General features: G+C 59.2%; 52 protein-coding genes. 33 read left to right on the forward strand and 19 right to left on the reverse strand.

What is annotated here, in order from left to right; translation table 11 throughout:
* Positions 1-208 (forward strand): DUF736 domain-containing protein (locus tag SK39_RS24825; protein ID WP_048217599.1); only part of this gene is annotated, 208 nt, incomplete at its 5' end.
* A gap of 302 nt (positions 209-510) precedes the next feature.
* On the opposite strand, the gene SK39_RS24835 is transcribed toward SK39_RS24825, so the two are convergent.
* On the reverse strand, positions 511-843 hold the full coding sequence (locus SK39_RS24835; protein WP_004883052.1) for a helix-turn-helix domain-containing protein: 333 nt from the start codon (positions 841-843) through the stop codon (positions 511-513).
* A 79-nt stretch (positions 844-922) separates the two neighbouring features.
* On the opposite strand from SK39_RS24835, the gene SK39_RS27945 reads away from it, so the two are divergent.
* The 10 genes from SK39_RS27945 (at position 923) to SK39_RS24890 (ending at position 8,584) form a co-directional block, all read left to right on the forward strand.
* Positions 923-1,474 carry a DUF2958 domain-containing protein gene (locus SK39_RS27945; RefSeq protein WP_004883053.1) on the forward strand — a complete coding sequence of 184 codons (552 nt, stop codon included), beginning with the start codon at positions 923-925 and terminating at the stop codon, positions 1,472-1,474.
* 343 nt (positions 1,475-1,817) lie between these two features.
* The gene (locus SK39_RS24850; RefSeq protein ID WP_004883055.1) at positions 1,818-2,585 is read left to right on the forward strand and encodes a DUF2285 domain-containing protein; all 768 of its coding nucleotides are present in this window, start codon (positions 1,818-1,820) and stop codon (positions 2,583-2,585) included.
* Positions 2,586-2,697: 112 nt separating this feature from the next.
* Complete coding sequence (locus SK39_RS24855; RefSeq protein ID WP_004883058.1) at positions 2,698-2,982, forward strand: helix-turn-helix transcriptional regulator; 285 nt, start codon at positions 2,698-2,700, stop codon at positions 2,980-2,982.
* 50 nt (positions 2,983-3,032) lie between these two features.
* Positions 3,033-3,851 (forward strand): replication initiator protein A, encoded by an 819-nt coding sequence (locus SK39_RS24860; protein WP_425267602.1) that lies wholly within the window; start codon positions 3,033-3,035, stop codon positions 3,849-3,851.
* Between the two features lie 265 nt (positions 3,852-4,116).
* Entirely contained in the window at positions 4,117-4,755 is a 639-nt protein-coding gene (gene parA, locus SK39_RS24865; protein ID WP_004883061.1) for a ParA family partition ATPase, read from the forward strand.
* Positions 4,752-5,027 (forward strand): hypothetical protein, encoded by a 276-nt coding sequence (locus tag SK39_RS24870; RefSeq protein WP_004883063.1) that lies wholly within the window; start codon positions 4,752-4,754, stop codon positions 5,025-5,027. Before parA ends, SK39_RS24870 begins: the two co-directional genes overlap by 4 nt.
* Entirely contained in the window at positions 5,024-5,569 is a 546-nt protein-coding gene (locus tag SK39_RS24875) for a DUF2840 domain-containing protein (RefSeq protein ID WP_004883064.1), read from the forward strand. The genes SK39_RS24870 and SK39_RS24875 overlap by 4 nt, the downstream gene beginning before the upstream one ends.
* On the forward strand, positions 5,566-6,165 hold the full coding sequence (locus tag SK39_RS24880; RefSeq protein WP_004883067.1) for a S26 family signal peptidase: 600 nt from the start codon (positions 5,566-5,568) through the stop codon (positions 6,163-6,165). The genes SK39_RS24875 and SK39_RS24880 overlap by 4 nt, the downstream gene beginning before the upstream one ends.
* Positions 6,166-6,203: 38 nt before the next feature.
* Positions 6,204-6,605: a hypothetical protein gene (locus SK39_RS24885; RefSeq protein WP_224769917.1), complete on the forward strand. Its 402-nt coding sequence runs from the start codon at positions 6,204-6,206 to the stop codon at positions 6,603-6,605.
* Complete coding sequence (locus SK39_RS24890) at positions 6,602-8,584, forward strand: relaxase/mobilization nuclease domain-containing protein (protein WP_004883068.1); 1,983 nt, start codon at positions 6,602-6,604, stop codon at positions 8,582-8,584. The genes SK39_RS24885 and SK39_RS24890 overlap by 4 nt, the downstream gene beginning before the upstream one ends.
* Here SK39_RS24890 and SK39_RS24895 read toward each other — a convergent pair.
* From SK39_RS24895 to SK39_RS24920, 6 genes are all read right to left on the reverse strand, one after another.
* On the reverse strand, positions 8,577-9,887 hold the full coding sequence (locus SK39_RS24895; protein ID WP_023123864.1) for a patatin-like phospholipase family protein: 1,311 nt from the start codon (positions 9,885-9,887) through the stop codon (positions 8,577-8,579). The two genes, SK39_RS24890 and SK39_RS24895, sit on opposite strands and share 8 nt — an antisense overlap.
* Positions 9,888-10,186: 299 nt before the next feature.
* Entirely contained in the window at positions 10,187-10,804 is a 618-nt protein-coding gene (locus tag SK39_RS24900; protein WP_004883071.1) for a DUF3313 family protein, read from the reverse strand.
* Positions 10,805-10,816: 12 nt separating this feature from the next.
* Positions 10,817-11,152 carry a DMT family transporter gene (locus SK39_RS24905; protein WP_004883073.1) on the reverse strand — a complete coding sequence of 112 codons (336 nt, stop codon included), beginning with the start codon at positions 11,150-11,152 and terminating at the stop codon, positions 10,817-10,819.
* A gap of 190 nt (positions 11,153-11,342) precedes the next feature.
* On the reverse strand, positions 11,343-14,459 hold the full coding sequence (locus tag SK39_RS24910) for an efflux RND transporter permease subunit (protein ID WP_004883075.1): 3,117 nt from the start codon (positions 14,457-14,459) through the stop codon (positions 11,343-11,345).
* Positions 14,460-14,481: 22 nt separating this feature from the next.
* On the reverse strand, positions 14,482-15,597 hold the full coding sequence (locus tag SK39_RS24915; protein WP_044256783.1) for an efflux RND transporter periplasmic adaptor subunit: 1,116 nt from the start codon (positions 15,595-15,597) through the stop codon (positions 14,482-14,484).
* 50 nt (positions 15,598-15,647) lie between these two features.
* On the reverse strand, positions 15,648-16,283 hold the full coding sequence (locus SK39_RS24920) for a TetR/AcrR family transcriptional regulator (RefSeq protein ID WP_022652140.1): 636 nt from the start codon (positions 16,281-16,283) through the stop codon (positions 15,648-15,650).
* 109 nt (positions 16,284-16,392) lie between these two features.
* Between SK39_RS24920 and SK39_RS27715 the strand changes: the two genes are divergently transcribed.
* The 17 genes from SK39_RS27715 (at position 16,393) to SK39_RS25000 (ending at position 31,711) form a co-directional block, all read left to right on the forward strand.
* The gene (locus SK39_RS27715) at positions 16,393-16,818 is read left to right on the forward strand and encodes an outer membrane factor lipoprotein domain-containing protein (RefSeq protein WP_213191790.1); all 426 of its coding nucleotides are present in this window, start codon (positions 16,393-16,395) and stop codon (positions 16,816-16,818) included.
* Positions 16,760-17,815, forward strand: a complete 1,056-nt coding sequence (locus SK39_RS24925; RefSeq protein WP_223852552.1) for a TolC family protein — start codon at positions 16,760-16,762, stop codon at positions 17,813-17,815. The genes SK39_RS27715 and SK39_RS24925 overlap by 59 nt, the downstream gene beginning before the upstream one ends.
* A gap of 74 nt (positions 17,816-17,889) precedes the next feature.
* Complete coding sequence (locus SK39_RS24930) at positions 17,890-18,834, forward strand: LysR family transcriptional regulator (RefSeq protein WP_004883081.1); 945 nt, start codon at positions 17,890-17,892, stop codon at positions 18,832-18,834.
* The gene (locus SK39_RS24935) at positions 18,831-19,106 is read left to right on the forward strand and encodes an EexN family lipoprotein (protein ID WP_004883082.1); all 276 of its coding nucleotides are present in this window, start codon (positions 18,831-18,833) and stop codon (positions 19,104-19,106) included. Before SK39_RS24930 ends, SK39_RS24935 begins: the two co-directional genes overlap by 4 nt.
* Positions 19,107-19,380: 274 nt before the next feature.
* Positions 19,381-21,396 carry a conjugal transfer protein TraG gene (locus SK39_RS24940; protein ID WP_004883083.1) on the forward strand — a complete coding sequence of 672 codons (2,016 nt, stop codon included), beginning with the start codon at positions 19,381-19,383 and terminating at the stop codon, positions 21,394-21,396.
* Positions 21,393-21,857, forward strand: coding sequence for a ribbon-helix-helix protein, CopG family (locus SK39_RS24945; protein WP_004883086.1), 465 nt, complete (start codon positions 21,393-21,395; stop codon positions 21,855-21,857). Before SK39_RS24940 ends, SK39_RS24945 begins: the two co-directional genes overlap by 4 nt.
* Entirely contained in the window at positions 21,854-22,921 is a 1,068-nt protein-coding gene (trbB, locus tag SK39_RS24950) for a P-type conjugative transfer ATPase TrbB (protein WP_004883088.1), read from the forward strand. The genes SK39_RS24945 and trbB overlap by 4 nt, the downstream gene beginning before the upstream one ends.
* Before the next feature lie 5 nt (positions 22,922-22,926).
* The gene (locus SK39_RS24955; RefSeq protein ID WP_425267603.1) at positions 22,927-23,301 is read left to right on the forward strand and encodes a TrbC/VirB2 family type IV secretion system protein; all 375 of its coding nucleotides are present in this window, start codon (positions 22,927-22,929) and stop codon (positions 23,299-23,301) included.
* Entirely contained in the window at positions 23,298-23,570 is a 273-nt protein-coding gene (locus SK39_RS24960) for a VirB3 family type IV secretion system protein (protein WP_004883097.1), read from the forward strand. The genes SK39_RS24955 and SK39_RS24960 overlap by 4 nt, the downstream gene beginning before the upstream one ends.
* A gap of 11 nt (positions 23,571-23,581) precedes the next feature.
* Positions 23,582-26,032 carry a conjugal transfer protein TrbE gene (trbE, locus tag SK39_RS24965; protein WP_004883099.1) on the forward strand — a complete coding sequence of 817 codons (2,451 nt, stop codon included), beginning with the start codon at positions 23,582-23,584 and terminating at the stop codon, positions 26,030-26,032.
* Positions 26,029-26,766 carry a P-type conjugative transfer protein TrbJ gene (gene trbJ / locus SK39_RS24970; RefSeq protein WP_004883101.1) on the forward strand — a complete coding sequence of 246 codons (738 nt, stop codon included), beginning with the start codon at positions 26,029-26,031 and terminating at the stop codon, positions 26,764-26,766. The genes trbE and trbJ overlap by 4 nt, the downstream gene beginning before the upstream one ends.
* Positions 26,767-26,778: 12 nt before the next feature.
* Positions 26,779-27,105: a hypothetical protein gene (locus SK39_RS24975; RefSeq protein ID WP_004883103.1), complete on the forward strand. Its 327-nt coding sequence runs from the start codon at positions 26,779-26,781 to the stop codon at positions 27,103-27,105.
* Positions 27,102-28,466 (forward strand): P-type conjugative transfer protein TrbL, encoded by a 1,365-nt coding sequence (trbL, locus tag SK39_RS24980; RefSeq protein ID WP_004883106.1) that lies wholly within the window; start codon positions 27,102-27,104, stop codon positions 28,464-28,466. Before SK39_RS24975 ends, trbL begins: the two co-directional genes overlap by 4 nt.
* Before the next feature lie 29 nt (positions 28,467-28,495).
* A complete protein-coding gene (trbF, locus tag SK39_RS24985; protein ID WP_004883108.1) occupies positions 28,496-29,200 on the forward strand; it encodes a conjugal transfer protein TrbF in 705 nt (234 codons plus the stop codon).
* A complete protein-coding gene (gene trbG / locus SK39_RS24990) occupies positions 29,197-30,189 on the forward strand; it encodes a P-type conjugative transfer protein TrbG (RefSeq protein ID WP_004883112.1) in 993 nt (330 codons plus the stop codon). Before trbF ends, trbG begins: the two co-directional genes overlap by 4 nt.
* Before the next feature lie 2 nt (positions 30,190-30,191).
* On the forward strand, positions 30,192-31,472 hold the full coding sequence (locus SK39_RS24995) for a TraB/TrbI/VirB10 family type IV secretion system protein (RefSeq protein ID WP_004883119.1): 1,281 nt from the start codon (positions 30,192-30,194) through the stop codon (positions 31,470-31,472).
* The gene (locus SK39_RS25000; protein ID WP_004883121.1) at positions 31,469-31,711 is read left to right on the forward strand and encodes a DUF2274 domain-containing protein; all 243 of its coding nucleotides are present in this window, start codon (positions 31,469-31,471) and stop codon (positions 31,709-31,711) included. Before SK39_RS24995 ends, SK39_RS25000 begins: the two co-directional genes overlap by 4 nt.
* Before the next feature lie 292 nt (positions 31,712-32,003).
* On the opposite strand, the gene SK39_RS25005 is transcribed toward SK39_RS25000, so the two are convergent.
* Entirely contained in the window at positions 32,004-32,399 is a 396-nt protein-coding gene (locus tag SK39_RS25005; protein ID WP_223203170.1) for a DNA-binding protein, read from the reverse strand.
* A complete protein-coding gene (locus SK39_RS25010) occupies positions 32,389-32,661 on the reverse strand; it encodes a hypothetical protein (protein WP_022652138.1) in 273 nt (90 codons plus the stop codon). The genes SK39_RS25005 and SK39_RS25010 overlap by 11 nt, the downstream gene beginning before the upstream one ends.
* A 108-nt stretch (positions 32,662-32,769) precedes the next feature.
* Between SK39_RS25010 and SK39_RS27335 the strand changes: the two genes are divergently transcribed.
* Positions 32,770-32,928: a hypothetical protein gene (locus SK39_RS27335; protein ID WP_022652137.1), complete on the forward strand. Its 159-nt coding sequence runs from the start codon at positions 32,770-32,772 to the stop codon at positions 32,926-32,928.
* A 46-nt stretch (positions 32,929-32,974) separates the two neighbouring features.
* Here the strand turns inward: SK39_RS27335 and SK39_RS27465 are convergent, their stop codons facing one another.
* Positions 32,975-33,301, reverse strand: a complete 327-nt coding sequence (locus SK39_RS27465) for a hypothetical protein (protein ID WP_015063087.1) — start codon at positions 33,299-33,301, stop codon at positions 32,975-32,977.
* 188 nt (positions 33,302-33,489) lie between these two features.
* On the opposite strand from SK39_RS27465, the gene SK39_RS26990 reads away from it, so the two are divergent.
* The gene (locus SK39_RS26990) at positions 33,490-34,005 is read left to right on the forward strand and encodes a hypothetical protein (protein WP_015063086.1); all 516 of its coding nucleotides are present in this window, start codon (positions 33,490-33,492) and stop codon (positions 34,003-34,005) included.
* Positions 34,006-34,592: 587 nt separating this feature from the next.
* On the opposite strand, the gene SK39_RS25025 is transcribed toward SK39_RS26990, so the two are convergent.
* The gene (locus SK39_RS25025) at positions 34,593-35,474 is read right to left on the reverse strand and encodes a RepB family plasmid replication initiator protein (protein WP_015063085.1); all 882 of its coding nucleotides are present in this window, start codon (positions 35,472-35,474) and stop codon (positions 34,593-34,595) included.
* A gap of 458 nt (positions 35,475-35,932) precedes the next feature.
* Positions 35,933-38,353, reverse strand: a complete 2,421-nt coding sequence (locus SK39_RS25030; protein ID WP_015063084.1) for an Ig-like domain-containing protein — start codon at positions 38,351-38,353, stop codon at positions 35,933-35,935.
* Positions 38,354-38,577: 224 nt separating this feature from the next.
* On the opposite strand from SK39_RS25030, the gene SK39_RS27720 reads away from it, so the two are divergent.
* Positions 38,578-39,045 (forward strand): DUF4165 domain-containing protein, encoded by a 468-nt coding sequence (locus SK39_RS27720; protein WP_015063083.1) that lies wholly within the window; start codon positions 38,578-38,580, stop codon positions 39,043-39,045.
* A complete protein-coding gene (locus tag SK39_RS27725) occupies positions 39,039-39,443 on the forward strand; it encodes an Ig-like domain-containing protein (RefSeq protein WP_071787996.1) in 405 nt (134 codons plus the stop codon). The genes SK39_RS27720 and SK39_RS27725 overlap by 7 nt, the downstream gene beginning before the upstream one ends.
* A 519-nt stretch (positions 39,444-39,962) precedes the next feature.
* On the opposite strand, the gene SK39_RS25050 is transcribed toward SK39_RS27725, so the two are convergent.
* The 7 genes from SK39_RS25050 to SK39_RS25080 form a co-directional block, all read right to left on the reverse strand.
* The gene (locus tag SK39_RS25050; protein WP_022652135.1) at positions 39,963-40,661 is read right to left on the reverse strand and encodes a hypothetical protein; all 699 of its coding nucleotides are present in this window, start codon (positions 40,659-40,661) and stop codon (positions 39,963-39,965) included.
* Positions 40,662-40,745: 84 nt separating this feature from the next.
* On the reverse strand, positions 40,746-41,045 hold the full coding sequence (locus tag SK39_RS25055) for a hypothetical protein (RefSeq protein ID WP_032610385.1): 300 nt from the start codon (positions 41,043-41,045) through the stop codon (positions 40,746-40,748).
* A 35-nt stretch (positions 41,046-41,080) separates the two neighbouring features.
* Positions 41,081-41,338: a hypothetical protein gene (locus SK39_RS25060; RefSeq protein WP_125362998.1), complete on the reverse strand. Its 258-nt coding sequence runs from the start codon at positions 41,336-41,338 to the stop codon at positions 41,081-41,083.
* 48 nt (positions 41,339-41,386) lie between these two features.
* Positions 41,387-41,650 carry a hypothetical protein gene (locus SK39_RS25065; protein WP_022652132.1) on the reverse strand — a complete coding sequence of 88 codons (264 nt, stop codon included), beginning with the start codon at positions 41,648-41,650 and terminating at the stop codon, positions 41,387-41,389.
* Positions 41,651-41,750: 100 nt separating this feature from the next.
* The gene (locus tag SK39_RS25070; protein WP_032610383.1) at positions 41,751-42,092 is read right to left on the reverse strand and encodes a hypothetical protein; all 342 of its coding nucleotides are present in this window, start codon (positions 42,090-42,092) and stop codon (positions 41,751-41,753) included.
* 462 nt (positions 42,093-42,554) lie between these two features.
* Complete coding sequence (locus SK39_RS25075) at positions 42,555-43,331, reverse strand: hypothetical protein (protein WP_022652130.1); 777 nt, start codon at positions 43,329-43,331, stop codon at positions 42,555-42,557.
* A 148-nt stretch (positions 43,332-43,479) separates the two neighbouring features.
* The gene (locus tag SK39_RS25080; RefSeq protein WP_022652129.1) at positions 43,480-44,256 is read right to left on the reverse strand and encodes a hypothetical protein; all 777 of its coding nucleotides are present in this window, start codon (positions 44,254-44,256) and stop codon (positions 43,480-43,482) included.
* Between the two features lie 619 nt (positions 44,257-44,875).
* Between SK39_RS25080 and SK39_RS25085 the strand changes: the two genes are divergently transcribed.
* A partial coding sequence (locus SK39_RS25085) for an IS6-like element IS26 family transposase (protein ID WP_048217600.1) occupies positions 44,876-45,548 on the forward strand: 673 nt, incomplete at its 3' end.

Here is a 45,548-nt window from a genome sequence, read left to right on the forward strand (position 1 = left end):
GAACGAAAGCGCCCCGGACTTCCGCCTGCAAGCGGCCGGCCACGACTTCGGCGCGGCGTGGAAGAAAACCAGCGAGGCCGGGCGGGATTACCTGTCGGTGGCCATCGACGATCCTTCATTCCCGGCGACGGTCTATGCCCGCCTGATCGAAGGCGAGAATGACACGCACGACCTCATCTGGTCGCGCAGCAAGCCCAAGGCGGCCTGACGGCCGCCCACCGCGCCCCGCCCATTGCGGCGGGGCGCGGTGCTGCTGATCGCAGCATCGCACGCACAGGGTTTCGGCAGTTGCCCCATGTCCCGCATGTCCAAGGCCAGCATTGCATTGGTGATGGTCGAATGGCTCGAAGCCCGTGGCAGTAGGAACAGCATGGCGTGTCGGCGCATTGCGCCGCCGGGCTTTCGGGCTGCGCCCCATGCCGCCAATGGCGTCATGTCCATTCGGCTTCAATCCCTCACGCCTTCGCGCCTGGCGGCGCTGCGCGCTCCGCTTGCGGGCATTCAGACGCGCTAGGGCGCGTCGCGCTCTTTCAGCACGGCCTCGAACTCCTGGCGCACCCGCGCCAGCAGTTCGTCGGCCTTGTGCGTGTCGTCGCCGGCGTAGGCCAGCGTCAACAGCGTCAGCGGATGCACTTCCATGACCTCGCACAGCTCGGTCAGCTTGTGCAGGGTCGGACTTTTCAAGTCGCGCTCCAGCGTACTCATATAGGTGCGGCTGGACACGTCGGAGAACGCTTCCTGGCTCAAGCCTCGCGCCTTCCTGACTGTCCGTATTGCCGTTGCCAATGAGTGTTTCGCTGTCACTAACTTGGTTTCCCCATAAAAACCAAGATGACAGCCCATTGCGCCCTATAGGGCTACAATCTATAGTGTTCATTCATGGCTGAAAGGCCCGCTTTCGTGCTTTTACGGAAATCCGCAGATGCGGATTCCGACAGAACCGGGGAATCGCATCCGTGTCTTTCCGGCTTCCGACAATTCCGCTTCGGCGCTTCTGTTCTTCTACGGATGCGATGGCTTGCACATCGGTGCTTCCACACGAATGCACGGATGCGTTTCGGCAGTTCTGCGCTTCGGCACCAAAGCGCATTCGCGCATCGTCGGTTTCGTGGAGAAGCTGCCCATGACCCTGCCGCTTGTCACCGCTGATGAACGCGCCCGGCTGCTGGCCCACGGCGCGGCGCTCGCCGCTGGTCAGCGGCTCGACCCGCTGCCCGTGGTGCGCTTGTTCACCCCGGACGCGCATGTGACCTGGCTGCTGGTGTCGCTCGACCCGGCGGATGGCGACACGGCCTACGGCCTGATCGACCTCGGTATCGGTATGCCTGAGCTCGGGATGGTCAAGCTGTCCGACCTGGCGGGCATCGTCGGGCCGCGCAAGCTGCCGGTGCGGCGGGATCGGTATTTCCAGGCGGTGCGCCCGTTATCGGAGTACGTCCGGCTGGCGCAGGAGAACGGCGCGATCACGGACTGATGAAAACCAGCGCGGCCTAGCCAGCCGGGGCGCATCGTGACTATTTCAATCTTGATCAAGACCGTGCAGGTCTGAATCCGCATTCTTGCACCGAAGTGGTGCGATCCTGTTGAAAACAGTCCTGATCTTGGGCGCGGGCTGCGGCACGGTGTTCGGTGCTGCGCGTCATTTTCCTGAAGGCGTAGCCGTCGCATTCAGACGATTTCCGCAACACGCAGAGCCAAATGGTCTTGACACCGACAGTTACAGCCTAACCAATTTTGATGACGACCTGATGGCATTTCGATAGTTCCCGCATCGCGGAAATCGTGGCGACGCATCCCAAACAGAGGGAGGTTTCGCCATGACTGATCGCAGCGCCGAACACTGGTATCCGACAGCGGCCTATCTCTACGTTCTGCACCTTGACGGCCCTGCGCTGGCGTGGGAATACCTGCGCCGAAATCCCGACTACCGCCGCGACTGGCTGCGCCGCCGCCGCCGGCCGGACACGGCGCAGGCGTGGGGCCTGCGCCTGCTGGAAGACCCAGCCCTGGATGCGCGCGACGCGCATCCGGCCTGGTTTCCCGATCACGATGCCGTCGTGCAGGTTTACCCGGACGATGACCCGCCACCCGAAGCCCATGCCTTCGAGTTCTGGCGCGTCCCTGGCCGCAAGCAACTGATCCACGACGGCAAGCGCCTGGTGCTGGTGTCGCATTGGCCCGGCTGCTGCCTGCGGCTCGCGCTCGCGCCGGGCCTGGAAGACGGCATGGCCTACCTCTACGCCACCCGCGCCTGCGCCACGCCCTGCGCGCGCTATCGCACGCTCGCGTCCGAGCTGGACGCATTGGCCGTGGCCACGGTTGCCACGCCTGCGGCGGCGGCCCGTTCCAGGCCCACGACGGCCGCGGTGCTGGAACTGCACACCTTGCAGACGCTCGACGCGACCCTGGCGGGCGCGTCATTGCGCGAAGTGGCCGAAGGGCTGTTCGGCGCCGATGCCGTCGCCGCCGACTGGCACAAGGACAGCGCCTTACGTGCCCGCGTGCGGCGGCTGGTACGTCGTGGCGATGCGCTGATGCGTGGCGGCTATCGCCGCCTGGCACAGCTTCCGCCGCCGTTGCAGTAGGGGGGGACGTTTCGCGTCCCCCGTAGATCGTCCCTTAGCAAGCAGCCTCGCTTTCTTGAAAGTGCCTCTAACCGGCCGCGTGGTGTGGCCGGGCTTGATGGAGGTACATCCCATGCGACCCGCTCCCTTGCGGCCTGCCGCCGCTGCTGTCGCTGCGCCTGCGCAGCCCCAACGCTACCTGACCAACGACGAAGCCGCCGAGTACCTGCGCCTGTCGCCACGCACGCTGGAGAAACAGCGCGTGATCGGCGGCGGCCCGAAGTTCCGCAAGTTCGGCCGCCGCGTCATGTACGCGGTGTCCGACCTCGATGCCTGGGCCGACCAGCGCAGCTACGAGGCGACTTCCGACCCGGAATATGCCGAACGCCACGCGGGCGATTACCGTGATGGCCGCTGATCGCTGGCGCGTGGGTGGCCGTCGCCATGTCCAGCCCGCCAGGGCAAGCCTTGCAGCGCGAACAGCTCGACCTGTTCCGCGCGCTGCCGGGCGACATGGCACCCCGCGACAGCCAGGACTTGATGGCCTTTCCGTTCTTCTCGCTGGCGAAGTCGCGGCGTACCGCGCCGATCGACTTCCGCGCCGGCGGCATCACCATCCGCGTGGAGGGTACGCAGGAGCACGGCATCGCAACGATATGGGATGCCGACCTGCTGATTTGGGCCGCCTCGCAGATCGTGGAGGCGCGCGACGCGGGCTTGCGCCCGTCGCGCTGGATACGCGCCACTCCCTACGAGATCCTGCGCTTCATCGGGCGCGGCACGTCTCTCAACGACTACCTGCGCCTGAAAGCCGCGCTCGACCGGCTGCAATCGACCACGGTGGCCACGTCCATCCGCGAAACCACGGGAAGGCGATTGCATCGCTTCTCGTGGATCAACGAGTGGAAGGAACTGGCCGATGCCAGCGGCGTGCCACTGGGCATCGAACTGATCCTGCCGGACTGGTTCTATGCGGGCGTGCTCGATGCCGCCTTGGTGCTGACCATCGACCCAGCCTATTTCCGCTTGAAGGGCGGGATCGAGCGCTGGCTGTACCGCCTGGTGCGCAAGCACGGCGGCAAGCAGCCGGGCGGCTGGCAATTCGACTTCCGGCACCTGCACCGCAAGTCGGGCAGCGCTGCGCGCTTCTCCGACTTCGCTTACGACCTGCGCGTCCTGGTGGCGCGGCAGTCGCTGCCCGGCTACGTCCTGGGCATCGAGCGAATGCCGGACGACGGACAAGAACTGCTGACCTTCCGGCCCGTGCTGCACACGGCACGGGGATAACTCGTGGAAAAGGTGTGGACGGCCTCGTGCTATCAGGAGTACCGGGTATCGTGCTATCGGGAGTACGCCTATCGTGCTATCAGGAGTACGAAAACGCCGGAAAGCCAATAACGGCGCGGGTTTGCGGCCCCTCTAACTTCCCTAACAAGAAATACATAACTTTTAGTAGAAGCGCGCCGTTTCGGTGGACAACCGAGAAACGGCACGGCGAACAGCGTTTTGCACGGCAGGTAAAGCCCGGCTTTCCAGCAGGGAGGGCCGCGCCATGATCCTCGCTCTGCTCAACCAGAAAGGCGGTGTCGGCAAGACCACGCTCGCCACGCACATCGCGGGCGAACTGGCGATGCGCGGCCAGCATGTCGTCCTGCTCGATGCCGACCCGCAGGGTTCATCCCTGGACTGGACGCAGCGCAGAAGCCAGCAAGGCTTGCCACGGCTGTTCAGCGCCGTGGGCCTCGCACGCGAAACGCTGCATCAGGAAGCGCCAGAACTCGCCAGGCGGGCCGATCACGTCATCATCGACGGGCCGCCGCGCATCGCCGCCTTGGCGCGCTCCGCGCTGCTGGCGGCCGAGCGCGTGCTGATCCCGGTGCAGCCCAGCCCCTACGACCTCTGGGCCAGCTCGGAAATGGTTTCGCTGATCCGCGAGGCGCAGGTGTTCCGGCCGCTGCTCCGCGCGGCCTTCGTCATCAACCGGCGCGTCAGCACCACCATCATCGGGCGCGAGGCGCGGCAATCGCTCGCCGAACAGCCGCTGCCCGCGCTGCGCTCGGAGGTGCATCAGCGCATCGTCTTCGCCGACAGCGTGGCCGCTGGCCGGCTCGCACGCGAGACAGCGCCCGACAGTGCCGCCGCCCGCGAAATCACCGCCCTGGTGGACGAACTGCTGCGGTGGCCGACATGACAGCGCAGCAGCCACCCAACAGCAAACGCACGGGCAAGCGCGTCGGCATCGGCGCACGTCCGCCCGCGAATCCGCACGCCGAGGCGTGGATTCGTCAGGGCGATGCCGACGCGCTGGGCAAAGGCGACCTCTACACGGCCCGCCTCACGCTCGACATCACGCCCGCCATGCGGGCGCGCATCAAGGTGTCGGCCTTCACGCAAGGCGTGACCGTGGCCGACCTGCTGCGCGGCCTGCTGGAGCGGGAGTTTCCGCCGGAGAACACACCATGAACGCATTCGCTTGGCCTGCCGCGAACGCGGCACCGGCTGCGCCGCTGCCTGCGCTTTCGGCACTCGCCGGACAGGCCGGCAATGTGCCGCTGACGCGCGTTTCGCTGGCCTACCTCGAACATCGCTTCAAGCTCTACCTGCGCTTCGGCGAACCGGCGCGCACGCTTCAGCTCGACCGCTGGCGGCGCTGCGCGGTGTTCCTGCCGGGCGCGATGCTCTGCCGCATCCGCTGGCAGGCCAACGACTACGGCACGATCCGCTGGCAACTCATGGTGATGCAGGCTTGCACACCGCTGGACGCGGCGCAGCGCATCCCCGGTGTTCAGCCGGGCGCGCGCTTGCTCCTACACACCGAAGGCGATGCCAACGTGCGCGCCGTGCTGGAGCGCATCGACGGCATCGAGGCGCTGGGCATCGCTGCCATCGACGTGTCGCCGGCGTACTGGCGCACGCTGGGCAACCGTCTTGCGGCTCGCCTTGCGCTGCCCGAATACACCACCGAGCGGCATACCGCCTGGCTGGCCGGGAAGGTGCTGCCATGACCGCCCCGACCACCACACCCAACGCGCCCGACGTGGCGCCGCGTCCTCGCTCACGCCTGCGCGCTCGCATCGTGCTGGCGACACTGGCCGCCATCGGCTTCGCTGCGCTGGCCTGGGCGGCTTTCGTGTCGCCGCTGCCGCGTCTGACCTACAACCCGTCCGACAGCGTGGCGGTCGGCTGGTATCGCATTGACCCGTTCGACCCGCGCACCGCCTCGCTGCCACGTCCGTTGTCCGTGGACAGCATCGTGCTGGTGCCGCTTCCGGCCACGGCTGCCGCGCTCGCTGCGCAGCGCGGCTACCTGCCGACGCGCGTTCCGCTGCTCAAACGTGTGGGCGCGGTCGCGCCGCAACACGTCTGCATCGTCGCCGGTCAGGTACGCATCGACGGCGTGCCTTCGGCCGCCGTACTGCCCGCCGACCGGCTGGGCCGGGCGCTGCCGTCCTTGCAGCTTTGCCGCCGCCTTGAACCGGGCGAACTGCTCCTGTTGAGCGTGACGAATCCAGCATCGTTCGACAGCCGCTATTTCGGCCCGGTCAGCGCATCCGCCGTGATCGGCGTTGCGCATCCGGTGTGGCCGGAGATACGCCCATGATGGCCGCCGATTCGCTGCGCTCTGACGTGCCATCGGGCATGTCGTTCTGCTGGCTGCTTCAGTGTCGCTGCGCCTGTCGTGCCGGTGCATTCGCACCGCACGTCGCGCAGCATCCGGCGCAGCCGTCCAACGTTCAGGCGTCTTGCCTCGAACGCGCCCGGCCTGCGGCCATTGGCGCTTTCGCCGGCGCGCTGTCTGTTCACGCAGCAGCGCCGCCGGGCCGCCGTTGCCTGGAGCGACAGCGAAGGGCAAAGGCGGAAGGCAAGACAAAAGGACGCGGCACCTGGCCGCGTCGAAAGCCAGTCAGCACATGGGGGGAACGCGGCACGGAGCGGCTTCGCCACCGTGCCGCGTTTGGCGCGAGGGTCGCGCCAATGCTGGCATGTCCGCGTGCTTCGCACGACAGGACACGCCCAAGCTTGCGGGGAGCGCAGCCATGACCGACAGCCGCGACGACGACTTTCGCGTGCGCCCCAGCGCCCCGAAGAACCGGGGCAAGGGCCAGGGGCAGAGCTTCGTTTCCAAGGTGCTCAAGCAGGCCGGCAAAGCCAGCAGCGGCAAGTCGGCAGTACGCCGTCCTGGCGCGGCTGGCACCGGCCAGCGGCCCGGCTCTCGGCTCGGACGTGGCCACACGGCGGCGCGCTTCGCCGGGGCGAAGCTAATGCCCATGTCGCGGCGCGTGACCATCAAGACCTTGCTGGTCAATCACCAGCGGGCCAGCCCGCAATCGCTCGCCAAGCACCTGCGCTACATCGAGCGCGACGGCGCGGGTCGCGATGGCGAACCGGGCCGGGGCTACGGGCCACAGGCCGACGAAGCCGATCTGGACGCCTTCAAGGAACGCTGCGCCGACGACCGGCACCATTTCCGCTTCATCGTCTCGCCCGAGGACGGGGCCGAGCTGGACGACCTGCGCACCTACACCCGGCATCTGGTGAGCCGCATGGAAGCCGACCTGGGCACGCGGCTGGATTGGGTGGCGGTGGATCACTGGAACACCGACAACCCGCACACCCACCTGATCGTGCGCGGGCGCGACGACACCGGCAAAGACCTCATCATCGCGGGTGACTACATCGCCCACGGCTTCCGCCATCGCGCCGCCGAGCTGGCGACCGAGTGGCTGGGGCCGCGCACCGAACTGGAGATTCAGCAGACCTTGAGGCGCGAGGTGGAACAGGAGCGGTGGACGAGCCTGGATCGCACCTTGCAGCGCGAGACCGGCGAGGATGGCCGGGTGCATGTCGAACGGCTCAACGAGCCGAGGTTGCAACGCCAGCGCCTGCTGCTGATCGGCCGCCTGCAACGCTTGCAGCGCCTGGGCCTAGCCGACGAGGTGCAGCCCGGCACCTGGGCCATTCATGCCGATGCCGAGAAGACCTTGCGTGCCCTGGGTGAGCGTGGCGACATCATCCGAACGATGCAGCGGGCCATGAGCGGCCAGCCGCGTGAGCTGGCGGTGTTCGAGCCGGGCGACGATGGTCGCAGCCTCATCGGCCGCGTGGCCGCGAAGGGGCTTGCCGATGAGTTGCACGACCGAGGCTATCTGATCATCGACGGCACGGACGGTAAGGCCCACTACGTTGCACTGAACGCCCGCGACGAACTGGCGAACTATCCCACGGGCGCTGTGGTAGAGGTGAAGGGTTCGACTGAGGTGCGCACGGCCGACAAGAACATCGCCTCGCTGGCGAGCGATGGCCTGTACCGCACCGATCATCACCTGGTAATCGAGCAGGGCCGGGCTACGCCCGGACGCGACCCGCAGGAAGTCGTCGCCGCTCATGTCCGGCGGCTGGAAGCCCTGCGCCGGGCTTGCATCGTGGAGCGCGTGGCCGAAGGGCTATGGAAGGTACCGGACGACCTGGCCGAGCGTGGCCGCCAATACGACGCGCAACGGCTGGGCGATGTAGCCGTAGAGCTGAAATCACACCTTCCTATTGAACGGCAGGCCCGCGTCATCGGCGCGACTTGGCTTGACCAGCAACTGATCGGCGGTGGCCGTGGGCTGGGCAACTTGGGCTTTGGCGGTGATACCAAGCAGGCCATACAGCAGCGAGCCGATTTCCTCGAAGAACAGGGGCTGGCACAGCGCCGCGGGCAGCGCGTCATCCTCGCGCGCAACCTGCTGGGCACGCTACGCAATCGGGAACTAGTGCAGGCCGCGAAAGACATTGCGGCGGAAACCGGCCTAGAGCATCGCCCGGTGGCCGACGGGCAGCGCGTAGCCGGTATCTACCGGCGTTCCATTATGCTCGCCAGCGGGCGCTACGCGATGCTCGATGACGGCATGGGGTTCAGCCTTGTGCCGTGGCGGCCGGTAATTGAGCCGCGACTGGGACAACAGCTTGCCGCAAAGGTTATCGGCGGAAGTGCCTCTTGGGAACTTGGACGAAAGCCCAGTATCGGTATCAGTTAGATATCAAGGGAAGCTGAGTACCAGGCGCAGTCTGCTTGGCTGCTGTGATTCTTCTTAGAGATTCAATCAATGCCATAAACTCCTTGGATTGCCTCAGTGCTTCGCCTCCCGCAGTTTGCAGGTCCAAGACATCCGTAGCCTCGATCGTGAAGGCTGTGGGCACGCGCAGCAGCGAATGCCGGATCTTGTCGTCCGGCACGTCGTTCAGACTTACGCTTACTACGTAGATTTCTGCGTCGGCCGCAAAGGGGCTGTCCGCTTGGCCACGGGTGCGGACAATCTCGGAACGCCAGTGTTGCAGGTCGTCGTTAAGCATGGCCAGCGTCACCTGGGTCTCGCGAGCGCCGGCACCGAAGATCAGCGACTCAAGTACTTGCGTCGTGCTGGGAACTCGGTCGCTACTGTCCACTCTCTCGCTCAGTCCTCGTTCGGAGTTCACCGTCACCAACACGAGTCGGCGCAAGCTTCCGGGCTTGACCTCCGAGAAATTGGCGCTCATTGAGCCCGAAGCTACTAGCCGGTCTAGCATCAGACGTACGCCGAGGTTGTCGGAGACACCACCGTCCACGAGGTGGATATAGGGCCGATCGTGCGCATTGAGGTAGCTGTCTATGCCGCTTTGCAGGATGCGTGATCTGTAATTTTGCCCTCTGACAGGCAAAGATCGGAGAGGCGGCGGACAGGTATTGGCGTTGTTTCGCACCGTTACGGGCGACAGCACCAGCGGTACTGCCGACGAGGCCGCCACCGCGAAAGACAGCGGCGTTGCATCGAGGTCGGAACAGATTAGCCGGAATTGCTCGGTGGTGAAATCGAAAGGGGCACCGGTCGTGAGGTCGGTTGCCGTGATCATCAGTTCGGGCGCGCCCGGTCGTCGGCGCACGTCACCAAAGGTGCGGCCTTCAAAAAGTTCGTCCAAGCGTTGAGCCAGGATCTGGCTGCGCCCAAACCAAGGTGAAGTTAGTCTATAAAGACGCTCAGGCCACAGAGCTTCACGTATGAGTCGCCCCTCAAAAGGCACAAGCAGAAAATCCGGCTCGAAACGAGTCAGCGTGGCATCGCCGAAGGCCGCGAAGTGCGCGGCAAGGATGCTGCCCCCCGACACTCCGCTGACCAGGAACACCTGATCCAACAGAGTGGTCTCCTGGCCCTCTAGCGCGAAGCGTGTGGCCTTGAGTTCGCGCAGCACGCCCAGGCCGAAGGCCGCCGCCCGAGCGCCCCCGCCTGACAGTGTCACCGCTACAACCACCGGTTGGTTGACCTCCGACGGCCTGATGCGTTGGTCGTTCTCGGCGAGAGACATTAAGGCGGCGTCGGAAAGTGTCGGGTTGATCCAAGGACGGTAAGTGGAACACCCTGTCAGAACTACCGTTGCCAGCACACCGGCCAAACTCCATCGTGTGAATTTACACACCTCCAGGCGCTTTACCTCTGCAAGCAGCACCACGCAGCGTTTCGAATAGACAAGAACGAGAAACGCCGGCAATTTTGCGACGAAGCAGAGCCACTCCAGAATGCTGCAGACGTTACAAGAACGGCACCCTACGAATCCCCTTGATGAGGCTCCTCGCGATCCGCGCGAAGTTATGGAATAGCAGCTATTCACGAGCCAGCACTTCTCCAAGCGCTATTGATCCGTTCAAGGCAGGTGGTGATTGCAGACTTTGCATGCCCGAGCAGTGTGTAGGAGCCTTTGAAATCCGCGAGAGCGTTGCCGTGCTCGAAGCAGCTAGCAGCAGCCACCCGACGATCTGTTTGTTCATCTACTGCCTCAAACTCCAAACTAGCTCCCCCAGTTGTCACTGGTCCAACAAGCAACGTCGTTAGGGTGTTGACTGCTCTATTGGGCGTCTCAATGGTCGTAATTGCCACACGCACACGTATGCGGCCTGACGATGCGGGAGCTTCGGACTTAGTTTGGAGATGTCGCAGTTCACTGTTGACGTGATCGAGAAGCTCTCGCACTTGCTCAGCTTCAAGCCCACCTATGCGTCCAGTTGCCGTCACTACCTGAGCATCCTCGACTAATATTTCCCGGTAACGACTGGGTTCAAAGCCTGGCGCCTTGAAGAGCAGAACATTTTCGTACTTCGTTTTTCCCAATACATCGTAATCACCAAGAAACCCTGATCGAGTCATTCCGTTTGAAGCACAGCCAGATAAGGTTGCCGTGAGGCCTGCCAGCAGCACAAAATGGATTAATGAAATAGGGCGTTTCATATATATTTTCATTTATCCCATTTTCAGACAGACGATGCCAGCAACAACCAGCGCAATTCCAACCCAACGTATCAAGGAGGCGGTATCGCCGAACACATACACGCCCACGAAAAACGCGCCCAGCGAACCGATGCCGGTCCAGACCGCATAAGCTGTTCCTATGGGGATCTGTTTAAGAGATAACCATAGGAAAAAGCCGCTGGCTGCCATACAGGCAACTGCAATCGCCGGCCCCACGTAGCGCATCGCTGCATTGGCCGCACCCATCTTGAGGCCTAGTGGCCAACCGATTTCGAACAGGCCGGCAATCAGTAGAACCAACCATGGATTCCATGACAACGGGTTCATATATTTCTCCAAATCTATTCAGTGAAAATTGATTATCAAAGCATCAAAGCATCAAAGAATAGGCAGTAGGCGGTCAATTCGCTCTGCTTCTGATTTCTTCTTAAACTCTCTGATGGCGAGAATCTGTCTCCCCGATCTCTCCGGCCACGAGAGAGATCGGGGGAAGCGTGTGGACAGTTACGCTGAGGGATCAGACCGGTTGCACTGGTTGTTGTACCGCCTCGTGACTCCGTTTGCTGCCCGGCCACTTCATTCCGAACAGCACCTCGTAGAGCAACGGAATCAGGCCAAGCGTCACGAGCGTGCCAAGTGCGAGACCACCGATCATGCCGATGGCCATGCCCTTCCACAGCGGCCCCGCAAACAACATCAGGGGCACGAGACCCGCGATACAGGTCACCTTGGTCATCACGATTGGACGCAGCCGCTGCATCGCAGCTCCCACCAGGGCTTCATGTCGGGCGAGACCTTCCGAGAGGCCGTGTTCAATTTGTTCGAGCAGAAGAACGGCGTTGTTGACGATGATTCCGAACAGCGCAAGCACCCCGAATGTCGCCATGAAGCTGAAAGGAGTGCCTGTTGCCTTCAGTGCAATCACGACCCCAATCAACGTGAAGGGAATCGTTGCGAGAATCACGATCAGCTTGCGGAAGGAGTTGAACTGCCAGATGAATAGCAGCAACATCGCCAGAAGAGCGAACGGCATGTAGTGCGTGAGCGATGCATTCGATTCAGCCGATTCCTCAATTTCTCCACCAAGCTCTATGGCATAGCCTGCAGGTAGTTCAATTGCGGCGATCCGAGGTGCGAGGTGATCCACGATCTCTTGCGCGGTGTATGCGGTGTTCTGCCCCTGAACTGTGACTGTACGAATGAGATTGCGGCGCTGGATCACAGACGGCTCGCTAGCGAGCGTGACATCGGCCACTTGCGCCAGGGAAACCGGCTGGCCACCCGACGCTGGATAGATGGTCGTCGAACCAACGTCCGCAGTGCTGCGCCGATCATTGGACGTCCCGCGCATCACGATTGGCACGCTGGTATCGCCATCTCGGATCACAGAGATCGACTGGCCGATGTAGCGGGTGCCAAGCCAGGCAGCTATGTCGTCGGTGGTGACGCCAGCACGTCGCGCACGATCTTGATCGACCCGAACATCGAGACGGCCGACACGGGTATCCCAGTTGTTCTTGATGTTGGCCGTACCTGGCAGCTCCCGTAGCGCGGACTCAATTTTCGCCGCCGCATTCATCAGCACCTCATGATCCGGCCCACTGACCCGGTAGACGGCTGTGCCGGCTTCGGTAGTGCCTAGCGAGAACCGCTGAGGCTCTGCGCGTACATCTCCATGATGCTGCGCGAAGTAAGCCCGAGTTCGGGCAATCACGACGTCAATGTTGGTGCCTGCCTTGACCGTCACGACAAAGTACGCGATGTTCGATGCTGGCAATGGGGGATTGAGCCCAAGGATGAAGCGCGGCCCACCGTCAGCGACGTAGCCAATGTGATCCGTGATTTCGGGGTTGATTTCTTGATCACCGAGCCAGCCGCTCACTTCCTTCACTTTGGCAAGAGTGAGCCGTGAATCCGTTCCAGGGGCGAGCTGCACCGGTATTTGGAATTGAACTCGGTCGGACTTCGGCAAGAAGTCGTATGGCAGTGTCGTGAATCCGTACAGAGCTACGGCCAATGCACCCGTCATCACACCAACGTAGATCGCCTTGTGGTCAAGCACCCACTCAAGCAACTTGCGATAGCCGCGATAGAAGCGTGTGTTGTAGGTTTGCGCGTCATTCGCCGGTTGATGATGCACTTTGGTGAAGTGGTAGCACAGCAGTGGAGTGACGGTCAGACACAACAGCCAAGATCCGAGTAACGTGAGCGCGAGGACAATGACGAGAGAGCGCAGATACTCACTCGTCGCACTCTGGCCGAAGAAGAACGGGGAGAAGGCGATGACGATAACCAATGAGGACGTCAGCAGCGGCAGTGCGAGGGTACGACCCGCTTCGAGACAAGCCTGTTTGCGGTCTTCACCGGCTGCCAAGCGCCGTTCAATGTCTTCGGCAATCACGATGCCGTTGTCTACCAAGAGCCCCAAAGCGATGATGATGGCTGCCATCGAAACACTTTGCAGCTCGATGTTCAGCGCGCGCATCACGATCAGTGCCCCCAGAATGGTAAGCGGCACGATCATCCCGACGATGAATCCTGTGCGCCATCCCAGGAAAAGGACGACGACGCCGAGCACGATGACAATCGTTTCGATCATCACCTGGTTCATCTTGCCCATTTCACGTTTGACGACGTCTGCCTGGAATGTCACATAGGAGAGCTCGAAACCTGCGGGCAGAAGTTTCTCAAGCTCGGCCACACGGGATTTGAGGGCTACGCCGAATTGCTCCACGTTCTGGCCCGAGGTCATGGACACTGCCATCACTACGGCAGGCTGGCCCTTATAGACTGCAGCAGACTCGGGAGGATCTGCAGGTTGTACCTGCACGCGCGCAAGCTCTCCCAGTGAGATTGAAGGAGCAGGCGAAGCACCGCGCGCACCCTGAGCTTGCGCCATCATGATCGGCAACGCGCGCAGCGAAGCGGCGTCGCGAACCTCTCCACTAACAGCCAGCGAAGCGTTGATGCCACCGATGGCGATTTGCCCGCCTGAAAGCACGACGTTTTGTTTAACGAGTTGATCGATCACCCCTTGTGGGGTCAATCCAAGCTGGGCTAGTTTTGGTCGATCAAATTCGAGATAGACGCGCTCTTCCTGCAAGCCGTAGAAGCTGATGCGATCAACGCCGGGAAGCGCGTATAGGCGATCGCGCATCTCTTTCAACGACACACGCATTTCGCCCATGGAGTAGCCCGGCGCGGTCACCGCAATGGAGGCCACGGCAACACGGCCGAAGTCGTCGTTGACAAATGGCCCCAACGTACCCTGTGGAAGCAGAGGCTGAGCATCGGCAACCTTCGCGCGAACGCGCTGCCATATGGGGGCTAGGTCGGTGTACCGCTCCCAGATCGTGACCTGTATGACGGCCCCGCCCGCGCGAACGGTTGTGGTTACACGCTTGACCTCGGCCAGCTCCCGCAAACGCTCCTCGATCGGACGCGCGATCAACTGCTCAACACGTTCGGCTGGCATGCCAGGGTTCAGAACGGCAACAACCGCATCTCGAATCGTGACCGATGGCTCTTCCTGCGAAGGGAAATTGAGAAACGTGGCAATGCCGGCAACAAGAATGATGACCGCGGCAAGGTAGGTGAGTCTGCTGGCGCGCAGCGCCATTTCTGTGATCTTCATAGCGAAGTCTTCCTGTAGCGGGTCAGCGTCCGGCCAATTGGGTCGTGGCCTTGAGTGGGGTGACTTGTTGCTCGTTCGTCAGCCAACTCGCGCCAGCCGCGACTACCATCTCGCCGCGCTTCAGGCCGCCCACAACGCGAACGTTGTCGCCGCCTGGCTCGCTCTGGAATTGCACTTCCCGGCGGTGCACCTTCTTTCCGGTCACGTCATATACAAACACTGCGGCTTGTCCTGCTTTCTCACTGAGCACCAGTGCCGAATAGGGAAGCATCAGACGATCTGGTGAGGCATCCTTCGCTTCCGGTGCCTTCAGCAATACTTGAACGGCAGACCCGGGTCGAAGACTGCGCGCAAGAGTAGCATCTTGAGGAACGAGCACGACAGGTAAAAGTGAGCCATTTTCAGCACGCAAGCCGATGCGTTGTACCGAAGCACGAACGGGACTTGCTGACTCGCTCAGGCGCAGTTCGGCGACCTGCCCAATTTTGATATTTGCCGCCTGGGTCGTCGATGCAGTCGCAAGGACTTCTACGCCGCTGCGTAGTCCATCCACTTGAAGCACCGGCGCTCCGGCTGCAATATCTGTGAACGGCAGAGCGAGTTTCTCCGCGACGACGCCGTCGAATGGCGCATGAATGGCGGCCCCCCTTCGCGCACGCTCGGCAAGGCCGAATGCGGCCTTTGCATTGCGCACCTGGCCTTCAGCTGCAACCAACTGTGCTTTCACACTCTCGAATGCAGCCGGGGAGATTACGTTGCCCTCAAGCAGCCCCCTTTGCTGCGTTGTCTGCACGATTCTGTCTGCCAATGCGGCTTCCGCAGCAGCGAGTGTCGCCCGAGCCTGTTCTAGGCGGAGTTGCTCGGGCTGAACATCCAACTCAGCCAGAAGCTGTCCGCGAGAGAAGCGATCTCCCACGTCCACATGAAGCTTGCTGATACGCCCGCCAGTCTCGAACCCCAAGGTACTCCGCTCACTGGAGCGAGCTAGACCACTCAATTCAATGCGATTGGCCACAGAACCTACATCCCCCACCGTGAGCAGCTTGACCGCTCGCGGTGGATCGGAAGCAGGCTCCTTCTGACTATCACAGCCGGCAAGCGATGCGAGCAGAACAAACGCGAGGCCGACTTTCTGCATTTGCCAGGACTGGGATTTAAAGGGAGTGCAAGACACGGGAAGGCCTTTCATCAGCGTTTATCAATAGGGGTGAGTTCCAGTTCGCCGCGGGCGAGCGCCTGGAGGGTGTGCATGAGTCGAGAAAGGTCTTCGGCAGCAAACGTCGGAAAACCCATCATTTCGGCGAGGAAGACTCCGTCCAAGGCAAATAGAACGATTCCGGCGATATCGGTGCCGCGTGGAGATTTGCTCGCGTTCTCGTACTGCCTGCGGTACCAGCCGCGCACAGGCTCAAGCAGCGTGGGGTCTTCAGCCACGGCCGCCAGCAATGCAGCGCTCATCTTTTGCATCCCGCCGTCAGGCATAGCCGAGACCTGGCTGGATAGCCAAGGGTCTGGATCGCCGACGAATGGCAGCTCTCGCTCTTCCTGCCCGCCATCAAACGCCGAGACCTGGTCATCAATCATCGTGAGGAGCAGATCGCGCTTGGTCTTGAAGTGGTACAGGAACGCACCTTTGCTCATTCCTGCCCGTGCAACGACCGCGTCAAGCGTTAGGTGCCCGGCACCTCCCTCCATGACTACGTCACGCGCAGCTTGAAGGATGCGCTCCCGTGTTTGTTGCGCTTTCTTAGAGATGGAGGGGGCTTCAGCGCCGTTGTCCGCCGAATGCGACTCCTCTGGGCTTGATTTCATACGAGTTGCCATGGTGAAACTCCAAAGATGCTTGATTTTTGAATCGTCTGGACGGTATAGTACACGCCATGAACTATGCCCGTCAAGACGGCCTCCTCAATTCACAACCTAGTGGCTCAACATGTCCGATCCCTACGCCCGCCGCGGCCTTACTGCTGTTGCATTCCTATCGATCACGCTTCTCGCCGCGTGCAGCCACTCGCCTCACAGGGTGGAGACATCACGCGTTGAGGTTCCGGCCAAATTCATGAACGAAGCGGGTCTGGCTGTGCAGCAGGTGCCAGCACAAGCACTCCCGGCCGAGTGGTGGACGGCGTACGGTGATCCGCTGATTGACGCGCTGGTGCGCAACGCGCTGGAGCACAACACCGATCTCGCTATTGCAAGAGCGCGGATTGATGAAGCTGTGGCGATCACCCGACGTACACGCGCTTCAATGTTCCCTAGCTTGGCGCTCACGCCCCAAGCAACGCGCGCGCGACTTTTCTTTGGCACCGACCATCAGCAGCGATGCCAGGCTTCCGCTGTCGGCTTCATGGGAAGTTGATCTAGCGGGCCGCCTCTCGCATGCCGCTGATGGCGCACGGATGGACGCAGTTGCTGTCGAACAGAACTGGTTCGCGACACGTTGGCAGATCGCCTTTGAGACAGTGTCCGCTGCACTGCAGCAGCGGCAGGCGGCAGAGCTGGAAGATCTGGCAAAAGAGCGACTTCAAGTCGCCGAGCGCCTTGAGCGTCTGACAGAGCAGAAGTTCAAGGCAGGTCAAGCTACGGGCTTTGACATTGAACGCACGCGTTCCGAGGTCATCGCCCTCCGGGTGGAGCAAGAGCAGTTGCGACGCGTACGCGGCGAAGCAACGCATGCCTTGGATGTGCTCGTTGGCCGGATTCCGGGGGCGCTTGGCAGCGGTCCTGCGCTTGCCTCTCTCACCATGCCCGATTGGACTCCCAGAAGCGTGCCAGGCGAATTGCTGCAGCAGCGCCCCGACGTCAGAGCCGCGCAGGCGCGTCTTGCAGCGGCGACGGCGCGATGGAACGCAGCAGAAGGCGAGCGGCTCCCCAAACTTGTGCTCGATTTGAGTGGTGGGCGCCAACGCTTCGAGAACAACGGAACACGTGTGGCAGGGAACATTTTCTCTCTGGGCTTGGGTGTGACGCTTCCGATCTTTGACGGTGGAGCAATACAAGCGGGAATCGACGAGGGCTCAGCACGCAGTCGCGGCGCACAGGCTGACCTGGAACGCACGGTTTTGCTTGCGCTTCAGGATGTGGAGAACGCTTATCTGGGCTGGCAGACCCAGCGGACTTCTCTGCAGCATCAGGTCGATGGTCTTGTCGTCGCTGATCGACTCCTTGACCGCAGTCGACGCCTCTTTGAGGCGGGACAGGTGGATGCGACCGTTGTTGCAGAAGCGGAGCGTGGCACCTTGTCCCAGCGAGCGGCTCTGGTCCGTGCTCGCGCCGACGCAGCCGTGCAATGGGGTGTTCTCGCTAAAGCGCTTTCTGGTTCGCCAGAGCATGTGAATCTGCAATCTTCACCCTGAGTCCTTGAGTTGGAAGAACGCAGCATGGCAGCGAGTTTTAAATACTGAATAGATCGACGATTAGTAGGGGACGCATGGAAATTCGACATCTACGTTGTTTTATGGCGCTCGCCGAGGAACTTCACTTCGCTCGCGCCGCTGCGAAACTGCATATTGAGCAGTCCCCACTGTCTCGCACGATCAAAGAACTCGAAGAGGAGTTAGGAGCACAGCTCTTTATTCGGAACACGAGAAGCACGCGTTTGACACGAGCTGGGTTGATGCTCATGGAGCACGCACCTCGGGTGTTCGCATCCTTGCAACAGGCGCGGGACTGCGTGAAGGCAGCAAAAAATGGCTTTCATGGACAACTCCGCGTCGCCTTGTCAGACGGCGCAACACTACTGTGCTTACCAGCCCTATTGGCGTTGTGTCGCGAGGAGGAGCCCGAGGTTGAGATTCGCTTTTTTGAGGTGCCACTATCCCAACAAATCAAAGGATTGCACGACGACCTGTATGACGTCGGCTTTGCACAGTCCGACGACGTAGGTGATGGAATCGTCGCACTTCCCGCGTGGACTGACACGCTTATGGTGGCGCTGCCAGCTCGGCATCCGTTGCTGGCTCTTAAGCGAATTCCATTGGATGAACTGCTGCGCTACCCGCTAGTGCTATCTGATCCTCAAGTGTGCGAGGGCCACGCCAAGCACATTGAGCGAGTACTTAGCCGGGCTGAAATGCAGCCTCTAGTTGCCGAGCGGGTTACCACTTTCGACCTGATGATGGCGTTGGTATCTGCCGGTTTTGCACTCGGACTTACAGGGGCTGCACACATTGCAGCCTCCCGAGAGCCAGGAGTCGTGGCGAGGCCGCTTTCGACACGCGTACCACCTTTGACGACCTATCTACTCAGACTTGAAGGCGATCCGTTTGACGAGCTTGCGCGCTTCATTCAGCGAGTACAGGCCATCGAATTGCCAGAGTTTCTCAGGTCAACAAAAAGCCGAAATCCCGATCTTCCGGAGGAATTGATGCCATGAGACTCGCCATCACGCTCGTCGCTGCAATGCTAGTCGCATGCGGTCAATCTGATAAACCGCACAAAGCCACTAGTGCAGAAAAGAAAACCCCGACAGTAGAAGAGCTGGTGGCAGACCCGGAACAGCTCAAGAAGTTGCGCCAGCAATGCAAGACGGATCGGCCTACTTTGGGCGAACTGCTTTGCAACCGGGTAGCGGAGGCAACACGTAAGCGGTTCTACGGTGACGGAAAAACGCCATACACACCGCCCAAAGAATCCCCCAAATTCTGAAATTCAGCAATTCAGCAATTCAGCAATTCAGCAATTCAGCAATTCAGCAATTCGCTAGTCTGCCTGAATCTTCTGTTCGGCACGCTGATATTCGCCGGCGCTTACGGAGTCACTCCCTGGCTAGACACAGCGCGAATTCATTCTTTCTTATCGACCTTTCTGCCCCAAACGGTCTTTGACCGGCACTAAGCCAGCACCGATCCTGACGCCTGCGGCACATTTCTAAGCCGCGTTTCCCAAGGGAATCAGCGTAGGAGAGATTGGAGGCGGGGCTATGCAAGGTACGAATGTGCTGTTCGGTCAGATAGCCGTGGTATTCGGCATCGTGATCGCGGGTGTGTGGGGCGCCACACAATGGACGGCAGCAGCCCTTGGCTATCAGGTACGCCTTGGCTCCCCCTGGTTTGATTTCCTCGGCACACCGATCTACCTCCCGTGGAAGCTGTTTGAGTGGTGGTTCTTCTTCGATGCCTACGCGCCACGCGTTTTCGACACGGGCGGTGCCATAGCGGGTGGCAGTGGCTTGCTGGCGGTGGTGGTCGCAGTCTGCATGTCGATCTGGCGCTCTCGTCAATCACGCCTAGTCACGACCTATGGCTCGGCACGCTGGGCAAGTACGGAGGACATTCGCAAAGCCGGCCTTACGCAGCCGATCGGCGTGTTCCTCGGTCAGCACGATGGCAAGTACCTTCGGCATGAAGGCCCGGAACACATCCTCACTTTCGCGCCCACGCGCTCAGGCAAAGGCGTCGGCCTTGTGGTGCCGACGCTGCTTTCTTGGCCTGCATCCGCCGTAGTCCACGACATCAAGGGCGAGAATTGGCAGATCACCGCAGGTTGGCGCTCACGCTACTCACACTGCCTGCTGTTCAATCCGACCGATGCGAAGTCGGCGGCCTACAACCCGCTGCTAGAAGTTCGGCGCGGCGCACATGAAGTGCGTGACGTACAGAACATAGCCGACATTCTGGTCGATCCAGAAGGCGCGCTTGAGAAGCGCAACCATTGGGAGAAGACTTCGCACGCGCTGCTGGTCGGGGCCATCCTGCATGTGCTCTACGCGGGCGAGGACAAGACGCTGCGCGGCGTCGCCAATTTCCTCTCCGATCCGGCCAGCCCCTTCGAGCTGACCTTGCACCGGATGATGACCACACAGCACCTCGTGAACGTGGAAGGTGGTGGCCCGCATCCAGTCGTCGCTTCGGCGGCGCGCGAAGTGCTCAACAAGTCGGACAACGAGCGTTCCGGCGTGTTGAGCACCGCCATGTCGTTCCTGGGCCTCTACCGCGACCCCACGGTGGCCGAAGTCACCTCGCGCTGCGACTGGCGTATCGCCGACCTGATCGCGTCCGAGCATCCGGTGTCGCTTTATCTGGTAGTGCCACCTTCGGATATTTCGCGGACGAAACCGCTCATTCGCCTGATCCTCAACCAGATCGGCCGACGGCTCACCGAATCGCTCGACGGCAGCGACGGCATCGAACGCCGCCACAAGCTGCTGCTGATGCTCGATGAGTTCCCGGCGCTGGGCCGCCTGGACTTCTTCGAGACGGCGCTTGCCTTCATGGCGGGCTACGGAATCCGCAGTTTTCTTATCGCCCAATCGCTCAACCAGATCGACAAAGCCTACGGCCAGAACCATTCGATTCTGGATAACTGCCATGTCCGCGTGACGTTCGCCACCAACGATGAACGCACTGCGAAACGGATCTCCGAAACGCTTGGCACCGCTACCGAACTGCGCGCGCAGCGCAACTATGCCGGGCACAGATTGGCACCGTGGCTGGGGCACCTCATGGTGTCGCGGCAGGAGACGGCCCGCCCGCTACTGACGCCCGGTGAAGTGATGCAGCTTCCGACTGAGGAAGCTGTGGTGATGGTGTCCAGCGTGGCACCGATCAAGGCCAAGAAGCTGCGCTACTACGCCGACGCGAATTTCAAGAACCGCGTTTTACCGCCGCCTGTGCTCGCGGCCGGGCAATACGCGGACGCGCCACCGGCCCGGCCCGACGACTGGAGCGGCCTATCGATCCCAGCCGTGTCAACGGTCCGGGCTGCGGGCCTGTCCGGCGATGGCACAGGCACCGCCGATGACGGCGGCCCACGCCGACAGCCGGAGCTATCCGAAGTCAGCGAATACAGCCCCGAACCGCTGCTCGCCGGCCATGACCTGACTCTGCTCGATGACGACGACGACCTGCCGCTGCCGCTTCCCGGCCAGCTCGACCCGGCCATGCAGCGCACGGCCCGGCTGGCTTCCCTCGACCCCAACGACGGAATCGACTTATGAGCCAATACCGCCTCAATCTGTTCATTCAGCCCGAGCACGCCAAGCGTCTCGAAGAACTGGCCGCCAAGAAAGGCGTGTCCAAGTCGTCCATTGTCGCGGCGGCGCTCGCGTCGTGGCTATCGCCCGATGCTGGCGACCAGCGCGAGGCGGCCATCGCCAAGCGGCTCGATCGCCTGTCGCGGCAGGCCGAGCGCATGGAGCGCGACCAGAACATCCAGATCGAAACACTGGCGCTGTTCATCCGCTACTTCCTGACCGTCAGCACCCCGATTCCCGAAGCCCATCAGGACGCAGCTCGCGCCCAAGGCAAAGCGCGTTTCGAGCAATTCGTGGAGCGGCTCGGCCGCCACCTGCTGCGTGGCCGCAGCCTGGTGCGCGACGTTGTGGAAGAACTGCACCCAGACCCGGCGCGAATGGATGACGCGGAGGCACTGGCTGAAGCGCAGGAGCGTGCCTCATGAGCGCCATTCCGCAAACCCCGCCCGAACTCTCATCCGCCGCAACCTCTCTGGATCGCCGTATCCAGATGCTGCGCACGGCAATGGGGCCAGTCATCGCCGCTGCGCTGGCCGACCCCGACGTGGTGGAAATCATGCTCAACCCCGACCGCACCCTATGGGTGGATCGGTTGTCATCGGGCCGCATGCCGCTGGGCGTGGAGCTGTCCCAAGACGATGGCGAACGCATCATCCGGCTGGTGGCTGCGCACGTCGGCGCAGAGGTGCATCGCGGGCGGCCGCTGCTGACCGCCGAGCTGCCCGAAACCGGCGAGCGGTTCGAGGGCATCTTGCCGCCCGCAGCGCCCGGCCCAGCCTTCGCGCTGCGCAAGCGCGCCGTGAGCATCATCGGGCTGGATCGCTATGTGGCCGACGGCATCTTGACCACAGGCCAGGCCGAGTTCCTGCGCCGCGCCGTGCGTGAGCGCCAGAACATCCTGATCGCCGGGGCGACGAGCAGCGGCAAAACCACACTCGCCAATGCCTTGCTTGCGGAGATCGCCGCCACGGGCGACCGCGTGCTTGTGCTCGAAGACACCATCGAGCTGCAATGCGCAGCCCGCGACCATGTGCCGCTGCGCACCCGCGCTGGCGTCGTGTCTATGACCGAGCTGGTGCGGGCCACGATGCGCCTGCGCCCCGACCGCGTGATCGTCGGCGAGGTACGCGGCGGCGAAGCCCTGGACTTGGTTAAGGTGTGGGGCACCGGCCACCCCGGCGGCATCGCCACCATCCACGCCGGTTCCGCGCTGGGCGCGCTGCTGCGCCTCGAACAGTTGATTCTTGAAGTGGCGGTGAACCCACCGCGTGCGCTGATCGCCGAGGCGGTCAACGTCGTGATCCACATCGCCGGGCGTGGCCGCAAGCGCCGCGTCGAAAGCATCGCCCGTGTCGTCGGTTTCGACGGCACCGGCTATCGCCTGGCGGACGCGCTGGAAACACCGTTTCCCGAGCTGATGCCGGTTCCTCTCGCAGCCGATGCCGCTGCGCCTTCCTCGTCCCTTGACCTACCTGGAGAACTGCCATGACGCAGATGCACGTTCACGCTTTCCGTAATTCCGTAAATCCGGTTTCAACCATCGCACGCCTGCGGCGGCTGGCCGGCCCCGCGCACCACGGCCTGCTGCTGGCCGCAGTCATGCTGATGACGGCGGGCACGGCGAAGGCATCCGGCTCCTCGATGCCGTGGGAAGGCCCGCTGCAATCCATTCTGGAGTCGATTCAGGGGCCGGTGGCACGCATCGTCGCGGTCATCATCATCATCGCCACGGGCCTCGCGCTCGCCTTCGGCGACACGTCGGGCGGCTTTCGCAAGCTGATCCAGATCGTGTTCGGTTTGAGCATCGCGTTCGCCGCGTCCTCGTTCTTCCTGTCGTTCTTCAGCTTCTCCGGCGGGGCTGTCGTATGAGTGGCCCGGATAGCTTCGCGGCCGGCTTCGAGGTGCCGCTACATCGCTCGCTGACCGAGCCGCTCTTGATGGGCGGCGCACCGCGCACGGTGGCGATTGCCAACGGCACGCTAGCCGCTGCCGTCGGGCTGGGCCTGCAACTCTGGATTCCTGGCGTAGTGCTCTGGATCGTCGGTCACTCGCTGGCCGTGTGGGGCGCGAGGGTCGATCCGCAGTTCATGCAGGTCTTCGCCCGGCACATCAAGCACAAGCCGCTGCTGGACGTGTAGGAGACGCCGCCATGCTTAACCTTGCCGAATACCGCCAGCGGCCCGCCTTGCTGGCCGACTGGCTTCCCTGGGCTGGGCTGATCGCGCCGGGCGTGGTGCTGAACAAGGATGGCTCGTTTCAGCGCACGGCGCGCTTTCGCGGGCCTGATCTGGACAGCGCCACGCAGGGCGAATTGATCGCCACGACGGCACGGCTAAACAACGCGTTGCGCCGGCTGGGTTCGGGCTGGGCGCTGTTCGTGGAAGCCGAGCGCCAGTCGGCCGCGGACTATCCGCATTCCGACTTTCCCGAACCGCTGTCCTGGCTGGTGGACGAAGAACGCCGCGCTGCCTTTGAGGAATCGGGGAACCACTACGAAAGCAGCTATCACCTGACGCTAGCCTATCTGCCGCCGGAGGAATCCCGCGCTCGTGCAGCCAAGCTGCTCTACGAGCACGCGCCGGGCGATGGTGTGGACTGGCGCGGTCGGCTTGACGCCTTCCTGGCAGAAACGGATCGGGTTTTCGACCTGCTCGATGGCGTGATGCCAGAAATCGTCTGGTTGGACGATGCCGCGACGCTGACTTATCTTCACGCCACGGTGTCCACGCGGCGCTACCGGCTGGCCGTGCCCGAGGTGCCTTTCCACCTCGACGCACTGCTGGCCGATTCCGCCCTAGTCGGCGGCCTTGCGCCCATGCTGGGTGACCAGCATCTGCGCGTGGTGTCGGTGCGGGGCTTTCCGACCTCGACCTGGCCGGGCCTGCTGGACGACCTCAATCGCCTGGGCTTTGCCTATCGCTGGAGTACCCGGTTTCTCTGCCTCGATAAAGCCGAGGCGGAAAAGGAGCTGGGCCGCCTGCGTCGCCAGTGGTTTGCGAAACGGAAGAATGTCATTGCGCTACTGCGCGAAACCATCTTCCAGCAGGAATCGCCGCTGGTGGACACGGATGCCAGCAACAAGGCGGCCGACGCGGATGCCGCCTTGCAAGAGCTTGGCAGCGATCAAGTCGCCTTCGGCTACCTCACCGCCACGGTGACGGTGTTCGATGACGACCCTGCCGTAGCCGACGAAAAGCTGCGCATGGTGGAACGTGTCATCCAAGGACGTGGCTTCGTCACCATCCCCGAAACCTTAAATGCAGTCGATGCGTGGCTGTCGTCCATACCAGGCAATGCCTATGCCAACGTGCGCCAGCCCATCGTCTCGACGCTGAATCTGGCGCACATGATGCCGGTGTCCGCCGTGTGGGCTGGGCCGGAGAAAAACGCCCATCTCGACGGCCCGCCGCTGATCGTCACGCGCACGGATGGCGCGACGCCGTTCCGGCTGGTGACGCACATCGGCGACGTGGGGCATACGCTGGTCGCGGGGCCGACGGGCATGGGAAAATCTGTCCTGCTGGCGATGCTCGCCTTGCAGTTCCGCCGCTATGGCGGCTCGCGCATCTTCGCCTTCGACATGGGGCGATCCATGCGGGCGACGGTGCTGGGCCTGGGCGGCGAACACTACGACCTCGGCGCGGACGGCGCCATTGCCTTTCAGCCCTTGGCCCGTATCGACAGCGAAGGCTATCGCACCTGGGCCGCCGAGTGGATCGAAGGCCGCCTGCTGCATGAAGGCGTGACCGTCGGCCCCGACGAGAAAGCCGCCATTTGGTCGGCGCTCGGCAGCCTCGCTGGTGCGCCGGTGGAGCAGCGCACGATGACCGGGCTTTCGGTGCTGCTGCAATCGAACGCGCTGCGGCAGGCATTGTCGCCGTATGTGCTGGGCGGCGCGCACGGCAAGCTACTGGATGCCGACCGCGACCGGCTCGGCAGCGGCGACGTGCAGGGCTTTGAGATGGAAGAGCTAATGCACAGCCCCGCCGCCGTGCAAGCGGTGCTGCGCTACTTGTTCGCCCGCTTCGATGCACGTTTCGACGGTGCTCCCACGCTGCTGATTCTCGATGAAGCCTGGCTATTCCTTGATGAACCGTCCTTCGCGGCACGCATCCGGCAATGGTTGAAAACTCTGCGCAAGAAAAACGTGTCGGTGATCTTCGCCACGCAGTCGCTTGCCGACATCAAGGATTCGACCATCGCGCCCGCGATCATCGAAAGCTGCGCGAGCCGGATTTTCTTGCCCAACCCGCAGGCGACCGAGCCGCAGATTCGCACGGTCTACGAGGGCTTTGGCCTCAACAGTCGGCAAATCGAAATCGTCGCCACCGCGCAGCCCAAGCGCGACTACTACTACCAATCGCGCCTGGGCAATCGTCTGTTCGACCTCGACCTGGGGCCAGCCGCGCTCGCCTTCTCGGGCGCATCCACACCGCAAGACCAACGCGACATTGACCGAGTGCTGACGCAGGCCGGCGCTCCCGGCTTCGCCGGTGCGTGGCTACGCCATCGCGGCCTCGATTGGGCCGCCGACCTGCTGCCGTCCTCGCCGTCGGCGGCTTCTTTCCTCGCTACTCAACCCCTGGAGATTTCGCCATGAAGACCCGTGTACTTTCCGTTTCGCTCGCCGCCGCGCTGGCCGGCTCGCTGATGCTCGCTCAGCCAGCGGCGGCGCTCACTTTCGTTGATCCCGTCAACTTGGTGCAGAACACGCTGACTGCCATCCGCACGCTGGAGCAGATCAACAACCAGATCAACCAGCTCCAGAACGAAGCGCAGATGTTGATGAACCAGGCGCGCAACCTGGCGAATCTCGACTTCAACATCGTCAACCGGCTGCGCTCGACGCTCGCCACGACTGAACGCCTGATTGCCGAGGCGCAAGGGCTGGCCTACGACGTGCAGAGCATGGATGCCACGTTCTCGCGCCTGTACCCGGAGCAGTACGCCGCCACCATCAGCGGCGACCGCATGGCACAGGACGCACGCGAACGCTGGAAGAACACGCTCGACGGCCTGCACACCGCGATGCGGATGCAGGCGCAGGTGTCGCAGAACCTGACGCAAGACGAAAGCGCGCTGGCCGACCTCGTGAGCCAAAGCCAATCGGCCACGGGTGCGCTGCAAGCGATGCAGGCAACGAACCAGCTTCTCGCCTTGCAGGCCAAGCAGTCCATCCAGGCCCAGCAGCTCCAGATCACACAAGACAGGGCGGCCTCGCTGGAGCTGGCGCGGCAGGCAGCGGCCACCGAGCGCGCCCGCGAAGTGCGGCGGCGCTTCCTGGGCACCGGCACGCCGTACACACCGCAGTCCGTCAACTTCTACAACAACTGACGGGAGGCGGCCATGCGATGCGTTCCTGTCCTGCTGGCCGTGCTGCTGACCGCATGCGGCCAGCAGCCGGCTGAAGACCTGACCGCCACCTTGGCCGCCGATCCCGTGCGGCTCAAGGCGCTGCGCGCCCAATGCGCAGCCGACCGGCAAACCGCAGGCGAAGACACCTGTCGCGCCGCTGCCGAAGCCTTCCGGCGGCGCTTCTTCACCGGCCAGACTGGGCCGGACGAATACCGGACGCTGGCAGAACTGCCGCCGATTCCGGCGAGTTTCGACACGCCAACCGACGACGCGCCGGAAGGTGATGCGTCGCTCGCCGCTGCGGAGGACACGCCATGAACGACGTAACGATCATCGACAGATTCCTCGATACCTTCTCGCGCTACATCGACTCCGGTTTCGGTCTGCTGCAAGGCGAAGTCGCGTTCCTGACGGCCACTCTCATTGTCATCGACATGACCATTGCCGGTCTGTATTGGGCCATGAGCCATGCGACCGGCCAGGGCGAGGACGTGATCGCCAAGCTGCTGCGCAAGGTGCTTTACGTCGGTGCCTTCGCCTACATCATCGGTAACTTCAATTGGCTGTCGAGCATCGTGTTCCGCTCGTTCGCCGGGCTAGGCATCACCGCCACTGGCTCGGCCATAACGATGGAGAACTTCTTGCAGCCGGGTCGGCTTGCCAAGACCGGCATCGACGCCGCTGCGCCGATCCTCGACCAGATCGGTGACATGGCCGGCTTCCCCGAAGTGTTCGTGAACCTCGACCCCATCGTGGTGCTGTTCATCGCTTGGCTGGTGGTGATCCTCTGTTTCTTCGTGCTCGCGGTTCAGCTTTTCATCACGTTGATCGAGTTCAAGCTGACCACGCTTGCCGGCTTCGTCTTGATCCCGTTTGCGCTCTGGAACAAAACCTCGTTCCTCGCGGAAAAGGTGCTCGGCAATGTGGTTTCGTCAGGCATCAAGGTCTTGGTGCTGGCGGTAATCGTCGGCATCGGCTCGGGCCTGTTCGCGGAGTTCCAGGTTCATCCCGACGAGCCTTCCATCGACCATGCGCTTGTCGTGATGCTGGCTTCGCTTGCCTTGCTGGCGCTGGGCATCTTCGGCCCCGGCATCGCCACGGGCCTTGTGTCCGGTGCGCCGCAGCTCGGCGCGGGTGCGATGGCGGGCGCTGCCGTCGGCGCGGTAGGCACGGGTGTTGCCATCGGTGCCGCCGCGACCGGCGTGGGCGGTGCCGTCATGGCGGGCGCACGCATGGCCCCGGCCGCCGCAAAGCTGGCCGGGAGCGGCGCACGCGCCGCCACGTCGGCGGCCAGCAGCGCCAAGTCCGCATTCCAGGCCGGTTCCGCCGCTGCGGGCGGCGGGGCTAAAGGCGCGGCTGCGGGCCTCGGCAATGTCGCCAAGACCGGCGCGCAAGCGGCAGGCCGCCGAGCTGCATCGGGCGCTTCCGCTGCCGGTCAGAAGGTGGCCGACTCCTTCCGGGCAGGATGGAACGGTGCGGATGTCGGCGCTGCCGGTTCCGGCCAGGCCGCCGCAGGCGAAGGCGCAGCCAGCGCGCCGAAGCAAGAGCAACCCGCCTGGGCAAAGCGGATGCACCGCCGCCAGCAGATCACCCATGCCGCAACCACCGCAGCCCACACGCTGCGCAGTGGCGACGGCGGCGGCTCAGGGCAAGGCCCAAGCCTGCGCCCCGATGCGTGACCCGATACCTGACCACCAAGGAGAACCCTATGCGATTCAAACGCCCGCAGGTGCGCTATGCCGACACGCCGCAGCCTGCCACCCCGTACCAATCCGCCGCGCAGGTGTGGGACGAGCGCATCGGCTCGGCCCGCGTCCAGGCCAAGAACTGGCGTTTTATGGCCTTCGGCTGCCTCACGCTTGCGCTGCTGATGGCCGGTGGCCTGGTGTGGCGCTCGGCGCAGTCCATCGTCACCCCTTACGTCATCGAGGTCGATCAGTCGGGGCAGGTGCGCGCCGTCGGCGAAGCCGCCACGCCGTACCGGCCCGCCGATGCGCAGATCGCGCACCACCTGGCGCGCTTCGTGACGCTGGTGCGCTCGCTGTCTATCGATCCCATCGTGGTGCGGCAAAACTGGCTGGACGCCTACGACTACACCACCGACAAAGGCGCGGCGGTGCTCAACGACTACGCCAGCAAGAACGATCCTTTCGCCCGTGTTGGCCGCGAGTCGGTGACGGTGCAGATCACCAGCGTGGTACGCGCCAGCGATGCCTCGTTCAACGTCCGTTGGACGGAGCAACGGTTCATCAACGGTGCCCCCGCCGGGACCGAGCGATGGAACGCGGTGCTTTCCACCGTCCTGCAAACCCCGCGCACCGAACAGCGCCTGCGCAAGAACCCGCTGGGTATCTACGTCAACGGCCTGTCGTGGAGCCGCGAACTGGATTCTTCTGAAGGAGCCAAGCCATGAACCTGTCTTTCCGCTTATACGCTTTCGCGCTGACCGTGGTGGCCCTGTCGGGCTGCGCTTCGCAGGGCAAGCCGCCTCCGTCCATTTCGCTCGATGAGCCGGTGCAGGCACAGCCGCTGCCGGAGCCGCCTGCTCCAGTGGAAGTCGTCGCCATGCCCGAGCCGCTGGCGCTGCCAGCGCAGTTGAAGCCGCTGCACGAGTTGGACGCGGCCCCGGCTAAGCCGGAGCCGGCCGATGAGAAGGTGCGCGTTTCCCGTGCCAATGCCGAGGCGCGCATCGCGCCCACGCGCGAGGGCTACGTCAATGCGATTCAGGTGTGGCCCTTCACCGATGGTGCGCTCTACCAAGTCTATGCCGCGCCGGGACGCGTGACCGTGGTTTCCTTGCAGCCGGGCGAGGAACTAGTGACGGTCGCAGCCGGCGATACCGTGCGCTGGATCGTCGGTGACACGTCCAGCGGCAGCGGCGACGCGATGCGCATCAATGTGCTGGTCAAGCCCATCCGCTCAGGCCTCAAGACGAATTTGGTCATCACCACCAGTCGCAGAACATACCTGCTGGAACTGACCTCGACGGAAAAGGCATGGATGGCGTCGGTGTCCTGGGACTACCCAAAAGACCGGATGTTGGCCTTGCAGCGCCAGTCGCAGGCGGCTAGCGCCGCCGCACCGGTCGATACCGGACTGTCGCTGGAGAAGATCCGCTTCCGATATTCCGTCTCAGGCAGCAATCCGCCGTGGAAGCCGCTGCGCGCCTTCGACGATGGCGAGAAGGTCTATATCCAGTTCCCGCCGGGAATCGCCCAAGGCGAGCTGCCACCGCTGTTCGTCATCGGCGCGCAGGGCGACGGACAACTGGTGAATTACCGTTTTCGCTCGCCTTACTACATCGTGGATCGGCTGTTCGGCGCGGCCGAACTGCGCCTGGGCGGCGACAAGGGTGACGTGGTGCGTATCGAACGCACGGATGGCTTGGCGCGGAGGAACTGACCATGAGCCAGGACGACACTCCCGACCTCGCCACGCCGCATGCGGGCAAGGTGGCACCCGAGGCAGTTGCGCTGCGCGCCCAACCGCGCCCGGTCACGCGCCTGAACCGGCGCACGCTGGCCATCCTCGTCGGCGGTCTCTCGGTCGCTGTGCTCGGCGCGCTGATGTGGTCGCTGCAACCGCAGCGGCGCGGTGCAGGCGAGCAGACCGAGCTTTACAACGTCGATCGCGTCTCGAAGTCCGAAGGGTTGGACGCGCTGCCGGCGGACTACTCGAAGCTGCCGCCCCCCTTGGCGGCATCCGTGCCGGAGTTGGGGCCGCCGCTGCCAGGCGATCTTGGCCCGGCCATTGTGAAGTCGCAGCAGCCGGTGACGGCCGCCTACGCGGCCCCCGGCAACGACCCCAACGACGCGTTGCGCAAGGAAGCCGAAGCAGCAGCGGCATCGGCGGTGTTCTTCCGCTCTGGTTCGCAGAAGGCCGCGCCGGTGGCGCAGACACAGGTAGCCGCTGCGCCGGGCTTCACCGCCAATGCGGCCTTCGACCCGCTGGCGGCCGGGCCTGCGTCGACGGCGGCCCAGCCCGCCGACCCGACCGCCGTGCAGAACCGGCAAGACCAGAAAGAGGCATTCCAGAAAGCCGGAACCACGGAAGCCCGTGATTCCGGCAACCTGACGCTGCCGGCGTCGCCGTATCAGGTCATGGCCGGAACGGTGGTCGCCGGGGCGCTGGTGACGGGCATCAAGTCGGACTTGCCGGGCGATGTGATCGCCACAGTGACGGAGCCGGTCTATGACACGGCTACCGGCAAGTTCCTGCTGATCCCGCAGGGGTCACGCATCCTGGGCAAATACAACAGCCAGGTCAGCTACGGGCAGAGCCGCGTGCAAGTGGTGTGGAACCGGATCATCCTGCCCGACACGTCTTCGCTCAAGCTCGACAACTTGGCCGGCACCGATCCGGCCGGCTACGCCGGCTTGGAAGATGATGTGGATTGGCATTGGGATCGCGTCTTTGCCGGTGCGGCACTGACGACGCTACTGGGCATCGGTGCCGAACTGGCTGCGCCGGAGAACCGGCAGGACGGTGATCGCGTCATCATCGCCGGCCGCGATAGCGCCCAGGACAGCATCAATCAGGTCGGTCAGGAGATGACCCGGCGCAACCTCAACATCCAGCCCACCTTGACGGAGCGCCCCGGCTTGCCGGTTCGCATCATCGTCAACCGCGATCTGGTGCTGCGGCCGTACCAGCCACTTTTCTTCAACAGGGGGACTTCGCGATGACGACGCGCAAGCTACGGCTCGGGCCGCTGCCGAAAACGGAATCCACGAAGCTGACTTTTGCTTGCCCGGCCAGCCTGAAAGCCGACCTCGACCGCTACGCTACGCTGCACGCGCAGACCTACGGCGAGGCGGTCGATGCCACGGTGCTAATTCCGCACATGCTAGAAGCCTTCATGGTCGGAGATCGGGGATTCAGGAAGGGAGGCGCGGGCAAGGCCGCGCCGCCGAAGCCAAGCTGATGATGCCGGTTTCCGCTGGCGGCCATCCCTCAAACGCGCAGCCCAAGGCTGCGCGTTCTTCATTCTGGAGGACGGCGACCGATTGGGCTATGAAGACCAAACGCGGCTACCGCCTGCAGGCAACCGCCCCCGATGCAGCACGCTCGGGCTTTCTACCGCGAAGCTCCTATGTGGCTCCCAGCCCACAACGCCACAGCCCCGCAAGGCGGCCCGAAGTAGAGCCAAACCCGCACCCCATATAGACTTCCGGCCATCAGGCTGATTTCAACAATCGCTTGACTGCGGACATTTTTTATTGCTGCGCTGCGCTCCAGGCGTCCAGTTCTTCCTTCGTTTCGAACGACACAACTACTACAGCATCATGATCAGGGCGTTGCGGCTGTCGCACCATCTGAAAAGGCGGCTCAAAGGTCATATAGTAAATAGGCTGTTCCCGGCGTGCCACCCACTCAGCTTGTTTCCGTTCTGCCAGTTCACAGGCCTCATCATACGTGTCAGCCTGAGCCAGCCATGTCGGCCTATCCCACGCCCCGCCGTTCAGACAGTACACGTGAAATTTCTCGTTATGGGTGACGCAGTAAGGATGATCCCACCAGGCATCGAGCTGGGCCTTGCTGCGCTTCTCGTTAGGCGTAATGTCGAAATTCTTCGGAAGTGTAGGGTTGTTCGGGATCTGGTTAGGCATCATGCGCCTCCTGTTCATACACGCCACGGGGAAGCGCCCGCATGTCATCAGTAATGACAAAAAGCGATTCTGAAATCGTGTTGCCTGTTGGGCGCCCGTCCCCGCAAATTACCACGGCATCATTGCCTGGGTAGCGAGCCGACTCAATGACGGCGAATTCTATGCCATCTGCACGGCGAAACCAGTACAGGCTTTCACCTTCCGGTGATGTTTCAATAGTCTTGCGGAAAAACGTTCCTTCCAGTGTTTCGGGGATGTAAGGCATAAACACTCCTTGTGTACGAAAAAGACCACAAGTTGTTACCCCTGCGGCCTGATCGGGCGAATGCTGCCATTAAGACGGTTAATCGCCCTTGTAAGGTGAGGCAACAAAATGGATTCTAACGCTGTAGCTAACATTCCAGTAGGAATAATTATCCCCGCGAACGCGGATCTAAAACTGATCATCTTTGACTTTCCCAGCATCCGTCCGCTGGGCCAGCAGCAGCAAACACGGGTTCAGCAAGGCGATACACTGTACCGGGTACTGTAAACCCCTGTCCTGCCTATGTCGGTCAGCAGGACTGGAGGCGTGAAGTTCACGTGCTGTGGCCATATACAGACTGGTCTTCCCATGACTCACTGTCATGTTCAAGGGGGCCGGTGATCCATTGTGCGGTGCGTGAAGCTCGGGAGCGAAAAGCCCATGTTTCGTCAGGGCCGATAGTGACGTTTTCCTCCGTCAATGAGGCGTTTTCTGGCATTACAGGTAACTTGCGGGTATCACGATCACCGCTTCCCAGCCAGTGTTCTACTTGCGCCTGGGTCTGAAACAAAAAAGCATGCATATGGCAGGCTGTACCGTCATTGATACCGTACATCCGAAGTCCATCATCAAACTCAGCTATAAAAATATTGTGTGACATACATTAACCTCATGGAATTCGCTTTTTCAGGGGCGAATCCTGGTGCCTTAATTAAAGGGTAAAAAGGTAAACGCTCACCAATGGTACAATATAAAAAACCAATAACGTCATCCACGAACCTTTTTTGAGGCCGTAGATGATTTTAAACGTAGTATCTCTAAACTCGTACAAAATGGAGCATCAAAATAATGAAAATAAACATGGGTAGTCTGAAAAGCGCTGCACCGCTCTTTGTTCTTATTGGCTTGATGATCGCGTTTTCGGCCTATGTGAAATCATGGGCATTGTTATACACGTTGCTGGCGTCATCAGTCATGCTCACAGTCATGATATCGTTGCCATTTCTTGTCTCGCCTTTACAGCATTCAAAATTCATAGTCCTGCGAATTTTACGTTTACTGGTTATTACGCTCTGGGCGGTTGGCCTTGTCGGCGTACTCTTTTCAGTTGTGGAACGCCTTGTATGGGTTAATGCTGACAGCTATCCGTCATGGCTGGCGAAGGAACTGGATTCCCCGACCATCACGGATGGTGAAACTTTTATTAAAGCTACAGAGTCTTTTGAGAAGACCTGCGGTAAAAATAAAGGTTCTCTCAGCGTTGTCGCAAGGCATAACGGCATGTTTATGCGCTGCGATGATAGCGTCTCTTTCGACACCTGGTGGAAGGGGGTTTACCAACTTAAAACACCTGAGACTCGATGATGCATTTCTTTAGTGCAGCAACAGAATGGCCGTATTGTGGTTAAGACATTTTCGACGATATCAGCTACTCCACTGTGGCGGGAAAAGATTCCCCTCTCAGCCACCGGGTACGCAATCTTAGTGGCTCCACTATACCGGGTACAGTTTCCACTTCAGCCTCATCGTGCTATCAGGGCCGTTCACCCTTCACGAACCACTTTATCGGGTATATCTTCCTTCCCGTGACATCACGCCATCCGGGGCGGAGGCAGTAACGGGCTCCACTATACCGGGTAAAACTTGCCAACCAGTGCCGCCACATTTCCGGTGCCTGGTTCGCAAGGGGCCTTATCCACTATACCGGGTATGGATCACATTTTCGTGGCTCCACTGTACCGGGTATAGTTCACATTTTGGTTGAAAAACACACAGAATCGTCAGGGTAAGGCTGAAGAGAAAGGGCTGCATCGGAGTTTTAGGGCTGACATTACCCGGTGTAGTGGAGATCCACTGTACCGGGTAAAAACAGAGCGGAAAGGAGAAGAATATCCACTATTCCGGGTAATGCAGCCACCCACGCGGCAGGCAGCTGCATTATCCGGCATCTATCATGGCTTCATGTTTCTTTTCAGAATATTCAGTACATAATCGCCGTTTTCTTTGTCTATGGAGTATTCCAGAAAACCGATCTCTTTAAGCTGGCCCAGCGCCTTTTTAACTGTGGCATTCTGGTTGCCAAGATGTGAGGACAGTTGCAGGCGTTCACGCAGCCGGTCAAATCCGATACGGTAAAAGGTGCTCGGTAACTCAGCCAGATACAGATACAGGGCCTGTGCGGACTCCTTACGGGCCAGTTTCTGCAACGTCTTCAGGTAGAGTCGGGTTTTACCGTCGACGCGATACAGCGTATTGAGCTTCGAATTTGGCTTGATGACGATTTTCCCGGTGGAACTGTCGTAGTACGTGGATTCCACGAGGTGCATGTTTATCGTTATCTGATCGTCTGTACCGGGTATTTTCTTAATGAACGAGATACTGGTTCGGGCAATACGCGTCAATGAAGCATCAAAACGCTCTTTCAATTGCCTATCAATGCGCTTAGTGTCAAAACCGCAGAACTTAGCAAACTCCGGGAAATTCAGCTCCAGCTGACCTTCCGAGTCGAGCGGACGGTTAGACAATGCATAAACGATCCCACACCATGATTTGAAGTCAGAGTCCATGTCGAGGCGCGGGCCATAAATTTGGATCTGGCTGTAGCCTTCACCCTCGACAATGGATAGTCTCGAAAGGGGTTCGGTGGCATCGATGCGGTGACTCTTCCGGCCACCCTTATCCGTGGATTTCAGTGTTGGCACAAACACACCCAGACGGAGTAAAACTTTCGGCTGAATGGTCTGTCTTAGCGTGGGAAGCAGTTGGATAACTTCCCCGGAATCTTTTAGGGACTCTTCAATGACAAGAGATAACTTGTTGTTATTACTAGACATATAGAAAGATCCGTTTTGTGCATAAGATCTACATCCTACCCGGTATAGTGTATCGAATCCACCCGGTATAGTGGATTATGCACCCTGTATAGTGGATGGATTACCCGACATAGTGTATTTCGCCCCCTGTACAGTGGATGGCGATCCGCTGAGAGCCCCGATATTACTGGCCTGCGAGGATCGTTATTCCTTTTTGATCTGCTATTGATCCTATATTGATCTTTATTATTATTCTATCCTGTTGATAACTATGCACAGAGACGTCATGAAGCATTACGATCGAAATGTGAGTAAATTCCGATCCGTTCTAAGAACCGCACTAGCACACTTCTTCCCTTGTAGAAAAAGTTACTTTTTTGACGCAAGCGGCTACAGAGTTATGAGGAGAGAGAGCGGAGAAAATGCAGGAAATGGCGTCACGAAAAAAAGCCGCCAGAGTGACTGACGGCTTTTTATGGTTACTTCAGCTCATCAATTTGGATCATAAACTCAGCGGCTCCGGTCTTGCCGTTCTCTGATGGATAAACCGGCATGAGAAGATTATCACCCATACCCATGTCGATATTAACATTTACAGACTCCCCAGGAGCTGCCTCCGCTCCATTAAACACTATCCCGAAGTTGGCATCCTTACGTACTGAGAGGGTCGCGTTCTGTAAGCCTTTGGCTATTTCACCGTTAGTCTTGCGGAGCATGTTTGTAGACAGATAGGCAAGTGGCACGTTATCAGAGGTTTTGAGCGCCGACTTTACTGCAAGGGTTCGAAGGTTATGCAGCTGTACCAAGTTATTCGGGAGATAACTGAACTTCTGTGTGTAAGTTTTTGTGTTGGACTGGCTGTCCGACACTGTCACACTGAGAGCATAGTTTTCAGAGGGCTCGAAATTCGGGAATATGCGCGGATATTCCGGCGAGTATATGTCTTTACCAGCAGGTGACCAACTGAGTTCAACATTGTCTGATGTCGGTCCGCCAGTTAGCTGGAGACGAGTAATGCGAGGTGTGGTCAGGTTATCGCTCAGTGCAATGCGCAGATTTTCCAGACCATAGACGACGGTGTCATCCTTTACCGGCTTCCCTTCGAAGGTAATAGCAACCGTTGGGGGTGTGGCATCGAGAGCTATCACGCCATAGGTTTTGTTTGTCTGGTTACCGAAACGATCCTGAATATTCACTTCAACGTTGTATTGCCCTTCAGACTGCCGGGAAAGGTCATACTCAATCGTGTAGTTACCCGCGTTTCTGGACTTTTCGACTCCCACAGGCGTCATGCGCTGTTTGGAGTTCTTATCGGTAAGATAGAATCCGAGGAGTCTGAATCCGTCGAACCAATCATTATCTCTGTTGAGATGAGCTTCAACAGTCAGTATCTTAGATGTCGGGCTGTAGGTGATCTCACCAATTTCTGGGACGATTTGATTGTTCCAGCGTGTCATAACCCACTGCTCGGAACGAAGAATAGGGTTCGCGACACTGCGTACATAATAAAGTGTACGGTTATAACCCTGAGTCCCTACCGCCATATCAAAATTCTCAGGAGCTTCGCAACTTGTCTGGCCAACCGGAATGCGGCAGGTTAGGCGTCCCCCAACTTCCTGCTCAAACGGTCTGGCTTCTACATTAAATCTTGCCCGGACGATTTTAATCGGCAATCTGGAAGACAGAACTGTCTCGAAGTCCTTCGACTTATACCAGGTGCCATTGCTATCCTGAAAATCCTCCCAGGTGCCAGTAAAAGCAGGCGTCTTGTTTGCGTTCGGGTTGAGCGTCATCGTGTAGGTCGGGAAGTATCCTGCCCACTGTCCAAAGTTGGCCATACGAGCCATATCCCCATTGAAGGCACCAAATGGCAGCGTCATTTCGACATAGCTGTAGGTGGCATCAGAAGCGATTTCTTTTGCAGCCGAATAAAGGTTAATAAATTCCAGTCCACCCTCTGCATATGCCCGGTAGTTAGATCTCGGGATTTTATACACCAGCCTGATAGGGTTTTCGTTAACCACCATACCGGCTTTATAGGCCGGGTAGTTTTTCACGCCGGGAACGACGCTGGTTGCATCATTTGGATCATGAACAGCGAAAAGGGATATCTCACCAATTGTATTATCAAACCGAAATTTTTGGGTCGGTAACGTGCGGATATTCCCGGCGGTGTCGTAAATTTTGGCTTTTGCCTGAAATTCTTCGTCAAGGTTGCTATCAGGGATGCCCGGTTGCTTCACACTTGCGAAGGTGTAGGGCAGGTACATCGTCTTGTCACCGACGTTGTATTTCATTGGCGTTGAGCTGAAAAGGGTTCCATTAGCGCGATAGATTTCAAATATGCCTTTATCTATTCCAACCGCATCAGCGATGCCCGTTGATAAAAAGCTGTATTGCGCCACAGCTTCAAGACCTAATTTAAATACCGCTCCAGTTCCAGTGCCCAGTGATGTGGTTGCTGTAAGGGCATTTGCAGCCGGAGGTGTGGTGTCTATTGTCCAGTTGTAGTTATACGTAGCTACCACTGACTGATTCAGATCCAAAATGTTGACCTGGACGATCAGTTTTCCTTCCCCGAGAGCGGGTAAAGTTACTTTCTTCCCGTAAAATTCACTGCCGTCGGCTGCTTTTAGCCGATCAGCCACACCGGTACGGGTAGTGGTGGTATTGTACAACTGCGCCCCGGTTTCCCGGGTCACTTTAACGTTTACAAAGCGATCCAATCCAGAAATAAGCGTCAGCGTTACGGTAGAAGCCGGATTGAGTAGCATCCGGGTTGAAGGCGCGTGTACTTCAATGCCATTGGTATCTGTAAAGCTGGATTCATAAATCTGAGCTGTTACCGGAACTGAGACGCCGAGCAAAACCATAGCCAAAGTTATAGTCTGATATTTCATTCAGTATTCCCCTATTGTTTTGTCGTTATTTTAAACGATTCACCTCCGGCACTTTTTCGTTAAGCAGAGTATTTCTGGGCCGTTAATCAGCGGATATTGTCACTTTCGCTGGCCTGGCAAAAGGCGCACAAACGGGCGTTGTTTTACTGAATAATTACACCTCTTATCACCCGGGTGATGAAAACGTTTCGGGTAAAATTTCCTGGCCAACCAGGAGAACATAAATGAAATTTTACAGAGGTCCGTTGATCGCCGCCGTCTATGCGGCACTGCTGTTCCCACTTTGCGGCCAGGCTCAGCTGTACAACTATTCGTACACCGACACACGTGGTACGAAAGTGAATGCTGAACCCTCCAGAGCGTATCTCAACCCAGGTAGCGCAATTACGCTGAACTTGATATCTGGTCTCGACCGCTACGAGCGCGTTACCGTGACACGATCATCAGATAATGTGCAGATGTTCCAGAGTGTCACCGGCCTGGTGACAGTGGCCGACAGGATCACTGCCGCTGATGGTAGTGAGTACTACGGCAAATCCATGGCACTGCCGGTACTGGGCGAGGGGACTTTTGCCCTTAAATCCGAAACCCTCGACAATAAGTCGAATGTCGTGGCCACAACCAGCTACTCCTTCAGCATTGATACCCGCGTATCTTCCCCGCAACAGATGATGCAGATTCCTACGTGCTGACTGCCATAGCAATGGATGAAGCCGGAAACAGCACCACAAAGAGCAGCCGGTTCCGCTACGTACCGAACAACCTGATTGAATTTAATACCATCAAGACGCTGGCTGTGGGCATGGGGCTGAAGACATCAGATAACCAGCCACTGGCGTATCTGCGGACCAACAGCATCCGGAAGAAAGATGGTTCGCTGATCACAGGAGTGCAGACCGGCACGCTGACGGTCCGTAAAGATGCGGCCTTTGCGGTCAGTATGAATGGGGCGACTGTCATTCCCGGAGATTCGAAAGACATCACAATAGACTTCGGTCAAGGGGATGGCATCCTGATCCCGATCTTCCCGGCCACCAGCGGCAAAGTTGGCGAATCCCGCTTCATGATCGAGCTGCCGCAAATCCAATAAACACCACAGAACCGGCCCCGTCATACGGGGCCTTTTCATGGTGTCTTAACGTAGCCAGAAAGAAACGGAACAGGCTGATTTAGTCGAATGTCAGAGATTGCTGAGAAAACGTTTATCACGCATTTCGCTCCACTGGAGAGAATTTGCTATCGCGCTCCCCGGGTGCAGGGTCTCACGCCCGATCGCCATCAAATTCAAATGCAGCTCCAATTTTTGCGTCTTGGCGTCACCTGGTTACCACCCGCACTCGCCATGGCAGAACTGGAACACCTTCTTAAGGGGTATGACGCCGACCACTGTCGGCTACTGGAAAACGTCCTGGATACAGCCCACCGGCATTACCTGGAGTCCTGTGGACCGCTAAAGAGAGAAGGGGGCCGCGTCGGGAACCGCATATCAGGCACCCGCCACGACGAAGCACATTTGTGTGTACGGTTTATGTCAACACGCTATGAATTGGCCACTGAGCTTTGTGCCGCTTATGTGTGCAGCAGGTATGCTTATGGGTGATCGTACCGGTTACTTCTTGTCTTCCAACGAGGCCAAGCGGCTAATTTCTTTCATACCGAGACGAGCGGCCACGCCCATGGCGGAGGCTTCGAGTTCGGCCTTGCCGTGTGAGACGATTTTGTCCATGGATTCCTGCATCAACTGGGTGCTGAAGGCCAGATTAACCGGCAGGTTGGCGATTGCGCCGGACAGAGACTGATATACTTCTTCAAGCTCGCGCTTTCCTGCCTTGCCTTTTGCCACCAGCAAAGCCAGTGCTTTCAGCTTTTCATTCACTTTCGCCATCTCGCGCTCAGAGGCTTCCCGGATCTGACGCTCATAACGTTCGCGTGTCGACTCAATATAGCCAATCTCCGGCTGGCGCTCATAGTCGCCGCGAATCAAACTGTTAATGGTACACGGCACGCCGTCACTCATTCCGAACGATGTGATCATTGAGGCCCACTGAGCCGGAGACAGACTGACTTTCAGAAGTGGGGAACGGCGTCTGCCTTCCGCCAGCCGATGACGGATCACTCCATCGCGCTCAACCTGCTCTGATTCACTGAAGGTCAGCGTAATCACCTCTTTATGAATGAGGTCGGAGGCATACAAGCGCTGCCCCGTCGTTGTCGTGCGGCTTACCGATACCTGCCCGTATGCCGTGTGACGGGTGATCACCTCTTCCATCTCGTTTTCTGTTACCGTCGGTATTACTGTGTTTTCCATTGTCATGCCCTGAATCGAATTAATGTTGACAGCGTCTGGCGTAATACCGATGTGAGACCGGACTGCCTGGGAACTTTACCCGTATCACTCGCTAAATTGGACGCCCGCTGACCGGAGTAACTCTCTGACATCGTCTGCCAGGAAATACGTTTCTGTTGTGTTGCCCGGGCCATCAAAGAAACAGGTCTCGGGCAACTGAATTGCCTGCGACTGCTGCTGTATCTGTTCCCGGGACTCGTTACTTTCGACGATAGCATCGGCAATGACTTCTGTTGCCCAATCGCGATCAAAGCCAGGCATCGTATGGAGTGATGCCACCATGTCGCTGGGTAAGGCATCGATATAGTCCAGAGCCGCCTGAGCTACCGAAATCAGTTCTTTCATGGTTGTCACCTTACTGTTGTGCTCATTCACCGCGCTTAACTCGCGTGAGCCGATTCTTTACGTTTATTGATAAGAAACTCTTCACCGCACGTTCCGCATTTCAAAATGTATTCTGCGTGCCTGAGTTGCTTTAAGGACATTGCTTTGCAAACGGGGCAGGCAAGGTGTTCTGAAAGCCGACGCATCAGTTGATTAATTTCAGAGCATTGTTCTGGCGTTAACTTGTGGCGGGTTTCCCACTTATAGGTCGCTTCCCGCACGACACGAGCCACGATATTTTTACCCTTCATCACTCTTGTCCTCCGGTGCAGCCAGCCATCTTACTCACTTCCGTGCGCATGTCAGCGAATAATGACCAGGTCAGGACCAAAACTGAATCCATCGCCCATCCGGTCGGAATGCTTCGATACATACGATTTCCCGTACTTCTCCAGGTCTTGCAGGCTTGATTTTGCCAGATTCCATGAATACTCATGCCCCCAGATTTCCCCATCCCGATCAGCAAATCTTGCGGGTTTATAGTTGTCCTTGAGCAGAGCATAGACACGTTCGAGAGTTGGTAATTCTGGACTGGTCTTAACGTTAGATGCGTCAGCGTTCGTCATTATTATGTACTCATTCGAGTTGATGGATAGGGAAGGTTGCACGCGAACTGTGGCGCTCCCCGTTTTACTGATAACCTGTCGGTGCTCATGCACTACGAAATTAGAATGATTGAAGGCACGTCACGCTTCCCGAAAACCTTTTCCCGTTCCGGCGTTTAGGAAGCGAGTATTCGCCGTCAAACCGGTAGATGCCGACCTTAGAGCAGGGTCCTCCGTCTTTAACCAATTCCCAGATGAAATCGGCACGGTCACTGAAATAGCCAGGACCTTCGTCAAAGGATGAAAATTCACTATGCACAACACACAGATCGCCGTGCTGACCGTTGATAAAAACGAAGTGACCTTTATGCTTTTCGCCTGGCTTCGCATCGAGGTGTCCAAACGTTTGATACATTACGGAGGCTTGATGTTCTGCCCCTGTCTTTCCAAGTAATTCACGCATCTCACTCCCCCTTTGCAGTTGCGACCATTGCACGGTAAACATCTGCAAGACGCTGGCTCATTAATCGAGACATTTTTCCAGTGGCCGAAGTTATCTGCTTCCGGCCTGCAATTAGCTGTTCCATCGTGGGAACTACCGGGACGCGGGTCATACCTTCCACTTCTCCTGCGCCAGTAGTGGTAACTTGATCAACATACTGCTCAACCTGATGCTGCTCTTCGTCGGTCCTCCATTATGATTTCTTCAATCAGACGTCTTACAACCCAGTTACTTAGGTTGCTTTGTGACGGAAGGCGCTTATACCTTCCGCCTCGGCCATTTCGTTGCCCGCGCTGAGCATTCCAGCGTCGAAGTACGCCATCGTTAATTTTCGGTGGTAGTGTGGCAACATCGCCCATCTGCCTGACTCCTGTCCTGAATTATTTCACTCGGGGCCAAAATACCGCTGTGTTGTTTGCCAGGTTACACCCCTGGCACCAACAGGGACGGGCTGTTATAAGAAAAGCGGTCTACTGGAGCATCTTCAAATCCGTGGTTCGGCGCATCTGGTGTCAGAACAAGGCCGTCATGTGCCGCGTGAATATGCAGCAGTGAATCACTGCCCGTGTCGATGTGCAGCGTCGGTACACCCCGATCGATCTCAAAAATGAGGCCGAAACAAGTCGTGCCGGATTCATTCACCACTTCACACTGAATGTTTTTCTCTTCTAACAACACCTTCACCTGATAGGACTGACAGTCTTCTTCTGGCAGCTGGGTTTCACCCAGTTGCCAGTCCTGTAACGTCCGGATAATCTCTGAAGGCGTTGCCTGCGATTCCGGCGTCAGAAGCGCATACACCTGCTGGCGGAACTGCTGGCTCAACTCCTCCATCAGGGGATTGTCCTCGCCATCGAAATGTTCTTCCCAGCCATCAGGATCAGCGTGCATCCAAACGTTATGCGTCAGAGACGGTAGTGAGTCGTCAGGGTGTACGATGAGATATGGGGAGCTTTCTTTTGTTTCCAGATAGCGGACAGGCTGGCCATCCAGCAAAGCTTCATCAACTGCCGTACCATCGGTTTCCGGCAATGCGATTTCCGTGACATTGCCGCCGCAATGCTCTGCCACAACACGCCCCAGATCCTCCATCAGTGCGCGATGTTTTTCTGGAGAATCCAGCTCGCCCAATAATTCCGGTTTTACCAGTAATGCAGTAATAATTGTTGCCAGTTCACGAGTTGAAATTAATTTAGCCATGATAGTCATCCTTTCATCTGATGTGTTAATTCTAACAGTTTCGGTTTGCTGGCTAATAACCCGGCGTGAAGTTTTTTAAAAATATATTCGCCCTTTAAACAAAGAGCGAACAATGGAATTAAAAAAGGACAAATTTGTAATTAATGAATCAGGAGGCTGCTTTAACTAATAAGCCAGGGCGACCGTTGGTATACCTGTCAGGCGGCGAAATACCGAATTCATGATTCAGGGAGTCAGTTGAAAGGACCATGCCGCCGTGAGCAGCCTGGACGTGCAGAACTGAAGGATCAGTGTCACCCGCGTTTACATGGACCGAGGGAACACCATTTTCAATTAACAACGTCAGGGCCATTACCAGGCGTGATTCCACATCCTGTACTGCCAGCTGGGCATGACCGCCGAGCGCCATAGTAACGATAAACTCTGCTGAAGACCCGGGCTGTTCGTCGTCGAGGTTGCAGTAATCACGCATTCGTACCACCTGCGAGGGAAGATTAGCATGGTTGGTTTGTGTCTGAAGGAGCATCCGCTGGAGGGCGTAGCGGCGAACTGAGCACTCTTTATGCGTCGGCAATTCATCAGGGCTTTCTTCGTCGCTGCCTTTGATATGGTCAAGCCAGCCATCTCGGGCATGGTGACGCCAGACATTATCGGTGAGGGAGTGCATGTCCGCGCCGGGAGATACGACGAGATAAGGGGTTACATCCGGAGAGGTCAGATAATCGGCCTGGCTTGATTCATCGCGATCCACCGGCATGATCACACCGTCAATCTCTCCTCCGCAATGTTTCGCCACCAGCTCAGCGATATCCTGCATAAATGCTTTATGCGACTCCGGTGTTTTTAATTCATTCATTAATGTGGGTTGCACCAGTAATCCACAGACAATTTCCGCAAGCTCGGCAGGTAATAGACATTTTGGCATGGTTGGTTCTCCTCTTTTTTGAATGAGAACACTCTAACATTCCGGCTTATTTTCCAAATAAGTTGAAGGCATTTATTTTTTTAAAAATTCATATCCAAACTATAATTAAAATAGTCCATTTTAATCTCAGAAAAGTAACTTTTCTAAAGGCTTACCGGGAGGGCATTAACGAGTGTTTCGTAATCACATTTGTGCCAGTTGAAAGCCGGTGTGCATGACCATTGTTTCGTGACCTTAAACCCAGGAATCGTCGAGCGTCTGGGAGAAAGGCTGCGACACCTTCGGTTAAGATGGGTCTTGTGAGTGGGGAAGGGACGCTACAGCCGGAAGACAAACTGAATCTGCCATTTCAGCCCGCGAGTATCCCGACCCTGTGCCACCGTTTTATAGCTAACATTTCTCCTTTACTGTAGCATTCTGCCGTTTCGCCATCCTCTCGGAACTTCGGTATACCGCGAGCGGAATATTTGCCAGTCATATGGCCCTTACTGGTAACCGGAAAAAAGCTTCATGAAGGCGGATAGGAAGTTCCTTAGACGCATATGGTGTTTTTAAAGGCACTGTTGCAAATAGTCGGTGGTGATAAACTTATCATCCCCTTTTGCTGATGGAGCTGCACATGAACCCATTCAAAGGCCGGCATTTTCAGCGTGACATCATTCTGTGGGCCGTACGCTGGTACTGCAAATACGGCATCAGTTACCGTGAGCTGCAGGAGATGCTGGCTGAACGCGGAGTGAATGTCGATCACTCCACGATTTACCGCTGGGTTCAGCGTTATGCGCCTGAAATGGAAAAACGGCTGCGCTGGTACTGGCGTAACCCTTCCGATCTTTGCCCGTGGCACATGGATGAAACCTACGTGAAGGTCAATGGCCGCTGGGCGTATCTGTACCGGGCCGTCGACAGCCGGGGCCGCACTGTCGATTTTTATCTCTCCTCCCGTCGTAACAGCAAAGCTGCATACCGGTTTCTGGGTAAAATCCTCAACAACGTGAAGAAGTGGCAGATCCCGCGATTCATCAACACGGATAAAGCGCCCGCCTATGGTCGCGCGCTTGCTCTGCTCAAACGCGAAGGCCGGTGCCCGTCTGACGTTGAACACCGACAGATTAAGTACCGGAACAACGTGATTGAATGCGATCATGGCAAACTGAAACGGATAATCGACGCCACGCTGGGATTTAAATCCATGAAGACGGCTTACGCCACCATCAAAGGTATTGAGGTGATGCGTGCACTACGCAAAGGCCAGGCCTCAGCATTTTATTATGGTGATCCCCTGGGCGAAT

The organism is Citrobacter sp. BIDMC107 (assembly GCF_001037575.1).
GTDB lineage: Bacteria > Pseudomonadota > Gammaproteobacteria > Enterobacterales > Enterobacteriaceae > Citrobacter > Citrobacter freundii.

Excerpts from the sequence above, each read along its gene's own strand:
- SK39_RS24835 (WP_004883052.1), bottom strand. The coding sequence starts at position 843 with ATGGGCTGTCATCTTGGTTTTTATGGGGAAACCAAGTTAGTGACAGCG.
- SK39_RS27945 (WP_004883053.1), top strand. The coding sequence starts at position 923 with ATGCGGATTCCGACAGAACCGGGGAATCGCATCCGTGTCTTTCCGGCT.
- SK39_RS24850 (WP_004883055.1), top strand. The coding sequence starts at position 1,818 with ATGACTGATCGCAGCGCCGAACACTGGTATCCGACAGCGGCCTATCTC.
- SK39_RS24855 (WP_004883058.1), top strand. The coding sequence starts at position 2,698 with ATGCGACCCGCTCCCTTGCGGCCTGCCGCCGCTGCTGTCGCTGCGCCT.
- parA (WP_004883061.1), top strand. The coding sequence starts at position 4,117 with ATGATCCTCGCTCTGCTCAACCAGAAAGGCGGTGTCGGCAAGACCACG.
- SK39_RS24870 (WP_004883063.1), top strand. The coding sequence starts at position 4,752 with ATGACAGCGCAGCAGCCACCCAACAGCAAACGCACGGGCAAGCGCGTC.
- SK39_RS24875 (WP_004883064.1), top strand. The coding sequence starts at position 5,024 with ATGAACGCATTCGCTTGGCCTGCCGCGAACGCGGCACCGGCTGCGCCG.
- SK39_RS24880 (WP_004883067.1), top strand. The coding sequence starts at position 5,566 with ATGACCGCCCCGACCACCACACCCAACGCGCCCGACGTGGCGCCGCGT.
- SK39_RS24885 (WP_224769917.1), top strand. The coding sequence starts at position 6,204 with ATGTCGTTCTGCTGGCTGCTTCAGTGTCGCTGCGCCTGTCGTGCCGGT.
- SK39_RS24890 (WP_004883068.1), top strand. The coding sequence starts at position 6,602 with ATGACCGACAGCCGCGACGACGACTTTCGCGTGCGCCCCAGCGCCCCG.
- SK39_RS24895 (WP_023123864.1), bottom strand. The coding sequence starts at position 9,887 with ATGTCTCTCGCCGAGAACGACCAACGCATCAGGCCGTCGGAGGTCAAC.
- SK39_RS24900 (WP_004883071.1), bottom strand. The coding sequence starts at position 10,804 with ATGAAACGCCCTATTTCATTAATCCATTTTGTGCTGCTGGCAGGCCTC.
- SK39_RS24905 (WP_004883073.1), bottom strand. The coding sequence starts at position 11,152 with ATGAACCCGTTGTCATGGAATCCATGGTTGGTTCTACTGATTGCCGGC.
- SK39_RS24910 (WP_004883075.1), bottom strand. The coding sequence starts at position 14,459 with ATGAAGATCACAGAAATGGCGCTGCGCGCCAGCAGACTCACCTACCTT.
- SK39_RS24915 (WP_044256783.1), bottom strand. The coding sequence starts at position 15,597 with ATGCAGAAAGTCGGCCTCGCGTTTGTTCTGCTCGCATCGCTTGCCGGC.
- SK39_RS24920 (WP_022652140.1), bottom strand. The coding sequence starts at position 16,283 with ATGGCAACTCGTATGAAATCAAGCCCAGAGGAGTCGCATTCGGCGGAC.
- SK39_RS27715 (WP_213191790.1), top strand. The coding sequence starts at position 16,393 with ATGTCCGATCCCTACGCCCGCCGCGGCCTTACTGCTGTTGCATTCCTA.
- SK39_RS24930 (WP_004883081.1), top strand. The coding sequence starts at position 17,890 with ATGGAAATTCGACATCTACGTTGTTTTATGGCGCTCGCCGAGGAACTT.
- SK39_RS24935 (WP_004883082.1), top strand. The coding sequence starts at position 18,831 with ATGAGACTCGCCATCACGCTCGTCGCTGCAATGCTAGTCGCATGCGGT.
- SK39_RS24940 (WP_004883083.1), top strand. The coding sequence starts at position 19,381 with ATGCAAGGTACGAATGTGCTGTTCGGTCAGATAGCCGTGGTATTCGGC.
- SK39_RS24945 (WP_004883086.1), top strand. The coding sequence starts at position 21,393 with ATGAGCCAATACCGCCTCAATCTGTTCATTCAGCCCGAGCACGCCAAG.
- trbB (WP_004883088.1), top strand. The coding sequence starts at position 21,854 with ATGAGCGCCATTCCGCAAACCCCGCCCGAACTCTCATCCGCCGCAACC.
- SK39_RS24955 (WP_425267603.1), top strand. The coding sequence starts at position 22,927 with ATGCACGTTCACGCTTTCCGTAATTCCGTAAATCCGGTTTCAACCATC.
- SK39_RS24960 (WP_004883097.1), top strand. The coding sequence starts at position 23,298 with ATGAGTGGCCCGGATAGCTTCGCGGCCGGCTTCGAGGTGCCGCTACAT.
- trbE (WP_004883099.1), top strand. The coding sequence starts at position 23,582 with ATGCTTAACCTTGCCGAATACCGCCAGCGGCCCGCCTTGCTGGCCGAC.
- trbJ (WP_004883101.1), top strand. The coding sequence starts at position 26,029 with ATGAAGACCCGTGTACTTTCCGTTTCGCTCGCCGCCGCGCTGGCCGGC.
- SK39_RS24975 (WP_004883103.1), top strand. The coding sequence starts at position 26,779 with ATGCGATGCGTTCCTGTCCTGCTGGCCGTGCTGCTGACCGCATGCGGC.
- trbL (WP_004883106.1), top strand. The coding sequence starts at position 27,102 with ATGAACGACGTAACGATCATCGACAGATTCCTCGATACCTTCTCGCGC.
- trbF (WP_004883108.1), top strand. The coding sequence starts at position 28,496 with ATGCGATTCAAACGCCCGCAGGTGCGCTATGCCGACACGCCGCAGCCT.
- trbG (WP_004883112.1), top strand. The coding sequence starts at position 29,197 with ATGAACCTGTCTTTCCGCTTATACGCTTTCGCGCTGACCGTGGTGGCC.
- SK39_RS24995 (WP_004883119.1), top strand. The coding sequence starts at position 30,192 with ATGAGCCAGGACGACACTCCCGACCTCGCCACGCCGCATGCGGGCAAG.
- SK39_RS25000 (WP_004883121.1), top strand. The coding sequence starts at position 31,469 with ATGACGACGCGCAAGCTACGGCTCGGGCCGCTGCCGAAAACGGAATCC.
- SK39_RS25005 (WP_223203170.1), bottom strand. The coding sequence starts at position 32,399 with ATGATGCCTAACCAGATCCCGAACAACCCTACACTTCCGAAGAATTTC.
- SK39_RS25010 (WP_022652138.1), bottom strand. The coding sequence starts at position 32,661 with ATGCCTTACATCCCCGAAACACTGGAAGGAACGTTTTTCCGCAAGACT.
- SK39_RS27335 (WP_022652137.1), top strand. The coding sequence starts at position 32,770 with ATGGATTCTAACGCTGTAGCTAACATTCCAGTAGGAATAATTATCCCC.
- SK39_RS27465 (WP_015063087.1), bottom strand. The coding sequence starts at position 33,301 with ATGTCACACAATATTTTTATAGCTGAGTTTGATGATGGACTTCGGATG.
- SK39_RS26990 (WP_015063086.1), top strand. The coding sequence starts at position 33,490 with ATGAAAATAAACATGGGTAGTCTGAAAAGCGCTGCACCGCTCTTTGTT.
- SK39_RS25025 (WP_015063085.1), bottom strand. The coding sequence starts at position 35,474 with ATGTCTAGTAATAACAACAAGTTATCTCTTGTCATTGAAGAGTCCCTA.
- SK39_RS25030 (WP_015063084.1), bottom strand. The coding sequence starts at position 38,353 with ATGAAATATCAGACTATAACTTTGGCTATGGTTTTGCTCGGCGTCTCA.
- SK39_RS27720 (WP_015063083.1), top strand. The coding sequence starts at position 38,578 with ATGAAATTTTACAGAGGTCCGTTGATCGCCGCCGTCTATGCGGCACTG.
- SK39_RS25050 (WP_022652135.1), bottom strand. The coding sequence starts at position 40,661 with ATGGAAAACACAGTAATACCGACGGTAACAGAAAACGAGATGGAAGAG.
- SK39_RS25055 (WP_032610385.1), bottom strand. The coding sequence starts at position 41,045 with ATGAAAGAACTGATTTCGGTAGCTCAGGCGGCTCTGGACTATATCGAT.
- SK39_RS25065 (WP_022652132.1), bottom strand. The coding sequence starts at position 41,650 with ATGACGAACGCTGACGCATCTAACGTTAAGACCAGTCCAGAATTACCA.
- SK39_RS25070 (WP_032610383.1), bottom strand. The coding sequence starts at position 42,092 with ATGCGTGAATTACTTGGAAAGACAGGGGCAGAACATCAAGCCTCCGTA.
- SK39_RS25075 (WP_022652130.1), bottom strand. The coding sequence starts at position 43,331 with ATGGCTAAATTAATTTCAACTCGTGAACTGGCAACAATTATTACTGCA.
- SK39_RS25080 (WP_022652129.1), bottom strand. The coding sequence starts at position 44,256 with ATGCCAAAATGTCTATTACCTGCCGAGCTTGCGGAAATTGTCTGTGGA.